Genomic DNA, 57671 nt, shown 5'->3' with positions numbered 1-57671 from the left:
GTCAATCTATTATATGGGCAAGTCTATCCAGCATCTGATCCAACAAACATTGACGGTTGGATTTTAAATGAAGCTTTAAGTGATGAATTTGATGGAAACACATTAGACAAGGACAAATGGTGGATTCTTGGAGAAAACGATGACTATAGAAATAAATGGAAAGGACGTGCTCCAGCTCAATTTGCAGCCTATAATGTATCAGTTGTCAACGACGAATTAATACTATACTCTAAATGGGATCCAAATTTTGAATTTGCAAATGAATCTTTAGGAGATATTCCGTATGGAGGAGAGAACAAAAGCCAACCAATTACACAAGCTGCCATTATAAGTGAACGCTTTTTTAAGTATGGGTACATGGAGATAAGATGTATTGCAGCCGATGCACCTGTCACCTCTTCATTCTGGACAACCGGCTACCACTCTGAAATTGACATGACTGAGAATTATGGTAAAAGACCTATTGGAAATCCAGAAAATAGACCAGAAGAATTAGAAAGAAAATACCGTACCAATATGATAAGCTGGGATCCTGATGCCGCTGATGATCATACAAATTACAAAGTAGAATCTACACTTGATGTGAGAGTTGCAAGCGACTATTTTGTTTATGGTTTTGAATGGGATGAAGACTATATAAAAATATATTTTGAAGGGGAATTATTAAGAACCGCTACAAGAGCTGAACTAGAAGCCAACGACCAATGGAGACATCAATATCCACAAGAACTTTGGCTTGATTCTGAAGTGTTTTCATGGTATGGTATGCCGACCTTAGCCGACTTAACTCCTGATGCCGAATATAAAATTGATTATGTTAGAATTTGGCAAAAAGAAATTATTGGTCCCGATTTTTATTCTTTAGGCTTCGAAGGTCCTTTTTATTACCAAGGTCGCAGCCGAAACTGGTCTACAAATCCCAATTCTGGTTTTAGATTAAAGGACGAAAAAGCAGCAAGTGGAGATATCTCACTACGGTTTGAAAAAGCAACTCCTTATGCTACGAACACTTATGCTGATGCACCATTTGGTTCACTAGATCTACCTTCTGGAAGCAATAAAATATCGATGAAAATATGGATTGATCCGGATACAGAAATTGATAGAATCTATTGCCAACTTAAAAACCCTAGTACAACCATTTATATCGATTTGGCTGATGTTCAAAAAGGGTCTTGGCAAAACATCTCTAAAACATTCAATAGATCCACGGCATCAGATACTAACTTAACAGATGGAGATAGACTATCTATTCGATTAAGAGGACAGGATATTTCAAGCTCAAGTGCCTTATTATATATTGATGATATTGTTTTTGAAAATGACAACACGGCTTCAATTAGCACCACAAGGGAACAAATAGATTTTAAAATAATTCCTAATCCAGCTCAAGATTATATACAAATTAGTTCTGAAAGCAAAGGTCAAATAAATATTTATAACGCTACAGGTATCAGTATTCTATCCTCACAAAAAAACTCTGATTTACTAGAACTAAACACTCAAAACCTTACCCAAGGAATTTATTATATTCAACTTACTAGTGAAAAAGGAAGCTCTACAAAAAAATTTATCATCAATTAATTATCTTTCTGTTTTCTTAGACACAAGTGAAACCCCAAAAATAACAACTGCAGTTCCTAAAACTTGACTCAAAGTTAATTCTTCTCCCAGAATTATATATGCCAATATTATTGTGGAAATTGGACCAATACTTGCTATAATTGAAAAATTATTACTGCCAATTAGTTCTATCGACTTAGAAACCATGAATGAAGGAATAATCGTTGATAAAATAGCCATGCCAATTCCTAAATAATATACTTCATTTGGATACCCCAATAAATCAATTTCGTGGGTAAAAAGATAATGGAATAAAACACAAACAGTACTAACAATCATCGCATAGGAAGTAAAACGTACCACTCCAAACTTGGGTATCAACCAACCACTACCAACCAAATACATGGCATAGGTTAACGCACTCATAAAAATCAATCCAACCCCTAAAAACAAGTTCTCACTAGACATATCGAGTTCCCCAGAAAAAGCGGTAAGTACACCAATATAAGTTAGAAAAATTGCAAAAATTTGAATTCTAGAAATTTTAGTTTTCAAAAACACCCGAGAAATAATTAGCACTAAAGTAGGGTACACAAATAACACTATTCTTTCTAAACCTGCTTTTATAAATTGCAATCCTTCAAAATCAAAATAACTAGCTAAATAATACCCTACAAATCCGAAAAACACCAACCATAAATAATCTGTTTTTTTAATGTTATTTTTTGACGTTCGAAAAGTGACACAAGCGATAATAATGTAAACGGGCAACGAAAACAACATCCGAAGTAACAATAAACTTACAGAATCAATTTCATATTGATATGCTAATTTTACCATAATTGCCTTTGCCGAAAACAACACCACCCCAATTATCGCTAAAAATACACCAAGAGTATTTGTCTTAATTTTTACCATAAAACAAATATGATTCTTTCTTATTAGTCAATTCCTTAAAATAAATTCATTATACGATGTTCAAGATCGATCTTCATCCATTATTATCATTTACGAATACTAATAGAAGTGAGTATTCTACAACAATTATATCAGAGTCAACCGAAACATATGTTCTAACCTTAAAAACCATGGTTCTACAACAACTTGAATTAAACAACTAGTTTTAAACGAACTAAACACTACTACAACTGAACCTATGAAAACAAAACTTCTAATGCTATTATTAATAGCCATGACAATTCAAGCGTGTACTTCTAACTCCGATACTGATATTTCAGATACTGATAAAAAAGAAACACCAAAAGACAATCCTATTGAAGACGAAACTCCTAAAGAAGAACCAGAAACTATCGAATACCCATACACAAAAGATGGTGTGAAATATGGTGAAGATTATATTGTTTTTGAACCAGAAATAACAAAATCCGATTTAGGTTTATGGGTGAAACGTGTGCCCGGAGACCCAATTTATCACGCCGGAAATGTACCACCTGTAAACAATGGCTATCTAGAGTTTACAGGAAACAACCTCAATGGAGGCTCCGCTAAATCTCCACTTACCTACAATTTTGTTTGTCCAAAGACAGGTAAATACAGAATAGTAATGCGTATGTACCAACCACTAAACGATCATGAAGAAGGAGATAAAAGAAATGATGTATGGATAAAGTTAACTGGAACTTTTACTTCCTCCTGTGTATTTCCAACTGATGCCTTAAAGCATAACCATAAATTTTGGGGCCGTGGTGTCAGAAAATGGGGTTCCGCTCATAAAATGGAAGGTCATGTGGACGGCGTTAAAAAGCTAAACAAAGCCATTTACTATCTCTCTGCTGGACAGACTTACACCTTAACCATTTCCGGAAGAGCGCAAGGATGTAGTTTAGATTATATTCTTTTTTACAATGATGTTCGTAATTATAGCATTGAAACACATGATGATCCTGCAGTAAAACTGCCTGAAGCCTATAGGCCAGACATTATTGAAATCAACTAAAATTCTACCCCTATTATAAAAAAGAAGGTCATTGGACCTTCTTTTTTATTTTAAGATACACAAAGACTGCTCGATTACTTCTAATATAGTAACTTTGTATACATGAAGCTGAACCTAAGAGACACCTTTAACAAAGAGTTACCATCGGATCCTATTTTAGAAAATTCACGAAGACAAGTCTCAAACGCTTGCTTTTCTTTTGTGAACCCTATAAAAACGAAAGCACCTAAAATCGTACATACAGCAACTGAAGTTCAGGAACTTTTAGGCCTAACTCAAGAAGATGCTATGTCAGATGAGTTTCTTAAAGTATTTACAGGAAACAAAATTATTAATGGAACACAGCCCTATGCCATGTGTTATGGTGGTCACCAATTTGGAAATTGGGCAGGTCAATTAGGGGATGGTAGAGCAATCAACTTAGGTGAAATAAAACACAAAAACGCAACCTGGGCAATCCAGCTAAAAGGAGCTGGACCAACTCCCTATTCAAGAACTGCAGATGGGCTAGCTGTTTTAAGATCTTCCATTAGAGAATACTTATGTAGTGAAGCTATGTTTCATTTAAACGTTCCAACAACACGCGCTTTAAGCTTGTCCTTAACCGGAGATAAAGTACTTAGAGATATTTTATACAACGGAAATCCGGCTTATGAAAAAGGTGCCGTAGTTTCTAGAGTTGCTCCAACCTTTATTCGTTTCGGAAACTTTGAAATTTTCGCAGCACGAGAGGAAATTTCCACATTAAAAACACTACTTGACTACACTATCAAGCATTTTTATTCACATTTAGGAAAACCTTCTAAGGCTGTGTATCTTAATTTTTTTAAAGAGGTTGCGGATAAAACACTAAACATGATCATTCATTGGCAACGAGTTGGTTTTGTACATGGAGTAATGAATACAGATAATATGTCTATTCTTGGTCTCACTATAGATTATGGTCCTTACGGATGGTTAGAAGGCTATGACTACAACTGGACTCCAAACACAACAGATCGTCAAAATAAAAGATACAGGTACGGAAACCAAGCCAATATGGGCTTATGGAATTTATTAAAATTAGCAAATGCTATTTATCCTCTTATTGAAGAAACAGTTCCACTTGAATCTGTTTTAGAAAATTACAAATCAGATTTCGAGAAGAAATACCACCACATGATGTGCTCAAAAATTGGTTTAGAAAACCTGATGGATACAGACCATCAATTGATTACTGAGCTTGAAAACACATTGCATTTGACCGAAACAGATATGACTATATTTTTTAGAAACCTTGGTAATATATCAAAAAATGACACGCCTGATTTAGCCTTAAAAAAAATATCTGATGCTTTTTATGATCTATCTGAAGTCAATAAAACCCATAAATCTAAATGGATTCAATGGATTGAAAATTATACTCTTAGATTAAAACAAGAAAAAATAAGTGATCTTGACAGAAAAACCAAGATGCATCTTTTAAACCCTAAATATGTTTTAAGAAATTACATGGCTCAATTGGCAATTGATGCTGCAGATGATGCTGATTACACTTTAATTAATGAGTTATATCAATTACTGAAAAAACCATACGATGAACAACCAAATTTTGAAAAATGGTTTTCTAAACGACCTGATTGGGCAAAAAATAAAGTTGGATGCTCAATGCTATCCTGCAGCTCATAAATAATTTAATCACAACTATTATTAGCACCATTATGAATCATATTACCTTATTATTTGCAAGCTTTTACGGAATGTTTGCAGTTGTTTTTGGAGCTTTCGGAGCTCATGCTTTAAAAAAAGTATTATCAGAAGATCTGCTTAAAAGTTTTGAAACAGGTGTAAAATACCAAATGTATCACGCACTTGTATTATTATATATTTCAACTCAATTTAGTTTTAATAGCGCTATAGAAAATTACATTTCCTATAGTTTTATTATTGGAACCTTTTTATTTTCATTCAGTATATATGGATTGGTCTTGAGCGCAGCCAAAAACAAAAAGATTAAATTACTAGGTCCCATCACTCCTTTGGGGGGGCTTTTTTTAGTTATTGGATGGTTTTTACTTCTGGTTAATTCTTTTAATAATTTTGTTATATTACTAGATTAAATTTAATCATTTTCTTGTTTTATACAAGATATGTGCTAAAACCTACCTTATATGTATTTTGAAAACAAGTTTACACATATGTCATAAATCATTAGGACAATTATATTTTTATTCGTTATAATCAAACTAAAAAGCAATGCAACGCATAAAAACTTACAACGTATTTTTTACATTATTACTTATTACCTTAAGCATACATGCTCAATTAGACGAGGACTACTTCGAGAAATTGAGAACAGAAAAAGTTATTTCGCATAATTCTGTCAACTGGGTTCAATTCGGTCCCGGAATGGCTGGTTATTGTGAGCATTTCTGGATCCACCCTACAGATGATAATTATATGTATCAGAGTCCAGATATGTTTGATTCATATTACACACCTGACGGCGGAGACACTTGGAACACTCTTAAAGATAGTGACGGAACAGGCCAACTTATGAAAAGAGTTCGAGATATCACCTTTTCCCATCAAGATGAAAACTTTGGATATGCAATTGACACAAGAGGAAACCTTTTAAAAACTACAGATAAAGGTAAAAATTGGATATTACAACCTATTGATTTTGGTGGAAGACACTCCAAGTTAGTAGTTGACCCAACCGATGATGATATATGGTATATAGGTGCGGGAACTTTTTGGGACGTTAAAGAATATCACAGAAGCGTTAACAATATTCAAGGTCATGTCTATCAATATGCCGAATACGGTCACGTTTATAAAAGTACAGATAAGGGTGAAACATGGACAAAAATTACCGCTGGCTTACCTTCTACTTTAGATGTTGCACAAATTGTAATAGACCCCTCCAATACAAACAGAATCGTACTCATAGCTAAAAGTGGCTTATATATTAGCGATAACCAAGGAATCAATTGGACAAAAAGCACAAACAACGGTTTGCCTAACAATCTACCAAAAGATCTTACTTCTTATTACAATCCTGACACCAACGAATTCATTTTGTATTTGGTTGAGCAAGCAGTTTATTCTCCGTCTGGAACCACAATTTCATCAACAGGTGGAATTTTTAAAAGTACAGATGCCGGAAATTCATGGTCTAGCATAACAGGTAACTTAGCTTTGGATTTAACACAAGTAACGAACCACAGTACTCGAGATAAATATTATAAAACAGTAGCCTTTTGGTTAGAAGAAGAGAAATCTTACATCCAAACCGAGTACCCAGATTACCCAACTTCCATCTTACCCAACTACAACAGGATTGTTGTAAATCCCTTAAATAAAAATGAAATTTATATTGGTAACAACGTAAAACACGATAAATCTTTTGGACCTGGCGATATCTGGAAAACCGAAGATGGTGGTACCACATGGTTTCCTTGTGCGAAAACAGGTCCGTACTGGTCTGAACAAAAAAACAAGGATTATTGGGATAGTCGCTCCGTATCCATGGAAGTAAACACAAAATTTGCGCATTTACAACCAGAAATTGACAGAAACCAAGAAACATGGGGGAATCGATTTTTAAACATCAACTCTCAAGGACATGTGTTCATTTGTTTGGATCAACAAATTTTAAAATCCACCAATAACGGAACCAGCTGGGAACAAATTGACGACAAAGAAACAACAGAAGATAGTGGACATTGGATCGGTAGAGGGGGAAGTAATTTACCAGGTAGGTTTATGCTACTCGAAACAGGAGTTACAGATAGAAAACTATTTTGTAGTGGAGAACATGGCTTATGGGAATCCGCTCCATTAGGTGATTATCCGAATGACACCAAAATAGCCGTAAAACAACTAGAAGGTCAAGTAAATGACGGAGGAGCACATTCAACAGCTACAGTGGCCGTGGACCCTAAGAACCCAGATATAATTTACACTTTACAATTCAGGCAATCGCACCGAGGCTATTTTAGAAAATCAATTGACGCAGGTAAAACCTGGACCAATATCTCTCAACCCCTAGTGTACCCTGACACTGACATATCTGGTGATAACTTATTTCAATACTCATTACTTGTAGATTATAACGATACTGATAATATTTATTTTACGTCTATAGCAAATCCTATTGCAGAAGTTTCTTCCTCTAAGCAGCCAGATGATTTTACCGATACAGGAGTTTACAAAAGTACAGATGGCGGATATACTTGGACAATAGAAAATAATGGCTTACCTAGTGATGCTTCGGTAAGACGATTGAAAATGGATCCAAAAAATCCTGATATCCTCTATGCAGCATTAAATATTGGCAAAAACGGAGGCAATGGAGGCTTATACAAATCCATCGATAAAGCTTCAACATGGACAGAAATAAATATCCCTGAAAACATAAAAGCTGTAAACAATGTGTTTATCGACAGAAATACTGCTCATATTTTTATTTCTTGTGGAGATGAGGAAGGAGAACTTAATGCAGGTGGTGTTTGGGTAAGTAAAGACAACGGTACCACTTGGAGTAAAATTTTTGACATGCCTTATGTATGGCAAACGGAAGTATCTCCGGTCAACTCTAATATTATTCTAGTAAATGTACCATTACAACATGAAAATAGAGGATCGTACCCCATAAATCCTGGGGCTTATATGTCCAGAGATGCCGGACTAACTTGGTATAAAATAAACAACAATATTGGAAGGCCTGATCACATTACTGACTTAAAACCGGACCCTGTTGATGAAGATGTTATCTGGTGCGCTCACTTTGGTCAATCTTGGAGTAAAGCAACAATTAACACCGCTCTATTTCAAGAAGACATAAATTTTGTAAACTTTAATAGCACCATTAACCCAAGTCTAACAATTCCAATAGAAATCGAATATAACACATTAGAAGATCGTCTTTTGGTAGCCATATTAAACTCTCCTACCGGAAAATGGCTAGGAAACGCAAAACAAAATGTATCCGCAGAAAACTCTTCAACTATTTTAAACATTTCTTTATCCGAACTACCAGAAATAGCAGAGGATTACACCGTTTCTATTTCTATCAGACCTGTTGGTGGCTCATCACCTGAATCAGATATCGTAAACAAAAAAGAATTCTTGGAAATCACTGATGATGAATTATCAGTAACGTATACTGAAAAACCACGAATAAACATCTTCCCAAACCCGGCAAAAGAAGTCCTTTTCATAAAAGGGAATCATTCGACCTATCCTTGGAAAATTTACAATATGTTTGGCACACTTGTTCTAGAAGGCAATGGGAATACGATAGACATTTCAAGCCTATCATTAAATCTATATCTTTTAAAAGTAGAAGAAAAAGCATTTAAATTTCAAAAACTGTAATAAAAAAAAAGGTTCAAACTAACAGTTTGAACCTTTTTTTCTTTTTAATAGAAGATTTACACATTGAATCTAAAATTCATAATATCACCGTCCTCTACTATATACTCTTTTCCTTCAACCCCTAGTTTTCCAGCCTCTTTAACTTTAACTTCCGAACCAAGTTCTATATAATCATTGTATTTAATTACCTCAGCTCTAATAAAACCTTTTTCAAAATCAGTATGGATTACACCAGCCGCTTGAGGTGCCGAATCTCCAATATTGATTGTCCAAGCTCTTACTTCTTTTACTCCTACAGTAAAATAAGTTTGCAGGTTTAACAATTTATAAGCTGAACGAATTAATTTAGCAGATCCTGGCTCATCTAAACCTATATCCTCTAAAAACACTTGACGCTCTTCATAATCATCCAACTCATTAATATCAGCCTCTGTTCCAACGGCTAACACAACAATTTCAGCGTTTTCATCTTTAACTGCTTCTTTCACTCTATCTACATAATCATTTCCTGAAACTGCTGCACTTTCATCTACATTACAAACATACATCACAGGTTTTGATGTAATAAACTGCATAGGAGCTACGTACTCCATTTCTTTTTCTGTAAACTCTAAAGTTCTAACCGATTTTCCTTCTAAAAGAACTTCTTGAATTCTAGTCAAAACATCAAACTCGGCTTGCGCTTCTTTATTACCTGTTTTAGCATTTCGTTTTACTCGCTCTAGCCTTTTCTCAACAGTTTCTAAATCTTTTAATTGTAATTCGATATCGATAGTTTCTTTATCTCTTACAGGATCTACAGAAGCATCAACATGCACAATATTGTCATTATCAAAACAACGCAATACATGAATAATCGCATCTGTTTCTCTAATATTACCTAAAAACTGATTTCCTAAACCTTCTCCTTTACTGGCTCCCTTTACCAAACCAGCAATATCAACAATCTCAACAGTAGCGGGAACAACACGTTCTGGATTTACCATTCCTTCCAACGTTGCAACTCTTGAGTCTGGCACATTCACCACCCCAATATTTGGCTCAATAGTACAAAAAGGGAAGTTTGCACTTTGTGCTTTTGCATTTGATAAACAATTAAATAAAGTTGATTTTCCTACATTAGGTAATCCTACAATTCCTGCTTTCATGTTATAAATTTTATTAGACCTACAAAAAACACTTTAATATGAGATCTTTTTATTCTTGTTAAGAGGTTGCAAATGTAATCATTTCTTGAAATTTTATTCAAAAAATAAAACCCTCATTTTCAAATATTTTATAATAAAAATCCCGCCATACAAATGTATAGCGGGATTTTTTATTTTTATTTGCCTGAAAATTACTCTCCGTGCATAAATGCTTTTTTTCCTAAAAGCTCTTCTTCTGTTTCTACGATATCATCATCAGGAACACAACAGTCTACTGGACAAACAGCAGCACATTGTGGCTCATCATGAAATCCTTTACATTCTGTACATTTATCTGGTACAATAAAATAAACCTCATCATCTACAGCCTCTTGATCTTCATCTGCATTTGCTTTTGTTCCGTTAGGTAATACGATATCTCCAGATAGTTCTGTACCATCTGAATAACGCCAATCTTCTGCACCTTCGTAAATTGCATTGTTTGGACATTCTGGCTCACAAGCCCCACAGTTAATACATTCGTCTGTTATTATAATTGCCATTGTTGTAATTTCTTAAATTGTGAAACGCAAAAATAAAAAAAAGTTTCTTAAATATCTATCCGTTTTATGATAAAAGACAGCTTTTTTAAACCCTATGCCTTGTTTAGTATCAATCTAAAAAAAGCTTCTCATTACAGAAGCTTTTTCATTTTCCTATTAATAAGTTTATTTACTTTCAAAAACTCCTGCATTCAAATCACGCAAGGCTTGGATTTTATCTTTAGAATTTACTACCAAAGAAACATTGTAATTGCTTCCTCCATAAGAAATCATTCGAATAGGAATATTAGTCAGACTATTAAATATAGCAGCACTACCTCCTTTTTGTTTTTCAGAAAAATCTCCTGCCAAACAAATAATACTCAAGTCTGAATCAACTTTTACACTTCCTATATCTTCTAGTTCTTTTACAATTTCTTCTAAATAAGTAGCATCATCAATTGTCAACGACACAGCTACTTCAGAAGTCGTAATCATATCAATAGAAGTTTTAAATTTTTCAAATACCTCGAAAATATTTTTTAAGAAACCATAGGCCATTAGCATTCGGTACGATTTAATTCTTATCGCAGTAATTCCATCTTTAGCAGCAATAGCTCTCACCTTATTTGGCACTTCACAATTTCTAATAATTGTACCTGCAGATTCAGGATTAAAAGTATCTTTTAAAAGTACTGGTACATTTTTCTCTTTTGCTGGAATTACACTTTGTGGATGTAATATCTTAGCTCCAAAATAAGCTAACTCAGCTGCCTCATCAAAAGAAATTTCTTTCAATGAAAACGTTTTATCCACATATCTAGGGTCATTGTTATGCATCCCATCAATATCTGTCCAAATTTGAATCTCTTCTGCTACGATTGCAGCTCCAATCAACGAAGCAGAATAATCACTTCCTCCTCTTTTCAGATTATCTATATCTCCCAAATGACTCAAACAAATATACCCTTGTGTAATAAATATGTCTGTATCCTCATTGGCTTTGATAATTTCTCCTAAGCTCTCTGTAATAAAATCTGAATCAGGCTCACCAGCTTCATCAATTCGCATAAAATCAAAAGCAGAAAGCAAACTCGCTGGTGTATTAATTTCATTCAAATACATAGAAAACATATTTGTAGATAAAATTTCTCCTTGAGCTACAATAATCTTTTCAATTGCCTCAATAATTTCAACAGAACCTTCATGAGCATATGATTTTATGAAATCAAAACGCTCTTCAATAAAAGCGCTTGCAGTATTTTTAACAGTTTCAGTTGCAAACAATCCTTCAATTACTTTTTTATAACGATCAATCATCATATCAATAATTGAATTCGCCTCTTCAAAATTAGAAGTTCCAATTGCATCTGTGATTTGATGTAAGACATTCGTAGTTTGAGACATTGCCGATAAAACAACAATTTTTTGTCCTTTGATATTAGAAACAATTTTTGCTACTTCCTTTATACTTTCAGGACTTCCTACAGAAGTTCCACCAAATTTTAATACTTTCATTTTGATTTTATTTAAATTCATTCAAATGCTCTAAGCCTCCCCTATTGAAATAGTTATAACTACCAAGCTAAAATGTTTCGCAAAAATCCTCCAATTGTTAATTTGCAGCAAAAAATTATAATATATTTACACTTTATTACAAATTGTTTAAAATTAAACACGCCATGAAAACTATTCAAGAATCGGTAGAAAGCATCATCAGAAAAACGCCTTTTTATGAAGAAGCTTTAAATGACAAATTAATCAATGTTTCCTCTTTGGCCCGTGCCATTCAAGAAGATGTTGAGAGTGACCTTGGTAAAGAGGTGAAGTCAGGAGCAATTATGATGGCAATCAATAGACTTTCTCCTTCGAACCTTTTAAGAATCAGAAAAAACATTCGAAAATTCACTTTTTCACTTGGCGATTTTATTGTACGTTCTAACCTATGTAACTTCACTTATAAAAATACACCAACCTTATTAAGGTCCATTACCTCTTTATTGAATGTAATTGGAGATGATAAAGATTACTTTTTCACAATATCACAAGGAATTTTCGAAACTAATATTGTAACAAGTAAAAACCTAGAAGAGCAGGTTAAAGAATTATTTGCTAAAGAAATTTTAATCTATGGACACAACGAATTGGCTTCTATCACAATTAAACTGCCAAAAACTAATGTTGAACAATCTGGAGTTTATTATTTTATTTTAAAACAATTGGCATGGGCAGGAATTTCAGTTCAAGAAATTATTTCTACTACACATGAAATGACTATTGTAGTAAAAGAAGAAGATGTAAATAACACATTTTCTATTTTGATTGACATGAAGAAAAAATAAGAAATATGAAGAATATTTTTGACGAAAAAATAAGCAAGGAAGTCATTTCAAGAATTGAAAAACTAAAACATGACACTGCTCCTGTTTGGGGTAAAATGAATGTTGCACAAATGCTTGCTCACTGCTGTGTTACCTATGAGTTTATTTACGAGAAAAAACACACCAAACCAAATAAATTCAAGGCACTGATGATGAATTTATTTTTGAAAAATATAGTTGTTAGTGAAAAACCATACAAAACAAATAGCAGAACAGCGCCTGAATTTCTAATATCTGATCTTAGGGACTTTAATACCGAAAAAGAAAGATTGATTCAGTATATTCAAAAAACACAAGAGTTAGGAGCAACTTATTTCAATAATAAAGAGTCACATTCTTTTGGAGCTTTAAGTGCTAGTGAATGGAATAATATGTTTTATAAGCATCTAGACCACCATCTACATCAATTTTCAGTTTAAACTATAAGGCACTCATTTAATGAGTGCTTTTTTTTTGAAAATAAACCATTTGTTATAATTAAAACCAAATGTCTTGCTAAAATCTAGATACAATAAAGTTCATCTAGTTAAAGTCTAGTTGATAGTTCTTTGAATTATTGATTTTTATTGAAATTTGTAATTGATAATGTGACATAAACATCAATAATTATAATTTTATGAAAACAATAAAAAGCCTATTCATTGGAGCTTTATTGCCCTTAGCAATTTCTTGTTCAAGTGTAACGTCTAATTCAACTGCTGAAAATTCTAAACAAACAGAAAAAGAGGATAAAGGATTTCCTTTTGAAATTCTACATGAAAAACCAAACATCAAGTTAAGTCATGCTATGGAACGAAACTATGATGCGTATATGGGAATTCAACCAAAGTACAATGAACTTTACACTCAATTTAAATATACCGAGTTAAAAGGATTGGATTACAGTAACCATGATGGAACCATAACACGTAGAGATCCTTCAAAGGTAATTTTTGAAAATGGCAAATATTATGTTTGGTATACACACAGACAAACACCAACTTCACCAAAAGGAGCTAAACTTAGCACTGAAACAATACCTTCAAGCGACTGGGATTTATGCGATATCTGGTATGCAACTAGTAAAGATGGCTTTACTTGGGAGGAACAAGGAGTTGCTGTGCCAAGACCTCCGAAACCAAATGTTGGATGGAGATCGGTTGCCACTACAGATATTTTAAAATGGAAAGGAAAATATTATTTATACTATCAAGGTTTTCAAGAAGCTAGCGGGAAACGTGGTGATGATTGCCCTGTAGCTGTTTCTTATTCAGATTCTCCAGATGGTCCTTGGACACCATATAACAAAATTGTAATTCCAAACGGAGCACCAGGTCAGTGGGATCAATACTCTATTCATGATCCTTACCCTTTAGTGTACAAAGGGAAAATATATTTATACTATAAGTCAGATTATGGAGTTAAAGGTGATTTGATTAGAATGCAAGGTCTTGCCACAGCAGATAACCCTCTAGGCCCATTTACTAAATATGCACAAAACCCAGTTATTAATTCTGGCCATGAAACTACACTTTTCCCTTTTAAAGAAGGAATTGCTGCATTAGTTATTAGAGATGGTAATGAACATAACACTATTCAATATGCAAAAGACGGAATTAACTTTGATATTGCTTCCATAACAGAATTAATGCCTAATGCAGGGGGACCCTTTATTCCTGATGCTTTTACAGATACCAAAGATGGTAGAGGTATTACTTGGGGAATTTCTCATTTTACAGCGGTTAATGGTTGGAAAACAAATCACTCTATTCTTACAAGGTTTGATTGCGACTTAAGTCAAGACATCAATGATCCTGGGATGAAGAAAAACCATGTTTACTACAAGCCAGAACATTATTTTAAACATGGTTTAAACGGCGCTCAGAAGAAAAGAATTGCTGAAGAAAATAAAATTTTACAAGCTCAATAAATAAACTTATGAAAAACAGTATCACCGCATTACTCTTTTTATTTAATGTTTTTTTTCTACTAGCAGATCCTCCTAACCCTCCTATCGGAAAACGATGGATTCTTAACGAAACCTTTTCTGATGAGTTCAATGGTACCGCTTTAGACAGTAATAAATGGTACGATTATCACCCAAAATGGATTGGTAGAGAACCTGGAATATTTTTACCCTCACAGGTCTCTGTTGGTGGTGGCTATATGAAAATCACAGGGAAGAAACTTAAAAAAGACACTATTGTAAAGGCTTATGGTAGAGAATTAACTTTCAATATTGCAGGTGGTGCTGTTATTTCAAAAAGTAATGATGCTTTTTATGGTTACTACGAATGTAAATTCAAGGCGGCCAAAACAACGATGTCTACAACTTTTTGGCTATCTACAAACCAAAGAGCTGAAGGGCCTAATGGTTGTGATAATTATGGCTTAGAATTAGATATTCAGGAGTGTATTGGAAGAACTGGCGATTTTAATGGAACCTATTTTGCACAAGGAATGAATTCAAACTCTCATTTTTGGTATACAGATTGTGAAAAGAAAAAACATGATTTACGAGCACCTCAATCCAAAATAAAAACAAAAACGTTACCTTCAGATGACTTTTACACATATGGAGGTTGGTGGCATGATGCCAGTAAAGTAAGTTACTATGTTGATGATCGTAAGGTAAAATCTGTTCACTTTTATTCAGATATAAAAGAAAAACCGTTTGATCAACCAATGCATGTGAATTTAGTTTCTGAAACCTATCCTTTTCCTTGGATTGAACTGCCTAATGAGAAAGAATTGGCGGACCCTTCAAAAAACACCTGTCTTTATGATTGGGTTAGAGCTTATACTTTGGTAGATATTGATGAGAAAGTAAAAAAAGTAAGTTATCCTAATAAAAATCTTTTCAACGCAAATATTTATTTCAACGTAAAACCGGAATTAATTCATGCGAAGAATGGAATTGAGACAAGTTATATCTATAAAGCAAATAGCAATTGTGAATTATTTATCAAAATTATCGATTCCAATAAAAATGTCGTTTTTCAATCCAAAGAAAAACTCTTGGCTGGTCATGGTCATAAAGCATTATCTATCTCTAAGATTGATAAATTAAAAAACAACCAGAGATACACAATCAAACTGATCGTAAAAGAGCAACATCAGAAAAAAGCGTTGACTCAAGATGAATTCAACTTTACCTTCAAAAAATAAGCTTATGGATAGTCTTAATCCTTTAAAATACACATTACTCCTATTTATCAGCACCATAATTTCTGGCTCTGCACAAGAAATAGATTTTTCTTTTCAAAACCCAAAACTTCCGGCAGAAAAAAGAGCTGAAATTTTAGTTTCTCAGATGACAAATGAGGAAAAGCTAAAACAGCTTTTAAGTAGTGCACCAGCTATAGAAAGATTACAAATTCCGAGCTATGATTGGTGGAACGAAGCATTGCATGGTGTTGCCAGAAATGGAAAAGCTACCATTTTCCCTCAAGGAATTGCCATTGGGGCTTCTTTTGACCCCGAACTAGCCCACCGAGTTTCTTCAGCAATCTCTACCGAAGCAAGAGCGAAGTATGAAATATCTCAAAATATGGGAAACAGAGGAAAATATGCAGGATTAACATTTTGGACTCCTAATGTAAATATATTCAGAGATCCTAGATGGGGACGTGGTCAAGAAACATATGGTGAAGACCCATACTTAATGTCTAAAATGGGAGTAGCCTTTGTCAAAGGATTACAAGGAGATAATGGTAACTATTTGAAGTCTGCAGCTTGTGCTAAACATTTTGCCGTACATTCTGGTCCCGAAGAATTACGTCATCATTTCAATGCAGAACCAACTAAACAAGATTTATATGAAACTTACCTACCTGCATTTGAAGCCTTAATTAAAGAAGCGAAGGTGGAAGGAGTTATGAGTGCTTATAACGCTGTATATGGCAAAGCAGCCTCAGGAAGTGAATTTCTACTAAAAGAAACACTACGAGAGGATTGGGATTTTGATGGTTATATTGTTTCTGATTGCGGAGCAATTAACGACATTTTTAAAGGACATAAAACTGCTAAAACCAAAGAAGAGGCGGCTGCTATTGCTCTAATGGCTGGTGTCAACCTAAATTGTGGCTTCACTTATAAATTCTTAGGAAAAGCCCTTGAACAAGGATTGATCTCGGAAAGCTTATTAAACGAAAGAACAGAGCAACTTTTTAAAACTAGATTTAGACTTGGTATTATTGACAAAGAAAACAGTGAAAACCCATACAGTTCAATTGGTGCAGATAAAATTCATTGTGATGCACATATAGCTTTAGCTAGAGAAGCAGCACAAAAATCAATAGTTCTTTTAAAAAACGAAAACAACACACTACCACTCTCAAAAAACATTCGCGTTCCTTATGTTACAGGTCCTTTTGCAAATTCTGCTGACGTGTTAATGGGGAATTATTATGGAGTTAGCCCCAATTTAGTAACAGTTCTAGAAGGAATTGCAGATGCTGTTTCTTTAGGAACCTCATTAAACTACAGAAGTGGAGCATTGCCATTTCAAAAAAACTTAAACCCTTTAAATTATGCACCTGTGGTTGTAGGTATGTCCGATGCTACCATATGTGTTGTGGGGATTTCTGCAGATATGGAAGGGGAAGAAGTGGATGCTATCGCATCGCCAAGTAAAGGAGATCGTAAGGATCTAAAACTTCCACAAAACCAAATAGAATACATAAAAACTATGATTCAAAAGAAAAAAGACAAACCTTTAATTTTGGTAATTGCAAGTGGTAGTGCTGTTTCGTTAGAAGGTATTGAGGAAGGCTGTGATGCTATTTTACAAATGTGGTACCCTGGTGAACAAGGTGGAAATGCAGTTGCAGATGTATTATTTGGAAACATCTCTCCTTCGGGACATCTTCCGATAACTTTTCCTAAAAATGTAGAACAACTACCTCCTTTTGAAGACTATTCTATGCAGGGTCGTACTTATAAGTACATGACAAAAGAACCTATGTTTCCATTTGGTTTTGGACTTACCTACTCTAGCACCTCTTTTGATTCATTAAAAATTGAAACCTCGAAACTTAGAAATAATAAAAATCTAGAATTTTCTTTACAGTTAAGTAACACGGGAAATTATGATATCGATGAGGTGGTTCAAGTATACATCAGCCCAATTCATAACAATGATAATTTACCACAAACTAGTCTTAAAGGTTTTCAAAGAGTTTCACTTCACAAAGGAGAATCAAAAAAACTAAACTTCACTATTGCCTCAGAAGACTTAAAAGTAATCAATAGCAAAGGTGAAAAAATCTGGAAAAAGGGACGTTACAAAATAATTATTGGAAACTCCTCACCTTCTGAACTAAGTCAAAAATTAGGAGCTGCAATACCACAAACAGCCGAGATTCAGTTAAAATAAAGTTTAAATAAACCAATAAAAGCTCCACAATATCAATTGGAGCTTTTTTTTGGACATTTGTTACGCTAATAAAACCAATGCTTTCAATGCTATTCCATAATTTGTAGTTAATTTGTTTTCAAATAATCTACAACCTACTAATATTCAACAATGAGAATTAGCATTACCTTTATCCTCCTTTTAATAGGACTTGCCTCTTGTAAACAACAAAACCAACTTACTCAAAAACATCAAAAGAGAGATTATAATGAGATCTCTTTTCCTAAACTAGAGCGATCAAAACAAACAAATTTCTACAATGAAAAACTTACCTCACAGATTTTGGTAGAACCAGGTTATTACGTTTGGGGCTTAAGTGTAGTGAATTGGAACGGAAAATACCATGCTTATTACTCTAGGTGGAAAAAAGAACACCAGCACAAAGGTTGGATGACACATTGCGAAATTGCCCATGCAATTTCTGAAAGCCCAATGGGACCTTTTAAATTTCAAAATGTGGTTTTAAAAGCGAAAAAAGAAGGTGGTTGGGATATCAACAATTCACACAATCCATATGCCGTTGTTGCCCAAGGAAAAATTCATTTGTACTATATTGCGAATAACATCAAATCATTTTTACCAGCGAAGAACGGAAATACAACCTACCCTTCTTCTGAATGGTTAGAAAAAAATAGAACCATTTTAAGAGAAAGCCAATGTATAGGTGTTGCAAGTGCAGACAATCCTGAAGGTCCTTTTATCAGATCTGAAAAAATAGTAGTTGCACCAGATAATGAGAAATTTAAAAAAATCGCAGTAAATCCAGCCGTAATATATAAAGATGGACTCTATTATATGATTATGAAAGGGGATGATATGGCACATAAAAAACCTTTTAGAATTCAACTCGTAGGGACCTCTAAAACACCTGATGGCCCTTTTCAATTTTCACCAAAACCTGTTTATGCAGAAGCACAAACAGAAGATGCATGCTTTTGGTATGACCAAACTCTAAAGAAACATTTTATGGTATGTCATGTAATGGGAAAAAATGAATTGGCCTTATTTAGTTCTGACAATGGTTTTGATTGGCTACCGGACGAACGTAAAGTGTTCATGAAAAAAGAATTTATAATTGATAATGGTAGCATATGGAAACCTAAAAGAGTAGAAAGACCTTTTGTGTTAACTAACGAAAAAGGTCAACCTTTAATGTTGTATGTAGCTGTCTACGACAATAATGTAAATGGAAACATTGCCATTCCAATAGAGTTTAATAAATCAGCAAAAAAATAAAAATGAAAAACTTAATCACAATTGCAATACTTGTATCGCTACTGCACAGTTGTAAGCAAGCACCCGTTGAGCAGGAACCAGAAATAAAGAATGTTTTGTTTATTCTAGCCGATGATTATGGCTACAACGATTTAAGCTTAAGAAATGATAGTTTTTATGAAACTCCGAACATTGATAAAATAGCTAAAGAAGGAACTATTTTTAATGAAGGGTATGCAACCTGTCAAGTATGCAGTCCTTCAAGAGCAAGTATTTTAAATGGAAAATTCCCAGCAAGACATGGTATCACTGACTGGATTGGTGCTAGATCTGGTGAAAAATGGAGAGAAAAAAAGCGTTATTCTAAATTACTTCCAGCAGCATACAAACACAATTTAGAACATAAAGACATTACTTTACCCGAAGCATTAAAAAAAGAAGGTTATACAACTTTCTTCGCAGGAAAATGGCATCTTGGAGAAAAAGGTTCTTGGCCTGAAGACCATGGTTTTGATATTAATATTGGTGGTTTTGATGCGGGTGGTCCGAGAGGAGGTTACTTTTCTCCCTGGAAGAATCCTAATTTAGAAAACAAAAAGGACGGAGAAAACCTAAGCATGAGGCTAGCAGAAGAAACCGTAAAATTTATGAAGACACATAAGGACGAAAAATTCTTTGCCTACCTTTCTTTTTATGCAGTACACGGAGCTATCCAAACGACACAATCAAAATGGAAAAAATACCGAGAAAAAGCAGAAAAAAACGGCATTGATGAAACAGGCTTCAAAATGGCCAAATACCTGCCGGTCAGACAGGTTCAAGACAACCCAATCTATGGTGGCTTGGTAGAATCTATGGATGATGCTGTTGGAAGAGTAATGCAAGGTTTAAAAGAACTTGGTTTGGATCAAAACACATTGGTAGTATTTACCTCAGATAATGGAGGTGTTTCGGCTGGAGATTCCTTTTCTACGTCTAATCTTCCCTTGCGTGGTGGTAAGGGGTATCAATTTGAAGGAGGAATTAGAGAGCCTTATTTTATAAAAGTTCCTTGGCTAAAAAACACCATTAAACTAAGTAATACGCCAGTATCCGGAACAGATTTTTACCCAACTATTTTAGATTTGGTTGGAGCAAAATTGCGTCCCTCAGAACACCAAGATGGTGTAAGTCTATTGCCAATTTTAAAGGGAGGAAAAATTGAAGAAAGACCACTGATATGGCACTATCCTCATTATGGAAACCAAGGAGGAGAACCTTCCTCAGTCATTAGAAAAGGAAATTGGAAACTTATTCATTATTACGAAGACGGAAGAAAAGAACTTTATAATATAAAGGACGATATTTCCGAAAATAACAACGTAATCTTACAAAACGAGCAAATTGCGCATAAATTAAATAAGGAGCTATTTGACTATTTAAAAAATGTTAACGCTAATTTCCCTGAAAAAGATCCAAATTACAATGAAGAGATGGAACAAAAGCATTTACATAAAATAGCCACTAAAAAACTTAAATCATTAGAGAAACAAAGACTTGGGTTTTTAGATAAAAATTTCGACCCAAAAAATAATTGGTGGGGAAGTTTGATTACAATGGATTGAGCCAACTACAAATTCTAATTTACGCCTCCTAAACTTTATTGTTTTGGAGGCGTTTTCATATAAGATGAATATATACCGATATTTTACCCCTTTCAGAAATAAAAAAGAACATATGTACAACGCAAAAATCAATATCTCTTCGTGATAATTACTTTTCTTAAGTAGCTTTGAATAAACCCAAAAAAAATATTGATGCGACATTTCTTGTTTTGTTTGAATCTATTCATTTGTATGACATTTTCTAACATTGTGAATTCACAGATTGTCTTACTTGGAGACAACCCTCCTGAAAAGAATTTATTTGATGGAGATTTTCAATTAATAAAAGGGTATTGGAGGAAAGCGCAACAGTCCCCTTTCTGGAGAACAACAGTAATTGAAGGTAAAGAGAAAATGGGGCTGCATAAAGGTACCATGTTTAGCATGAACCCTATTGGTATTGCAGAGTCAAAAATATTGAATGGAAATAAAAAATATCAAACTGTAAAAGTAGGAGATAAATTCCGTTGGAGTTTCGGTGCAGATTTGGAATACATAAGTTCAGGATCGATTAGCCTTGAACTAGTATTCGGAAACAATGCAGTAATGTTAAAAGAGAAAGCTTCACTCATCGGCTCTGACAAAAAAATTGAACACTTTAAAGGTGTTTATCACGCTACCGAAACTGATGCTAAAAATGGACTGCCTTTTGTGAGGGCAACTTTTTATTCTAGTGAAGATGTTAAGGTTTACCTACATTATGTAAATATCAGTATAGAAGATCCCTTATTCGAAGGGCCTAAATTAAAAATCACCAATTCGTCAAATGATATTCAACTCCATTGGACGGATTATAAAAAGGCAAACTATAAAATTTACCGCAGTATATACGGAAGTAATAACTACAAAAAGATTGGAACTACTAACGAATTTCAATTTACTGACAACAACTTTATCAATGGTATTAAGTATTGCTATGTTATAACCAGAGATGACACATCTCAAATTGCTTCTAATACGATAGATGCTACTAGAAAAGATACAATACCTCCTACCCCTCCGAAGAATATTAATACTGAAATTTTTGATACTGAGATTAAAATAAACTGGACTAAAAGCAATTCGATAGACGTAAAAAACTATGCCCTTTATAGAGGAGATGCCAATGGAGAGCATCTAAGAGAAATTGCGCATGATCTCACCAAAACACATTATACTGACTACACTCCCAAAAAAGAAATACCAAATACCTATGTTATTTATGCTTATGACTATAGTGGAAACAAAAGTTTAGCCTCCAAACCAATACAAGCATCTGTTAACTCTAAACTGGGAACGTCTTTGAGCGATTTAATTCTTCCCATGCCAATTCATAAATCCTTACAGGAAAATATATGGGGAGCAAAAGGCGTCGTTCCGAGAGATCCTGATAACGGAATTGAAGACTCTGATTGGACGTACTGGGGTGGAACACCTGTTAAAGGAAAGGATGGTAAGTTTCATATGAATATAACCCGATGGCCCGCTAATGCGACCAAAGGACATTGGGAATGGCCTAATTCAACGATTGCTCATGTAATTTCAGATACACCAACAGGCCCTTACAAAATCAAAAAAAATATTACTTACGAATACCACAATGGTAAAGGACACAACCCTGATATCATTAAACTAAATGATGGTTCCTTTTTGCTTTATTCACTAATTGACTGGGAGGCTACTTTATTCTCCTCTAAAACAATAAATGGTCCGTGGAAAAGATTGGGCATTATGGAAGTTGATTGGGAATCATCACATGAAACACCAGAGCTGAGCTATCGATTTTATAGAAACTTGTCAGGAGTTCACTTACCTAACAATAGATTCTTATTTGTAACCAAAGCCGGTGCCATGATGATGAGTGAAAACAATAATCCACTTGGGCCATATAGAGTAATTACAAAAGCAATAAAAGGCAACAGCATTATCCCTGAAAAATATAGAAATTCGAATTATGAAGACCCTGTTTTATGGAAGGACGAAGTACAATATCATATGATTATCAATGCTTTCTGGGACTACCGTGCAATTTACTTACGCTCACCAGATGGAATACATTGGAAATTTAATTCAGGAACTGCCTATACACCCGATAACACTTCTTATGTAGATGGTACGAGAACCCATTGGTATAAATTAGAAAGACCCCACGTTATACAGGATTCCTATGGACGTGCAACTCATTTATCATTAGCTGTAATAGATGTACCTAAAGCAGATGATTTAGCAAAAGACAACCATAACTCTAAGAATATTATTTTACCGCTCGTCCTTAACCGACGAATGGAACTCTTAAACAAAAAGAAAATCACTTCAAAAACCAAAACCATAAAAGTAAAAATTCTTTCAGAATATGGCTTTGATGCCCAAACTGATATCGACCTCTCTACCATCCGATTTGGAGCGAATGAAGTAGTAGATTTTGGAAAGGGTTGTAAAGTCAGAAAAACAAAAAATAAGGGTAAAGATTTAATTATTGAATTTAATGCAACAGGAAACGGATTGACAGATACTAATTTTGTGGGAAAACTGATAGGAAAAACAAACTCTGGAGAATTATTAGTTGGATATACCAAATTGAAATTTTTACCGACCCAACATTCCAAGTAATAACTAATACAAAACACAAATACTTTAATCATTTAAAACTCATGAAACACACAATAAAAATCTACCTAACCGTAATCTCATTCATATTAGCAGGTACTTCAGCCATAGCTAAAGAGATATCTGTAAAAAAAACAAAAGGAAACACTAGCTATGTCAAATTTAAAAATGCAATCTCTAAAGCCAAGAATGGTGACGAAATTCTTGTAGATTTAGATATTACCTTTAGTAATAAAGACCCTAAAATTGCAATTACAAAGCACCTAACTATAAAAGGAGCACAACGAAAAAATAAATTCAGTCTACTAAGAGAATCAAAATTTAAAAACACTTCAAATAGTTCGATTCTTGCGATTCACACGGATAATTTTCATTTAGAAAACTTGATTATCTCGATAAAAAAAGGGCAAGGTTACAAAGCCATTGAAATAGGTAAAAACTCGCAAGACTTAAAACTTTATAAAAATTTCTCATTTAAAAACTGTGACTTTCTACAATCAGATGTTCATTATTCAGCAAGAGGATTATTCTTTCAAGGAAAATTTAAAAATGTTTTAATCGAAAACTGCAAATTCAATTATTGGTTTAGTATTGTTGCCAGAGACTGTCCCGTTCTCGATGGTTTCAGAATCTCACATTGTGAATTTTTTAATGGTAGCCACCAAATATCATTTGATGGTGCCTTATTAGATGAACCAGATCCCACCTATGGCTTAGAAATAAGTTTAGAAAAACATGAAAATATTATTATCGAAAATAATAGATTTAACCTTACGGAATCTTTTAATATCGCATTAGCTTATACTAAAAATGTAATCATCAGAAATAATATATTGGAAGGCGGTAGTCATGTAAAATATTCTCAACCGATACACCTAGAAGACCGTTGTAGTAATATTGAAATTATTGGTAATACCATGAAAAGTAAACAAACAGGGATTCTGCTTTTCTCAACAGGTAAAGTAGGGCACGGTCAAGGAAAGAGATTTGAACCTGCGATAAAAAAGACCAAAGGAACTGGAAATGTACGCATCATAAATAATACTATTGATGCAGATGGAGATGCAATTTCTTCAACATATTTAAATGGTTTTTTAATCATCTCAGAAGACAATACTATTAACGGAAAAAAACGAGGAATAAATATCAACCAATCCTTTACTTCAAACCCAGGGACGAAAGTAAAAATCGATTCAAAAGTATTGATAAACGGTTTGCCTCTGCATAAAGTATTAAACATCAAAGACCCTCAAAAACGAACGACTTACCTAAAATCTGATATAGAAATTCAATAAAAAAAAACCCAATCCTAAAAGGATTGGTTTTTTTTTTCGCTCAAATAAATATTACTCCTCTATGGAATACACTATTTTAAAAATAGGTTTGCTAGCAGTATTTTCAGCATCATCTGCTTTCGCTTTTGTAACCTTGATGTGATTTTTTGTCTCGCTTTCAAGCAGTTGTTTCTTAATTCCTTCAATACGCTTACTTTCATAAACCTGTGCTAAAGAATCCACTAGAGCAGGACTCGCTAAAGATACACAAGCTCCTTCCACAAAAGAAGAATCTAACATTTTTTCAATCGTCGCTTCCGTCGCATCCTTTTGTGTTTTCTCTAGTAAGTAAAGTTTAAACTCTTTTTCATCTTCTAAATAGTTCTTTTTACTATTCTTTTTATTGAATTCATTTCCTATTTGTTGTACGGCAATATGTTTCTTTTCTATTGCTACATCATTAAAATACAACATATCAATAAGCAAACCTTCTTTCTTTTTTTCAAGTTCCTGTAACTTATCTAGTTGTTTCAAGTGAGCGTCACTTAAAGCGGTATCCAAATAAGAAAACTCAAAAGTTTCTAAGTCTTTTGGGTCTCCTCCTACCAAACCGCCTAAAAACTTAACAGGTGAGGCTACAGTTTTTACCAATAAGTTTTTAAAAGAATACCAAACAATTTTGTTTACACTAACACTTGGATCATTTAAATCTCCACCTACAGGAACATCCAAATTCACAACACCATCTTTATCCTTCAATAAAAATAACGCAAACTTGAGTGGCAAGTTATATAAACCTCCTCTTTTATCTCCTAAAGTTGCATTGTGAACAATTAATTTATTTTGACTATCCAACTCCCCGTTGTGTATTTTAGTATTCGTTTTATAATACATATCCCCTTCCAATACAGGAACCCCCATATAATCCATCGAATATATATTCAAGTCATTTAATTTAAACCCTGAAATAACATATTTCAATTCCAATTCCATAGGATCTAGCGGATTAAAACTAACATCTACCTTCATTACACCTCTCTTGTTTAGCAACATCTTGGCTTGCATATCTACCCATTCTGTTTTACTATCCATAGAATCTAGATCTACCTCTATACTCGTTAAATTGTATTGAAATGGTTGTGACGTAGTTTTATCATTAAACTGTAACTTCCCATCAATAATCTCAAAAGAATTTAATCTGTAATACAACTCTGGTGTACTATCATTTTCTACTTCAGACGTATTTTCAAGTTCTGCTGCCACAACTTCTGTAGAGTCTACTGATTCATTAAGTCGAAGAAAAGATTCAAAATTAGTTGTTGCTTGAAACATATCGAAACGAACATATGGTCTTTTTAACTTAACTGAATCAATGATAAAATTATTTTTTAAGGGTTCTAATTTTTCAAAGACGCAATTAATTTGCTCTGCCATTAATATTGGTTTCTTCAAGGTATCATTCATCTTAAAATCATTAAGACGCACAAAACCATCTATTGCTAGAGTGTCTAAATAATTAGTATTGCCTATGAAGTTTAAGTTTGTAGAAAGTAAACCATTCGCAGATTCTAACAACAAGAAATCTTGTAAGTACTTTGTATAGGCAGATAGATCTAAATCTTCTAATCCTATGTTTGCACTAAACCCTCCGTCTATGGGATCAAAATTTGTAGAGGAATAAAACCTACCTCCATCTCTAAATTTAAATTCAAGATCAGCATTACTTTCATCTACTTGATTCCACTCTATATTTGGAATAATTAAATCCAACTCATCAAAAATAAATTCTTCATCAATCACCTCATCTTTAAAAGATACTTCTGCATTTAAAAATTCAATATCGGACAAGCTAAATTTAAACACCTCTGTGGAATCCAAAACTACTTCTTCCTCTACAAGGGAATCATTCGGTGTATCATAAAATGCAATCAAACTGTCAAAATTAAACGTAGAATCATTTTCTTTGATCACATTTGTTGCTAAATTTTTAACGTAAAATTGTTGCAGTGTTATCTTTGAGGTAAAATAATGATAAGGTCTAGCATTTAAAACAAGAGTATCAAAGGATACAAAACTCGATAGGTCATCGGATTCGTATAAATCAAAATCAAAAACCTTAATAGTTCCAGTAAAAAGATTGATATCTATATCCTCTACAGTTATCTTTCTACCAACCCATTCTTTTCCGTTTTTTTCAACTAAACTTTTTGCAACTACGGGTAACAACCACAAAACTAGCGTTATAAAAACTAAAACAACGCCTGAAACAATTTTTATTTTTTTATTCTTCAAGGTAAGCAGATAGTGTTAAAGAGAGTCAATTATATTTCCCTAAAAATTAGGAAGGTAAATATACAAAATTACTCTTCATTCTTCAACATCTCAATATGCTTGATTAATCGTTTTGTTGCTAGTTTTAATGTACCGTTATAAACGCCTCTTATTCTACCTTGTTTATCTATCAAAAGAAAATTTTCAGTATGAATAAATTCGCTCGCTTCTTTCGTTTTTACAAAATCTTCATCGGAAAAATATGCTGTCCTTGCTAATTCATAAATAGCTTCTTTCTCCCCAGTTACCAAATTCCATTTCTTAGAATTCACCCCATAATTATCCGCATATTTTTTTAACACTGGCACCGAGTCTATTGCTGGAGTTACAGAATGTGAAAGCAACAAAACATCAGGATCATTTTTAAATTCATCCTGTAACAACTTCATATTTAAACTCAAACTTCTACAGATTCCCGTGCATGTAGTAAAGAAAAAATCAGCCACATAGATTTTCCCTAGGTAATCTTTATTGGTGACTGTTAACCCATTTTGATTGGTAAAAGAAAAATCTGGAATTTTATGAATCTTTTCATAATCTTTAGAATCTTTACTTATCCATTCCGGTGTGAAATCACCAGAATTAAAAAAAGGCAATGTTTGAACTGAATGTTCCCTTTTTTCTACTTTTTTTTCTGACTTCTTACATGATAAAAATAATAGAGTAAAAAAAGAGGCTATTATAAAGTACTTCATAAGTCGTTTAAGTAAAAAATTATTTAATCAATTAAGAGCTCTTAACTTTGCATTGTTCTGTTTGGGATTCTTTTATAATGTAGATACAGCATCACATTTTTTTAAGCCTATTAACCCAAATCGCTCACCGTTTACAACAACATAATTAGACCTTAGTGTCCCATTGGGTTTAAACATTTTTTGACTCCCCTCTTCTTTTCCATTTTCATAATGAAAATATCGCATGGGTACTCCATTTGAAAACCATTCATTTGCTTCCCCATGGTGCTGACCAAGGGCATTAAAATAATATTCAAATTTTATTTGTTCATTCGGCCAGTATCCAACATGTTTCCCAGTTTTATATCCATTGGTATAGCAGCGTTCCGAAGCTATTTTCCCTGATAAATACCATTGCTTCTCAATACCATGAAGTTTGCCATCCTTATAATATTTTTCAGTTTTAAGCTGTTTGGTTTTTGGATAAAAGGAATATAATTTACCTGTAAAGAAATCTCCCTTATACAACAACAGCCCTTTTTCAAAAGACAAACCTTTAGCGCCTAACTCCAAACTAAGGGGTACTTTACTGCAAGATGTTATAACTAACACGCCAAAGATAAGTAGGATTAATTTTTTCATTATCTAGATATTGATCCAGGAGTACCATAAAAACCATCTCCATTAATATATGGTGCATCCGCAGATATATGATAATGATAGATACCATTAGGAAATTCTTCTGTTGCAGAATAATGACCATGATAATCATCTAAATCTGAACTTGATACTATTTGCCCATTCTCAACAGGTCCATATACAGGAAAACCATCTGCTAACAAACCTAAAAAGGCTTCATCTCCAAATTGTTCCGTTAAATACGCTGGCTCAATATGATAATGATACGCACCATTTCCTGCAGGGTGACCAAGATACTGATCAAATGAATCTATCTCATTATCCAAAGCTGAAAACCCAGCAGCATATTGATTAAAAAATACAACTCCATTTCTTGAAATCCCCATAGGTCCCATCTCGGTAGCCTCTTTATTTGTAGCTTCTTCTGGATTCAAAGTTATCGTAAAAGTAATGTTCTGCTCACCTATTCTGTTGGGATTCATACGAAAACTAGAATTCGTTCCAGTGTAATCAGCATATTTTTCATTTGCCCATTCCGTATCTGCATAATAAGGAGATTTATGATCTGGCAAATTAGTGGTTGTAAATGTTACCGTTCCGTTAGATACAGAGTAATTAATTGCTTCCACATTATCAAACAAAGTCAATATCGGTGTAATATCATAATTGGTGTTTTCTGGTTCCTCCTCTTCACTATTTTCCTCTTCAGGCTCTTCCACTTCCTCTACATTCTCAGTATCATCAATAAGCTCTTCCTCTTCAACAACAGTTTGTGTATTTGATGAACAACTTACAAAAAACAAAACAAGTAAGGTCATCATCATTAATTTAATCAGTCTAAGTAGTTTAATGGTTGCTATCATAATATATAAATTTAATAAAATAATTAGGGTTCTACTATTAAAACAAGTGATCTTTTAAAAACCCTACCTAAACAAAATAAATTTCTTCCCCAATATTTAATAAATCAAAAGTATATTTGCTTAACAAAAGAATAAGATATGAAAATTGTTTTTGCTACCCATAACCTAAACAAAACGAGAGAAGTTGCGGCTTTATTGCCAACCATTGAATTATTATCATTGGAAAGTATCCAGTGCTACGATGAAATTGAAGAAACAGAAGATACACTTGAAGGCAATGCAAAATTAAAGGCGAATTATGTTACCAAAAACTTTGACCTCAATTGTTTTGCCGATGATACCGGACTTGAAGTTGAAGCGTTAGATGGTGCCCCCGGAGTATACTCAGCGAGGTATGCAGGGGAAAAGGCAGATGCAACTAAAAACATGGACAAACTATTATCTGCTCTTGAAGGTGAAACGAATAGAAAAGCTAAATTCAGAACTGTTATTGTATTAAACCTAGAAGGTAAACAACATATATTTCAGGGTGTGTGTGAGGGAGAAATTCTTGAAAAAAAATCCGGAACAGACGGTTTTGGTTACGATCCAATTTTCAAACCCAATGGATACGACATTTCCTTTGCCGAAATGACCATGGAAGAAAAAGGAAAAATAAGTCATAGAGGCCTTGCCGTTTCAAAACTTATTTCTTTTTTAAACACACTATAATTTTTTGATAACTCAAAAAACATATAAAAAACAGGCAGTCCTTTTAGGCGTCCTTCTCATAACAACTTGGTTGATCAATATTAGTTTAGGATCTGTTAAGATACCTATGCTGGACTTGTTTCATATTATTTTTGGAAATTCTGAAAGTAAAGAGAGTTGGAATTATATTATCTGGAATTTCCGTATTCCAAAATCCTTAACAGCAATGCTTGTAGGTTCTGGTCTTGGAATCAGCGGACTTTTAATGCAAACTTTATTTAGAAACCCCTTGGCAGGTCCTTTTGTCCTAGGAATCAGTTCTGGAGCTAGTTTAGGGGTTGCGACTTTAATTTTAGGTTCAACTTTTTTAGGAAGTTTTCTTGGTGCTTTTTCACCATCTAGTTATACCGTAACTATTGCCTCAAGTCTCGGCTCTTTTTTGGTACTTTCCGTTGTTTTAATTGCGATAAAAAAAATACGAAATACTATGTCGATACTTATCATTGGTCTTATGTTCGGAAGTATTAGTGCTGCCATTATTAACGTATTAAGTTATTTCAGCTCTGCAGAGTCTTTGCAACAATTTATCTTTTGGAGCTTTGGAAGTTTAGGCAATTTAAGTTGGCAAGAATTAGGTGTTTTTGCAGGAGTATTAGCTTTGAGTGTTTTGTTTTTACTAAAAAGTATCAAACCCTTAAACGGATTATTATTAGGTGAGAATTATGCCATTAGCCTGGGAATAGATCTAAAAAAAACAAGAAATTTAGTTTTGATTGTTACAAGTTTAATGACAGGAGTTATTACTGCTTTTTCTGGTCCTATTGCCTTTATTGGATTGGCTGTACCACATCTTACCAAATTAATATTTGACACCTCAGACCATAAGGTTTTAATACCGTCTGTTGCATTTACTGGTGCTATACTCATGCTTATATGTGATACCATTGCACAAGTTCCGAATAGTGAATATACCCTACCAATAAATGCAATCACATCACTCTTTGGAGCTCCAATTGTGATTTGGTTATTGATCCGAAAACAAAAATCTATGATATGATGGATGCTAAAAAGAAACATATCATATTAAAAACCGAAAATTTAACCATTGGGTATTGCGACAAAAATGGAACTAACTTTGTTGCAAAAAACCTTAATATTGAACTAGAAAAAGAAAAATTAGTTTGTTTATTAGGGAAAAATGGTATTGGAAAATCCACCTTGTTAAGAACACTATCTAACACCCAACATAAGCTACATGGTGAAGTATATATAGACAATCAAAACTTACTTAGAATATCTCCATCTACTTTCGCTAGAAAAATGAGTTTGGTACTCACTGAAAAAATACCTGAAAGTCAGCTATCTGTTTATGATTTAATTGCTCTTGGCAGACAACCATATACCAATTGGCTAGGCAAACTCTCTCCAAAAGATATCACGAAAATAGAACAGGCCATTGAATGGGTTAATATTTCACACATTTGTAACAAAAAAAATTATGAACTTAGTGATGGTCAATTACAAAAAGTTATGATTGCACGTGCTTTGGCACAAGATACAGATATAATCATACTAGATGAACCAACTGCTCATTTAGATCTACATCACAAAATTGAGGTTTTTAAACTACTACAAGAACTTGTTCACAAAACTAAAAAAACTATTATTCTTTCAACACATGAAGTCAATTTAGCCCTTCCACTTGCAGATGAACTTTGGTTAATGACAGAAAACAATTTTGTTACAGGGACAACAGACTCACTAATAAAATCAAAAGATTTAGAAAATTTATTTCCGGCAAATCAAATTATATTTAATCCAGATTTAAAACAATTTACTTTAAAAAAATAAGTATTTTTATAAGATATCAAAGACAACCTTATAGAATGAAGCACATATTTTTATCAGTAATTCTGAACTTTTTACTTTTCTCTTGCACTACTACCAAGGAAGCATCTAACGACAAATCCGTGGTAAAATATGCTAACACAATTACTCTAAACGAGCTAAAAACAAACCTATACACCTTTGCCTCCGACGATTATGAAGGACGAGAAACGGGTGAAAAAGGACAAAAAATAGCAGCCGATTTTTTAAAAAAACAATATCAAAATTACGGTATACCAAGTCCGATTTCGGAAGATAATTATTTCCAGAAAATTCCGAAAGATTTTTTACCCGGTGGAGTTAAAGCTTCAGAAAACGTTGTGGCGTTTATTGAAGGCACTACCAAGCCAGATGAAATTATTGTTATTTCCGCACATTATGATCACCTTGGAACCAACGCAGTAGATATTTTTAATGGTGCAGACGATGATGCCTCAGGTACCGTTGCTGTCCTAGAAATTGCTCAAGCCTTTAAACAAGCAAAAAATGAAGGCAATGGCCCCAAAAGATCCATTCTATTCCTTCATTTAACAGCGGAAGAAAAAGGTTTATATGGCTCTAAATGGTATGTAAAAAACCCTTTATTTCCTTTGAAAAACCATATCGCTAATTTAAATATTGATATGATCGGACGCGTTGATGATGCTCACATAGAGAAAAGTAATTATGTGTATCTCATTGGATCAGACAAATTAAGTACCGAATTACATAATTTATCCGAGCAGGTAAATTCTGAATTTATAAACTTACATCTCGATTATACATATAATGATGAAAACGATCCAAACCGTTTTTATTATCGATCAGATCATTATAATTTTGCTAAAAACAATATCCCAATAATATTTTATTTCAATGGTGTTCACAAAGATTATCATAAACCAACAGATACTCCTGAAAAGATTAATTATGATATATTGACAAAACGAACCAGACTCGTTTTTCATACAGCATGGGAAATTGCCAATCGTGAAAAAAGGGTGTCGGTAGATAAAAAATAATTTAAAACACTGTTTACTAGAAAGAATAAAAAAAACAGTTCCATTTTGAAGCTTTGTTTAAAAAATCAACAATAAAAGTATTTATTTATTTTTTTATCAATAAACGTTCAAAATCAAACTATTTTATTATATTGCCCAAATAACAGAAATTAAACATTCAGAGAAACCTATGGAATTACTAGATAGAGCTTTAGAATTTGAAGAAAATGTATCTACATTTAAATCAAGAGATGAACGTATCAAAGCTTCACATACTGCCAAAGAATTAGTTCTTTCGTTAAATGAAATTTACAAAGAAACTAAAGATCCAAACATTATGGATGTAATGAAACGAATCACAGCTATTAAACAAAAATTTGAGAAAAGATTAAAAGGGAGACTAACGCCATAAGAATTACTTTTTTAATAGTAATTCTTTTAGTGTTCCGACAAAATAATTTATTTCCTCTTTAGATGTAAATTTCGAAAAAGACAATCTCAGCGAAGTATGTGTTGCTTCGTCTGGGGTTAATAAGGCCTCTAATACATGTGATCCCTTGTTACTTCCGCTTTGACAAGCACTACCTCCAGACACAGCAATCCCCTTTAAATCTAAATTAAACATTAAAAAAGGTACTTCCTTCGGAAGTCTAATGTTTAGAACTGTCATGCTTGTTTTTGTCAAGTTTTCAGAACCTGCATTAAAAATAATTGATGGCAATTCATTCTTAATACTTTCAATACAGTAACTCTTTATTAGTTGTAATTGTTCTAAATCCTTATTTAAGGTTTCTAAACAGGATTGCAGTGCCACATCCATCCCCAAAATAGAATGAACAGCCTCTGTTCCTGCTCTAGCCCCTTTTTCTTGTTCACCACCAAAAATCATTGGTTTTACACCAAAACCTTTTTTAAAGTATGCAAACCCAACTCCTTTGGGGCCATGGAATTTATGAGCACTTGCAGAAATAAAATCTACCTTTAAATCTGATAAATCAATATCAAAATGTCCTATTGCTTGAACGGCATCTGAATGAAATAGCGCTTCGTATTCTTTGCAAATACCAGCCACTTTTTTCACTTCCAAGATCGTTCCGATTTCATTGTTCACAAACATTAAACTCACTAACGTCTTTTTACCATCGCCTCCCAATAAATTTCTTAAAGAAACGATGTCTACAATACCTTCGATAGAGGTTTCTACATATTCAACATCAACAGCATAAGTCAAACTCAGCTCGTTCACAGTTTTCAATACTGCATGATGTTCTAATTTAGAAGTAATGATTTTCTCTACTCCTAAATTTAGGACTGCATTTTTTAAAATTAAATTATTAGCCTCTGTCCCTCCTGAGGTAAAGATAATTTCACTTGAATTTACATTTAAATGATGTGCAATATTCTTACGGTTTGTTTCTATTAAAGACTTTGCTGTTCTCCCAAATTGATGGGTTGAAGAAGGATTACCAAAATTTTCTCTCATTGAAAGAGACATACGCTCAATAACCTCCTCAAAAACAGGTGTTGTAGCAGCATTATCTAAATAAACTTTTCTCATTTAATTGGGGTTATAAGCACTGTATTTTTCTGTAATAACAAATGTATGTCAATTAAAATTATTAAAAAACACTTTTTACATTCTCTTTAAAACCCCTACATTTGTTTTATAGATTTGATACAATGAAAAAATACGGTTTTCTGGCGATTCTAAGCCTTTTATTAGCTTGCGATGATGGTGATTTTAATGTTCCATCTTTTGATTTTGACGGCTTAGAGATTGACAATTGTGGAAATACCGTATTGAACAAAATTACTTCAAGTGGTACAGAATCTTTGATTCTTCAATTGGCAATCCCAAATACAGACGACGTTTTCTTTAAAACCCCCTTAGATAGTGTGCTTGTTAGAATAGAACCTGATGGTGACAATACCATGTATTATAAAATATTTAACGATGCAATCACTAAAAGCTATTTTTGTGTTGAAATCCCACAATCTACACCTATTGTGACCGAAGAATGGTTTGGTGAGGGAGATCTTTACCTAACAAACACTATTACGTTGGATGATAATGATGGTGTGCCCTCAGAAATAGAAAAAGTAATCGATCCAAACACAGGAGAGTTATTAGACACAGATGGAGATGGCTACCCGGATTATATTGATATTGATGATGACGGTGACAACAAGCTTACCATCAGGGAAGACCTTCAAATAGTAAACCTGCCGCCAACACGTACTGGAGATCCCCAAACTGTAGATACTGATGGTGACGGAATACCAAATTACCTTGATACGGATGATGATAACGATGGAATACCTTCTATTGAAGAATCTGAAACTGCGGACACCAATGTAAATACTATAGTAGACTATCTTGACAAAGATGATATTACGCCTATTACACCAGCAAGTCCAGTTACAAACACTTATGCATACAAATATGTGATGCGATTTGAATTCTCTGAATTGACACTTTATAACGACTCTAGCACTATTAATTACCAAGATGGTTACAACTATGGTACTAAAAGTGGAGAATACACTTCAACAGAAAACCCTGGGGATATTATAGAATAATTTAATTATCTATCCGCGACTTTGGATTATATATACCTCAGTTGCACCTTTTCCGTACTTTAAATAGGAACCTTCTGAAATTTTTACAGGATACCTTCCTAATAAGTAATGCAATTCTTTTTGAAGTACACCTTCTCCAACCCCATGGATAAAAACAATACGTGGTATACGTTTGCGAATAGCAAATTCTAATTTATGCTTTGCCGTATCCAACTGGATGGTTAACATATCAAAATTCTGCATTCCTCTAGTAGATTTTACCAAATTTTGAATATGCAAATCTACTTCCATAGGCGGAACAGTTCCTTCCTTTTTATTTTTTTTAACCTGGTAATTTTTCTTTTTTTCTGGTAGCGTTTTTGCCTTTAACAACGGATTATTTATATCTGAAAACTTAGACAACTCACTTTGATCCTTTGCTATTTTTACCAAATGACGCTCTTCATAGGTCAATTCAAACCCTAGCTCATCTTCAATAACAACTTTACTCTTTTCAACGGAAACAACAACACCACGGATCGCATCATCCAAAACCGCTACCTTATTACCTATACTGAATTTCATTCTTATACTTCTCGTTTCTTATCATAGGAGATCTGAGACAACAAATACTCTATCGCACCAATTCTAGCCGATGTTTTTCTATTAGCCTTAATTATTTTCCATGGAACTCCCGTCTCTGGAGTATTCTCAAACATTTTTGTTTTGTACTTTGTATACTCATCCCAGAGATCTTGAGCCGCCTCATCAACTGAAGTCATTTTCCATTGTTTCAAAGGATTTTTCTTGATATCATCAAATCGTTTTGCCTGTTCTCTTTTATTGATAGACATATAAATTTTAACCAATTTAATCCCCGATTGTGTAATCATTTTTTCAAAATCGTTCACCTGACTCATGAAAATCTCATACTCCTCTTCTGTACAAAAACCATTTACCGGTTCCACTACAGCTCTATTATACCAGCTTCGATCAAAAAAAACAATTTCACCTGCTTTTGGAAACTTTTTAATATATCGTTGAAAATACCATTGTGTACTTTCTTCCTCCGATGGTTTTCTAAGCGCCACAATTCTAAAATGACGTGGATTGATCCTTTCTGTAATTCTACGAATCGCACCTCCTTTTCCTGCTGCATCTCTACCTTCAAATATCACAATCACACGTTGGTTATTCTCTATAACCTCTGTTTGCATTTTTATGAGTTGCACTTGAAGTTTTTTCAACTTCTTTTCATAGTCATAAACACGTAAAGCACGTTCTATATTTATGCCCTCCTTACCTAACAAACCTTTGATACCAATCTTGGTATTTAATTTATCTATAAACGGTTTCCCTTCTAAGCTACCTTCCATCCTTATTCGCAATTGTTTTTTTAATACCTTAACTCTAAATACCTTAATCTATTGAATGAGATGACCTAAAATAATGCATAATTACGTTAGGATCTGGAAACAAACTGGTCTGAGAAAAATCTTTTCCTTCGTACTCAAATTTAGACAACACATATCTAATACATTCAAGTCTCGCTACTTCTTTATTATTAGTTTTTACAATAACCCAAGGACTATAGCTGGTGTGTGTTTTACTATACATCTGTTCCTTAAAGTGAGAGTACTTATCCCATAACTCTTGCCCTTTTTGATCAACCGGGCTAAATTTCCATCTTTTCAACGGATTCTTCATTCTAGAATTAAACCTCTTTTCTTGTTCATCTTTAGAAATCGACAACCAGAACTTAACAATTATCAATCCGTCTTCATAAAGCATATGCTCAAATTCGGGTACTTGAGACATAAATTCATTGTATTGGTGATCGCTACAAAATCCCATCACAGGTTCAACAACCGCACGGTTATACCAGCTTCTATCAAAAAAAACAATTTCGCCAGGGTTTGGCAATTCTTTAATATATCGCATAAAATACCACTGTCCTCGCTCTATATCCGTTGGTTTATTCAAAGCAACAAGTCGAGAAGTTCTCGGACTCAAATGCTCCATAAACCTTCTGATAGCACCACCTTTTCCTGCAGCATCTCTTCCTTCAAAAATGACAGCAACTCTTTTATTGTTTTTAGCAACCCATTGTTGAAATTTTACAAGTTCTACTTGAAGTTTTTTCAGTTCTTCTTCATATTCTATCGTCTCAAGTATTTTTTTATACTTTCCATCCTTCTCACCAAGTAGTTTTTTTAAATCTTCTTTGGTTTCAATTTTTTCTATTTCTTCTAAAGATAAGCCTTGCTTTTCTTCCATACTTTTATTTTCTTTTTCCAATTTTACAAAGTATCAATTCGCTACCTCGCTTAAAAATTTGATACGCATCAAACGCATATCTTCCTCCTCATAATCACCATCAAACTCATCCATTGCAGCTTGAATATCATCGGTCTCAGACTCCATAAAATACTCCATAATTTCTTCCTGCTGATCTTCATCAAGAATATCATCAATACAATAGGAAATGTCCAATTTTGTTCCTGAATAAACAATGGTTTCAATCTCTTTAATCAACTGATCCATTTCTAAACCTTTTGATTTAGAAATATCCTCCAACGATAATTTCCTATCTGTATTTTGAATAATATACAGCTTCAAACCAGATTTAACTCCAGTCCCTTTTACAATTAAATCATCTGGACGAACGATGTCATTTTCATTTACATAACTTTCAATAAGCGTGACAAAATCTTTTCCAAACTTCTTTGCTTTTCCGTCTCCAACACCATGAACATTAGACAGCTCTTCAATCGTTATTGGATATCTTAATGCCATTGCCTCTAAACTTGGATCTTGAAATATAGCAAATGGAGGAACTCCTTTTTTCTTTGCTACTTTCTTTCTCAAATCTTTTAAAATAGCCATTAGTTTTTGATCACTAACTCCACCTTGAGATTTAGAATTCACCACTCCTTCACCTACATTTTCAGTATGTGTATAGGTATGATCAGCAGTCATCATAAACGACCGTGGATTTGCAATAAAATCATGACCTGATTCAGTCATTTTAAGAACTCCATATTGCTCTATTTCTTTCTTTAAAAGATCTACAACAAAAGTTTGTCTTATCAAAGCCATCCAGTAATCGGCTTTGTGTTTTTTCCCAATTCCAAAGAATGGTCGTTCTGGAGTTTTATGTGAGTTCAACATCGCATTTTCCTTTCCTATCAAAGTAGCAACGATATCTTTTGCTTTGTATTTTTCTTTTGAGTCTCTTACTACAGATAACAATATTTTAACTTCCTCTCCTGCCTCTACTTTTGGTTTTGGCGTTCGAGTATTGTCATCCATATCTGCTCCTAAACCATTTATTTCATCAAATTCTTCTCCAAAATAATGCAATAAATATTTACGCCTACTCATAGATGTCTCAGCATAGCCCACAACTTCTTGCAACAAAGCATGTCCAATTTCTTGTTCTGCTACAGGCTTGCTAGACATAAATTTTTCTAATTTTTCTATGTCTTTATATGAATAATACGCTAAACAATACCCCTCACCATCGTCTCTACCGGCTCTACCCGTTTCTTGGTAATAACTCTCTAAACTTTTTGGAATATCATGATGAATCACAAAACGCACATCCGGTTTATCGATCCCCATTCCAAAGGCAATGGTTGCAACTATTACATCGGTATCTTCCATTAAAAACATATCTTGATGCTTTGCTCTAGTCTTAGCATCCAATCCAGCATGGTATGGCATCGCTTTGATACCATTAACTTGCAGAATTTGAGCCACTTCTTCAACCTTTTTTCTACTCAAGCAATATATGACTCCAGATTTTCCTTGATACCCACGTACGAAACGAATCATATCACTATAAATATCTTTCGTTTTCGGTCTTACGTCATAAAACAAATTGGGTCTATTAAACGAAGCTTTGAATGTATTTGCATCAGAAATTCCAAGTGTCTTTAAAATATCTTCTTGAACTTTTTCTGTAGCAGTAGCAGTTAAACCAATTACCGGAACATTATCTATGTTTTTTATAATATTACGTAAATTTCTGTACTCGGGCCTAAAATCATGTCCCCATTCAGAAATACAATGTGCTTCGTCAATTGCTACAAATGATATTTTTTGAGTTTTTAGAAACTCAACATATTCATCTTTAATCAATGATTCTGGTGCTACATATAATAATTTAGTAAGCCCATTCTCAATATCAGATTTTACTCTAGTTATTTCAGTTTTATTTAACGAAGAATTCAATACATGGGCAATTCCATCATTTTCCGAAATTCCACGTATCGCATCCACTTGATTTTTCATCAAAGCAATTAATGGAGAAACCACAATTGCTGTTCCTTCTTTCATCAACGCTGGTAACTGATAACACAATGATTTCCCTCCTCCTGTTGGCATAATAGCAAAAGTGTTATCTCCTGCAACTATACTTCTAATTACATCTTCCTGTAAGCCTTTGAATTTAGAGAACCCAAAAAACTTTTTTAAAGGACTATGTAAGTCAATTTCCTTTCTATTCATTACCTTTCCTAATCTATTTTTAGATACATTTGCAAATAAAGGTATCACTTTTTTTTATTCTACAAAATTAAAACTTTTGAAAAACTCGAATACAATTATTGACAAAGCGTTACTAACTATTGACATAGAAAGTAAAGCGATAGCGAATTTAAAAAAATTAATCAATTCTGATTTTGAAAAAGCCGTAAATTTCATATTTAATTCCAAAGGAAGAGTTATCATTACTGGAATTGGAAAAAGTGCCATTATTGCCAATAAAATTGTGGCTACTATGAATTCTACTGGTACCCCGGCTGTTTTTATGCATGCTGCTGATGCCATTCATGGAGATCTAGGGAATATTCAGGAAGAAGATACTGTTATTTGTATCTCAAAAAGTGGAAACACTCCTGAAATTAAAGTTTTAGTACCTTTCATTCAAAATTATGGAAATAAAATAATTGCCTTAACAGGTAATCCTGATTCATTTTTAGCAACCAATGCTGATTTTGTGCTGAATTGTGCTGTTGAAAAAGAAGCTTGTCCAAACAACTTGGCTCCTACAACAAGTACCACCGCACAATTAGTTATGGGAGATGCTCTAGCAATTTGCCTCTTAGATCTTAAAGATTTTTCAAGTAAAGATTTTGCTAAATACCACCCAGGTGGTGCCCTTGGAAAACGTTTGTATTTAAGGGTAAGTGATCTAGTAAATACTAACGATGTCCCTGCCGTGAATTCTGAAACAAACGTAAAGGATGTTATCATTGAAATTTCTAAAAAAAGATTAGGTGCTGCAGCTGTTATTGACAATGGAACCGTAACAGGAATGATTACGGATGGTGATATTCGTAGAATGTTAGAAAAACACAGTGATATCTCTCTGCTTAAAGCAAAAGACATCATGTCTACAAACCCGAAAACACTTGATGCTGATGCCATGGCTATTGATGCTTTGAACACCTTAGAGAATTTTGGTATTACTCAAGTATTAGTATTGAATGAAAAAAAGGAATACATCGGAATCATTCATTTACATGATCTTATCAAAGAAGGAATATTTTAAAATTATAGTACGCGCAAATTTTTAATTCATGAGTGAAGAAAAAAACCAAATGTCATTTTTATCCCATCTAGAAGAATTAAGATGGCATTTAGTAAGATCAACCGCAGCCATATTTTTATTTGGAATCATATTATTTGTATTCAAAAAAGAAGTATACGATGGATTTCTGCTAGCCCATTTAGACACAAACTTTGTTACTTATCAGTGGTTTTGCGAAGTATTTAGTTCCATAGGTATTGATAGCGATTTTTGTGGTGTTCAATTCCCTCAAAAATTACAAAGTCTCTCTATGACCAACCAATTAATGAATGCTATCTGGACTTCGTTAATTCTAGGGTTGATCATTTCTTTTCCATATATACTATGGGAAATGTGGAAATTCATTGCCCCAGGCCTACATGAAAGTGAAATAAAAAAATCGAAAGGTTTTTTATTTATTACCTCGATTCTATTTTTCACAGGAGTTGCATTTAGTTTTTACGTGATTGTACCCATGTCCGTCTATTTTTTCTATCATTTTGAAATCACGGATACCATTCAAAATAATTTTACTTTGTCTTCTTATATTTCTATGGTGACCAATACCATCCTTGGTGTTTCTGTGGTTTTTGAACTCCCTGTTTTGATATTTTTCCTAACAAAATTAGGTTTGATCACTCCAGAATTCTTAAAAACATACAGAAAACATGCCTTGGTTGTTGTACTTTTATTATCTGCAGTAATTACACCTCCTGATGTGGCAAGTCAGATTATTGTCTCAATTCCGGTACTAATATTATATGAAGTTAGTATTCACGTATCAAGATTTGTAGTAAAAAAACAAGAACAAGCATAATATAATTTATTTCTCTTTTATGAAACTTAGAGCTGAAAACATTCAAAAACTATACGGTAACAGAAAAGTTGTTAAAGGTATTTCTCTTGAGGTAAATCAGGGTGAAATTATTGGTCTATTAGGACCGAATGGTGCCGGTAAAACGACTTCTTTTTATATGATTGTTGGAATGGTGCAGCCTAATTTTGGAAAGATTTTTTTGGACGACCTTGAAGTCACTGAATTTCCGATGTACAAAAGAGCTCAACATGGAGTTGGTTATTTGGCGCAGGAAGCTTCTGTTTTTAGAAAATTATCTGTGGAAGATAATATTAGATCAGTTCTACAATTTACAGGTAGAACAAAAAAAGAAGAAAATGAAAAGCTAGAATCTTTAATTGAAGAATTTAGTCTTGGACACGTTAGAAAAAACAGAGGTGATTTACTCTCTGGTGGTGAAAGAAGACGTACAGAAATTGCACGTTGTTTGGCTTCTGATCCGAAATTCATATTACTAGATGAACCTTTTGCAGGAGTTGACCCTATTGCCGTTGAGGATATTCAAAGTATTGTAGCGCAATTAAAAAACAGAAATATTGGCATCCTAATTACAGATCATGATGTACAAGCAACCTTGGCTATTACAGATAAAACTTATTTAATGTATGAAGGAGGAATTTTAAAAGAAGGGACTCCTCAAGAGCTTGCTGACGATCCAACTGTAAGAAAAGTATACCTTGGAGAAAGCTTTATTTTAAAAGAAAACAAATTCAAATAAGCACTTATAAAAATATAAAAAAAGGCAGTTTCAAATGAAACTGCCTTTTTTTATCTCTATCCATTTTTACAATATTACCATCTTATAAAAACGGAACCCCAAGTAAATCCGCTCCCAAAAGCAGCTAGTACTACAAGGTCATTGTCTTTAATCCTTCCTTTTTCCCATGCCTCACTCAACGCAATAACAACGGAAGCCGCAGTAGTATTTCCATAATGCATGATATTATTATAAACCTGATCGTCCGATAACCTAAACTTTTTTTGGATAAACTGTGCGATTCTTAAGTTCGCTTGATGCGGAACCAACAAATCAATATCGTCTGATTTTAATCCATTCTTTTCAAGCCCCTCAATAATAGCTTCTGAAAAACGCGTTACAGCATGTTTGAAAACAAATTGACCATTCATATATGGATAATAGGATATATCATCGGGATCATTATTTTCAATTATTTCTGGAACCCATCTTCCTGTACTAGGTCCTTCTAAAACTAATTCCTTGGCATGCTTCCCTTCTGAATGTAAATGGGTTGATAAAATTCCTTTTCCTTTTTCTTCTGTTCTACTCAAAACAACCGCTCCTGCACCATCACCAAAAATTACCGAAACATTTCTTCCTCTTGTTGTTTTATCTAATCCTCCTGAATGATTCTCGGAACCAATCACTAAAATATTTTTATACATCCCGGTTTTGATAAATTGATCCGCTACAGACATTGCATACACAAATCCCGAACATTGATTTCTTACATCCAAAGCACCAATTGTTGGCATTTCAAGCATTTCTTGAATTTCAACACCTCCTCCAGGAAAATACATATCCGGACTTAATGTTGCAAATACAATAAAATCAATATCATCTTTAGTCAAACCAGAACGCTCTATAGCCTTCTTTGCAGCCTTTGCCCCCATAACGGATGTAGAATCACCAGAACCTTCTTTTATCCATCTTCGTTCTTTTATTCCCGTACGTTCTTGGATCCATTCATCATTTGTATCCATCATTTTAGACAAATCATCATTTGTCACAATATTTTCAGGAACATAAAATCCAAGTCCTGTAATTTTAGAATTATACATAGTAATCTGGTTTAATCGTTTTCATAAACTTAAATGTAAGAAATAATTCCTAGGCAATCAATGTTCGTTAGCTTGAATCTTCTAACTCATGAAAAACACTTTTACCCCGCTCAAAATACTTTGCGCCGCATATGCTGCCAAAATCAAGCCCATAACTTTACTAATGACAATGATCCCACCTTCTCCTATCCTTTTTTGAATTTTACTAGAAAGCAACAACACCAAACAAGTAAGCCCCACTACAAAAGCTAATTCTAAGGTAGTTATGGCCTGTTGGGTTATGGAATAAATTTTATTATCAGTCATGAGAACCACGGCTAAAATAGCACCTGGCGATGCGATTGAAGGCAATGCGACAGGAAAAATGGTCACTTTTTTATAATCTGTAATTAAACTCATTTCAGATTCTGGTTTACTTTCACCAAGCACCATTGAAATAGCAAACAAAAATAAAATTACACCTCCAGAAATTTGAAAAGCCTCTAGACTAATCTCCATCCCATCTAAAATTATTTGACCAACAACAATAAAAAAAAGAAGCACAAAAAATGCAATTAACGAGGAGTTTATCGCAATCTTTTTTCTTTTAGCATCATCAAAGTTTTTGGTAGCTTCTAAATATACAGGCACAGACCCCATAGGGTCAATTACAGCGATTAATAACAATATGGCACTAAAAACCTCAGCCATAATTATTTAAAAATTTGAATTCCGTTTGTGGTAAATGAAACCCCTTGTTGCCCGTACGTAGAAATCATTACGGCTTCAAACAAAGGTAAATTTCTTTTATCTTTTAAAGCCCAATCAAAAATAAAATTTGCTCCAGAACCACCTTCCCTATCCACTTGATCAATAATTATTTCAACTGTTTCCAATGGTTTTAATTCAATCGGCTTTTTTAAATATTCTCTTATTTTTTTTCCAGCAGTATCAAAATAATCTGCTTTTAAAATATAAATAGATTCAGTTGTAGAAGTATTGCGCAAACTCGTTGTGATGGTCAAATACAAATGATTTTCCTCATGCATTTGATATACATGAGAATACACTGGAAGATAGGTAGTCCCTTGTTCAAAATTATTAAGGTCTATATTTGAAACATAACGTTTCTCAAAATTAGTTTTAGTAAAACTCACCTCTTCTTTTGGAGTTTCACAAGAACTTATTAGGGCAAAAACCACTAACATAAAGGTAAATCGTACTCTCATGGCAACATTTTTTTTATACTAGATCCTTATAAATCTACAAATAATTTATCACAACTAGCTCACTACATTAAGTTTCGCGAATTTTAAAATAAGCTTTTTCATTCCTTCTTTTTCAAATTTTATTTCTGCTTTTGCATCACCACCGACACCTTCCAATTTCATTACCTCACCTTGTCCAAAACGAATGTGTTCTACTTTTGTCCCAACTGCAATTTTTGCATCAGAAATCCCACCTGATCTTGCAGCGACTTTAGATACAGGTTTCATATTTTTTGGAGCCACTAAAGGTTTCTTTAAAACACTCGGTTTGGCTGTTCTTACACTAGCCGATTTTCTTGGGATTGGTTTTCTAAATCTAATTTTATCTTTAGGAACGTCATCCTCAAACAAACTACTATCTACAAAATTATTGGTTCTAGGAGCTAATTTTTTAGGTGTTAAATATTCTAGATAAACTGGATCTATTTCTTCTAAAAATCTACTCGGCTCACCATCTGTCAATTTCCCCCAACGATACCTAGTTTGTGCAAAGCTCAAATAAGCTTGATGTTCTGCTCTTGTTAAAGCAACATAAAACAATCTACGCTCCTCTTCTAATTCACTTCTAGTGTTCATGCTCATTGCCGATGGAAATAATGACTCCTCAAGTCCAACGATATACACATAAGGGTATTCCAATCCTTTTGCTAGGTGAATCGTCATCAATGACACCATAGGTTCATCATCTTCCTTATCACTATCTAAATCAGATTTTAAAGCGACATCCTCCAAAAACACAGCAAGAGAGTCTTCTTGTTCTTTCTCTTTGGCATCATCTACAAAATATTGAATTCCATTCAATAATTCTTGAACATTTTCAACCTTACTAATCCCTTCCGGTGTACCATCAGCCTCTAAGTCTTTTACAATTTGAATTTGCTTTACTACTTGATCAGCAACTTCAAATGCATTCATTTTTTGAGCATTGATAGAAAGTGCTTGAATCATATTAGCAAAGTTCTTCAACTTTGTTTTTGTCCCTGCATTGATTTTAATATCTAGCTTATCAATATGAGCAACAATCTCAAATATAGATTTATTGTAATGATTTGCGGCAATAGTCAATTTATCAATCGTGGTAGCACCAATTCCTCTTGCAGGATAATTTATGATACGTGTCAAAGCAATATCATCTTTTGGATTTATCAGTACACGTAAATAAGACAAGACATCTTTGATCTCTTTACGTTGGTAAAATGAAGTACCTCCGTAAATTTTATAAGCTATTCTTTTTTTTCTCAAAGCATCTTCCATTGCTCTTGACTGAGCATTGGTTCTATAAAGAATACAAAATTTATCATTCGTTAACTGATGATTCATTTTATTTTCGAAAATGGAGTTTGCAACCCATCGACCTTCTTCACCATCAGAAATCGTACGCATTACTTTCACCTTTGGTCCATCCGCGTTTTCTGTAAAAATTTCTTTATCTAATTTGGTTTTATTTTTATCAATAACGCTATTGGCCGCCTCTACTATATTTTTAGAAGACCTGTAATTCTGCTCTAACTTAAATGTTTTTACATCGGTATAGTGCTTTTGGAAATTCAATATATTATTGATATTAGCACCACGGAAGGCATAAATACTTTGAGAATCATCCCCAACAACACATATATTTTGAAATCTATCTGCCAAAGCTCTTACTATCAAATACTGTGAATGGTTCGTATCTTGGTACTCATCAACCATTACATAACGAAATCTATCTTGATATTTTGCTAAAACATCTGGAAATCTAGATAACAATTCATTAGTTCTCAATAGCAAATCATCAAAATCCATTGCTCCAGACTTAAAGCATCGTTCTACGTAGGCTTTATAAATCTCCCCCATTTTAGGTCGACTTGCCATAGTATCTGCCTCTTTTAAATCAGCGTTATTAAAATAAGCTTTCACTGTTATCAGACTATTTTTAAACTGCGATATTCTACTCAGAACTTGCTTTGCTTTATAACGTTCTTTGTCTAGTTGCAATTCTTTAATAATAGATCCAATTAATTTTACAGAATCTTGCGAATCATAAATCGTAAAGTTCGAAGGATACCCTAACTTATCCGATTCCGATCTTAATATTCTGGCAAACACAGAGTGAAAGGTACCCATCCATAAATTTTTAGCTTCACTTTCTCCAACAACAGTAGCAATACGCTCTTTCATCTCACGAGCTGCTTTGTTGGTAAAAGTCAAATTCAAAATATTAAATGCATCCACACCACTCTTCATCAAATGGGCAATTCTATAGGTAAGCACTCTTGTTTTTCCTGAACCTGCACCAGCAATAATAATCATGGGTCCTTTGGTTTGTAAAACTGCCGCCTTTTGCGATGGATTCAATCCTTCTAAATAATCTGCCAAACTAATTTCTTTTGAATTTTAATAAAAAAGTATCTCTACTACAAGCATCAAAAATAAGTTTTAAGGTCTAGTAAAGCAATAAAAGTTATCTACATATTCGCTATTTTAAAAAAATGTTTAAATTCGTTCCTCTTATCTAATTTTACAAGAAAAAATGGACTTTACAACACTAGCTTTTTCAATACTACCGGCAATCATCACTGGGGGTGTTGCTTATTATTTCCTCAATGCTCATTTTAAAAATGAAAACCACCGAAGAAAATTCAAGCTTATGCAAGAAAACAGAAAAGCAACTTTACCGGTTCGTTTGCAGGCATACGAACGTATAACTCTGTTTTTAGAAAGAATAAACCCTAGTCAATTGCTACTTCGAGTAAAACCACTTGGCGAGAACAAAGAAGCCTATAGCTCCTTATTATTAAGCACTATAGAACAAGAATACGAACATAATATTAGTCAACAAATTTATATTTCAGAAGAATGTTGGAATGTAATTACATCTTCTAAAAATGCGATCTCACATATTATTTCAGAAACAGTAAAAAAAGATACTGTTAACAACTCACAAGAATTGCGTGAAGCCATTTTAAAGAAAATGATGGAAACAACTCCTCCCTCATCTGTAGCTTTATCATTTTTAAAAACAGAGGTTCAAAAATTATTATAAAAAAAAGCCCTTGAGGAATCTCAAGGGCTTTTTTAAATCTAGGGGTACTATTTTATGTTATTCGTTGAAATAGATTTTAGAGGCACCTAAACCTACCTCCGCTTCGTATACTTTTTCCTTCAAGTCATAATCTGCAATATTCAATAATGTAAGATCTACAAAGTTGTAAACAATTGTGTAAAGCATATCGTCCTTAAAATTTATTCCATATATCTCCCCAACCTCATAACCTTGGGTACTAAGCTCTGTTGCATCTTCAGAAATATGATAAACCTTATTATCTGTATCTAAATAATAATAGATTATTCCACTATCAATACACATTTGATTACCCACCACATTCTCAGCAAACTCTAAGGATTTAATCACTGTATTATTTGATACATCAATAAATGAAATAGAAGATGTTGTAGCTTCAGTAGTATCCCATTCTGGTGCACCACCATAACTGATAGGTTTTCCCTCGCACAACACAATCAACTCCCCTTTTGTTGAGAATATAATCTCATCAGGGTTATCATTTACAGTAATTTCCACCACTGATTTATCAGATAGATCAATTACTGAAACGATATTATTAGAAGACCATGCCCCTTTATGAGAAACATATAATTTATTATCCTTAGAAACTATTTGTTCAACTCCATTATCTAGTCCTATTTTTGCAGATTCATCAATTTTATTAGTAGTTAAATCTAAAACTGCAACATAATCATCAGTTTCATCAGATGCCCCACCCCAATTGGTAACATATCCTACACCTCCCTCAATTGTCATATACCTAGGATTTGATAATCCTGATGTTACAACTGCTTTCTTAACCAAGGTATTTCTATCCACCACTACTATAGAATTTGCGTCATTTAAGACAATATAAGCATCGTCTCCATTAAACGCAACTGATTGAATCAACCCACCTAATTGAGCACCATTTACGCCTGTATAACTATAATTAGCAATCTTAGAAAAATCAGATTCCATAAATGCTACCGAACCATCTTTATCGCCTGAATTTCCCTCAGCACTAACCCATACACCACTACTAAAGCTTGAAATATTACTTGGATCGACATTTTCAACAACCATGACTTCAGTTTCTAAAATGTTATCTTCTTCCTCATTTGAACATGACATAAAAACTAAACTTAATATGAATAGTTTAAAAATTAATTTTGTTGTTTTCATTTTTATTTAATTAAATAGTTAAAATTTATAGTTGATATTTATTGTGTAATTTCTTCCTGGCATAGGTCTAAGGTTTGTAAAATAATAAAGGTTGTTCCCTATGTTATTTATCTTACCCCCTAACACCAATTTTGTGTTTTCATTTTCAAGTAAACTTATATCTAACCCTAAGTTCATCACATGAACGGGATCAAGAGAATAAAAATCTAAAGCCAATCTATTGGTAAAAACCTTACTTTGATATAAATCTTGAAAATAAAGCTTGGCTATTCCATAACCATACTCTAAATTATAGTTCAACAAATGTTTTGGAGCATAGGGTAGCTGTCTTCCATTTCCAGAGTCATTTGCTTCGGTATAGGTGTAATTTCCTGAAAGATGGAAAGAATGATTGTCGATTACTTTTGTATACCCTAAAAAGATTTCGGCACCTTTATTTACTGCAGCATCTAAATTAACAGGGGTCCATAAGTTTGAATTTCCTGCTGGTTTCCAAATTATTTTATCTTTCAAATCAATATAAAAAAGAGTACTATTTAATTTCAAACCAAAATTTTCAAATTCAACACCAAATTCACCTTGTTTGGAATTTTCTGGAATTAAATTTTTGTTCCCCACTAAGGGCCAATACATTTCGTTGAAAGTTGGTACCCGATAATTAGCAGAGACATTAGCCTTTAACCAAAAGTACCTGGCTATCTTTTGCTCACCAGAAAGCGTTACTGAAAAAGGAACTTCAAAATCTGAATTATACTCCTTCCTTGCTCCTACTGAAAAAATCAAATCTGAAGTTGGGGTGTAACTAACAATTCCTCCCATAGAAAAAACATTTCTTTCTTCAGAAATTAAATCGGTGGTTTGTCCATTTATATGGTCCGCAAGCATCAAATATTTTACACTCCATAAATTTGAAATTCTATAATTCAAAGAATAATTCAAAGATAAAGTTTGAGACTTTCCAAAACTAAACTCTTCATTTTCTTTATCTTCATAATATCGATATTCCTGACTAATAAAACTTGTATTTATTTCCTGCGTAAAACTTCCAAACTTAAAATACCACTTCAATAAATTTCTTTGGTTGAAATCCTCATTTCTTTCACTTCCCGCTGAAGGATTAGGTAGCCCATCTGAGAACAACCTATCCCCATAATACCCCGTGGTATAGAAATATATTTTATTCTTATCAGAAATCTTATATCCTACTCCTAAATCAATCCCATAGTTTATATAATTCCCATTTTCATTTTTTAAAGAATTTCCATCTTCATCCTGATACCTCTCATCGATAAATGGATAATCATTATCCGAACTATTAAAAACTCCTGATAATTTAATTGCCCATCTTCCTGTTCCAATATTTGCCTTAAAAAAATTTGAACTTGTATTGAAACTTCCATAGGAAGCAAACAATTGATACGTATCATGAATTTTAAAATCCAAGTGATCTTTCAAATGAACTGTCCCTCCAATAGCACCAGAACCGTATTGAACACTTCCACCTCCACTTTTTACAATTATTTCATCCGCTGTATTTGCTGATAAGGAATTAAAATCGGTTTGTCCTGAACCAACGGAATTGATATTTATTCCATTCCATAACACTACTGTATTTGAGGCAGAAGTCCCTCTAAACCTAGCTGAGCTTGTACCTCCATTTCCATAATCTTTAAACGCTATGGGACTGTTATACCTAAGAAGTTCCGTAAAATTGGTCGGATTTCGTACTATTTCTTTTGCAGAAACTTCAATTGTTTTTTGCCCCAGCCTTTCAACTTTATGATGCTTTGAGGCTTTTATATCAACGGTGTTCAAATTCTGGATAGAGTCCAAAGAATTATTATCCAATTTTTTCTCTTGCGAAAAAATCGAATACATCCCCATCATTGCCAGTAAACTTAATACTCTACATAGATCCATAATAATTTCCTTTGTTCCCGAAAGAATTTATAATTACGAACTAGGCAGGTCTCCTGGCTTGCGTCTTGTTGTTACCTTCCCGTAAATTATTTTACAGTGGTATAAGCTTACAACAAGCATCATTTTCATGATTAAGCTTACAGTTGCGGGTACAGCTTTCGAATTGAACGAAATTCCCTTTTAATCTCATTTCATACCATCTGAAATGAAAACCAAATTCGCTGCAAAAATAGTTACAATGTTTGGATAAACAATTTAATTACACATAAATAATTAAAACAATGAATATCAACTAGATAATTTACAATCTATGCCTTTCAATAAAATAAAAACCATAAAAAGAAAGACTCTTTTACTTATATTCTTCTAAAAGTGAAGAGAAATTTGAAAACTTTGCACTCTGCTCTTGAGAGACTTCATAATATGATGGATGAATCATTTTTGCCAATACTTCAATTCCATTTACCAAGGTACTTGCAGAGGGTTGTGTAAACATATCAAAATCTGCAATATACACAGCATTATTTTTTACAGCTCTTAAAGAATTCCACTCAGGACGATTTGTTAAAAATGGCATATCATTCAAAGTTGTTTCTGTAGTATAACCACAAGGAGCAATTACCAATACCTCAGGATCATATTTTACAATTTTATCCCAATCAATTACAATACTATCTCCTGATGGATGTGATAATAAATCAACACCACCTGCACAACCTATTTGATGAGGAATCCAGTGACCACAGTTAAACAAAGGATCTATCCATTCCAAAAGCATCACCGACTTTTGCAACAACCTATTCTCGCGTTGCACATCAATTACTTTTGCTATCCGGTTCTCTAACTCGCAAACATGTTGAACACCATATTCTTTTTTTCCCATTGCAGATGCTATCGTTATCACTGAATCTAAAACATCTTGTAATGAACCAGGATTGATCGGTATCAACCTTGGTTGTTTCTCTAATTTTGCAACCGCCGCCGCTGTACATTTCGTATCAATCTGGCACACCTCGCATACATCTTGTGTAAAGATAATATCTGGTGCTATTTTCGCCAATTCCTTTTCATCAACATAATAAAGACTTTCTCCAGTTTTTTTACTATTCGAAAACAAGGTATTTATCTCATCACTTGTATAATTTTTTCCTTCCATAACACACCTTACAACTCGCGTTTTCTCTTGTAAGGCAGTTGCCGGACACTCAAACGTGATTCCATCTAAAGAATCTTGCAAACCCATGTCGTAAATCATTTGGGTAATAGCTGGTAAAAAAGAGGACACTTTCATTCTTAATAATCTTTATTTATTTCCATCGCAATATGCGGTATAGAATCTTCTAGATACTCTTCTCCGATGGCAACAAAACCATGAGATTCATAGAAATTCTTTAAATACAATTGTGCAGATATATGGATTTTAGTTTCTTTGAATTCATTATTAATACAATCAATAGAATATCGAACCAATTGATTTCCATAATCAAAATTTCTATTTTTTTTTGCTACTACCACCCTACCTATACTTGCTAAATCGTAGCAATCCTTACTTTTAAAAATTCTCGAATAGGCCACCAATTCATTTTTAATATAACCAAGGATATGGAGCGCTTTTTGATCTTTAAAATCGACATCTAAATAGGCAGAATCTTGTTCTACAACAAATACATCGGCTCTTAAGTTTAATACCTTATAGAGTTCTTGAATTGTAAAATCATCAAATTTTCTAATCTTAAATTGAATCATAAAAACGATAGTAGTTCGGTATGCGAAATTAACTTCTTTTAAAGATAATCATAACATTTTTAAAAATATTCTAAAAAATCTACCAATCTTTGCAGTTCAAACATAAGTAAAATGATCTATTATATAACCGGTGGAGAGCGTTCAGGGAAAAGTTCTTACGCTCAAGAATTAGCGGAAAAACTATCTCCAAGCCCTTATTATTTGGCCACTTCTAGAATTTGGGATACAGACTTTCAAAAAAGAGTGGATCGGCATGTTTCAGACAGAGATGAACGTTGGACTACTATTGAAGAGGAAAAACATTTAAGTAAAGCAATTCCAAACAATGCCGTTGTTGTAATCGACTGTGTAACCCTGTGGCTGACCAATTTTTTTGTAGACACCAAATACGACATTTCAAAATCTTTAGAATTAGCTAAACAAGAAATAGAAAGCCTAAAAAATATAGATGCTACTTTAATCATTATTTCAAACGAAATTGGAATGGGTATACATTCTGAACATGAATCTGGTAGAAAATTTACAGAATTGCAAGGTTGGACAAATCAGGCAATTGCCAAAATAGCCGACAAAGCAATCTTTATGGTTTCAGGACTTCCTTTACAATTAAAATAACACACATGAAATTTGATATAAAAAAAGTAGATCAATCTTTAGCAAAGGACATTCAACATAAAATTGATTTTAAAACAAAACCCATAGGATCTTTAGGTATTCTAGAATCAATAGGATCACAAATCAGCCTGATTCAAAACACCTTAACTCCAAAAATATCAAAACCTTCCATTGTCATATTCGCAGGTGACCATGGAGTTGTAAAAAACCATCCTGTAAGTCCATTCCCTCAAGAGGTAACTGCTCAAATGGTATTGAATTTCCTCTCTGGAGGCGCTGCTATAAATGTGTTTTCTGAAATAAACAAAGTTGATTTACATATAGTTGATGCAGGTGTTAATTTTGATTTTGAATCGAATCCCCTCCTTATTAATGCTAAAATCAACAAGGGAACTAAAGATTATACACAAGGACCAGCCATGACTCTTGAAGAATGTAAATCTTCAATTCTTAAAGGGGCTGAAATTATTACAAAAATATATTCCACAGGCTGTAACACCATTGGTTTTGGAGAAATGGGAATTGGAAATACATCTTCGGCTTCCTTATTAATGAGCGCGTACACCAATACACCAATTGAAGCCTGTACTGGTAAAGGAACTGGACATTCGGAAGCAGGTGTCAAGAATAAAATTGATATTCTAAAAAAAGCCAAAATAAAACATTCAGACAGCAAGGAATCTATGGATGTTCTGGCTGCCTTTGGCGGATATGAAATTTCAATGATGACTGGTGCATTTCTTCAAGCGGCAAAATTAAAAATGACTATCATTGTTGATGGGTTTATTACAACAAGTGCTTTACTAGCGGCGAGTGCTATCAATAAAAATGTATTGGATTATTGTATTTTCTCACATACATCTGGAGAAAAAGGACATGAAAAAATGTTAGCCTATTTAAATGCAAAACCTCTACTCAATTTCGGATTAAGGCTTGGAGAAGGAACTGGTGCCGCATTGGCTATTCCTACTCTAAACGCTGCAACAGCATTTATAAATAAAATGGCCTCTTTTGAAAGCGCAGGCGTTTCTGAAAAAAATTAAACTATGAAAAACCAAATACACATATTTTTAACCGCAGTGATGTTTTTCACGAGAATACCCTGCCCAAAATGGGTAGATCATTCTCCTGAAATATTGAACAAAAGTACTCGTTACTTCTCTTTAGTCGGAATTTTGGTTGGTCTTATAGCTGCTTCGTTCTACTATATAGGTACCTTATTATTCTCCAACCAAATTGCGATTATAATAAGTATGGTTGCATCAGTTTGGACCACCGGTGCTTTTCATGAAGATGGATTTGCCGATGTTTGTGACGGTTTTGGTGGAGGCTGGACCAAAGATAAAATCTTAATGATCATGAAAGATTCTCGTTTGGGGACTTATGGTACTGTGGGAATTCTATTTATTCTAGCCTTGAAATTTACGGCTCTTAATGAAATTCCTAATGAATTTGTCGCTCTTGCTATTATATCCGGTCATAGTATTAGCCGATTTACCGCTACTACCTTAATTTTTACGCATCCCTATGTGAGAGAAACCGAGGATAGCAAAAGTAAACCCGCAGCCGATAGAATGTCATTAAACTCCTTAATTACAAGTGCATTTTTCGGCCTACTTCCGCTCATCTTTTTTCAAAACCACTTGATATTTCTTGTACTTATACCATTAGGAATCACAAAATGGTGGCTCTCTAGATTTTTCAAAAAATGGATTGGGGGTCAAACTGGAGATTGCGCTGGAGCCTTACAACAATTAGCTGAAGTAGTTTATTATTTATCCCTTATTGCAATATGGAAATATATTTGGTAAGACATACCACACCCTTAATTAATAAAGGAATCTGTTATGGGCAGACTGATTTAAACCTATCTCCTACTTTTGAAGACGAAAGCAACATCATTTTAGAGAAAATAAAACTCAATAATGATGTTAAAATATTTTCAAGCCCATCCAAACGATGTACTCTTTTAGCTGAAAAATTTGCAAAAAAAATCACAATTGACAAACGACTTATGGAATTGAATTTTGGAGATTGGGAGATGAAAAAATGGGATGACATTCCTGATAAAGAAATGACTCCATGGATGAAAGACTTTGTTTCAGTAAAAGTACCTAATGGAGAATCATATACTAATTTATCAGAAAGAGTATTGGAAGTTTTCTCAGAAATACTTCATAAAAATCATCAACAAAATGTAATTGTATCCCACGGAGGTCCTATAAGAAGCCTCTTAGCACATCTTACAGAAACAGCACTAAAAGATTCGTTTAACATCAAAGTAATTTACGGCCAGGTAAGTAAAATTACAATTCATAAAACTACTAAGGTTCAAATATCTATATAATGTCATGAAAAACATATATTCATTTTTCTTATTTATCGGAATAATCACCTCCTGTTCTTCACCTCAAAAAAAAGAAACAGTTGCTGTTACCCAAAGCTTAAAATATGCCAAAGGCTTTTCCATTACCACAGAAAATGGTTTCAAAAAAATAACCATCAGTAATCCTTATAAAAACGCCGAAAAAAAATATGAATACCTACTCATCCCAAAAGGTGAGAAAATACCAAAACACACAACTGAAGTTCAAATCGTAAGAACTCCCGTAGAAAAAATTATCGTCACCTCTACTTCGCACATTCCGTTACTAGAATTATTAGAAAAAGAAAAAACACTGGTAGGTTTCCCAAATACAAATTTTATCTCCTCTCCAAAAACAAGAACCTTAGTAGATCACAACCAAGTGAAAGAAATTGGAAAAGAAGAGCATATAAACACAGAAATACTTCTAGACCTATCTCCTGAACTAGTGATGAGTTTTGCTGTAGACAAACCCAATAAATCATTCACAACCATTCAAAAAATGGGCATTCCCATTCTTTTAAATGGAGATTGGCTAGAGGAAACCCCACTTGGAAGAGCGGAATGGATTCATGTTTTTGGAGCTATTTTTAATGAAACTCAAAAAGCAGATAGTATTTTTAACCATATTGAGCAAGAATACCTGAAAGCTAAGAAAATTGCGACACAGGAGGTAAAAACTAAGCCTACCGTTCTCTCGGGATCAATTTTTCAAGATGTTTGGTACTTGCCTGCTGGAGAAAGTTTTATTGCCACCTACTTTAAAGATGCACAAACCAATTATTTATGGAAAGACAGTAAAGGAACAGGGAGTCTATCTTTAAATTTTGAGAATGTTTTTGAGAAAGGACAACATGCAGATCTATGGATTGGTTGCAGCATGAATAACACTAAACAAGAATTGTTAAATTCTAATGCGCACTATGCCCAGTTTGATGCTTACCAAAAAAATAACGTCTATACATTTGCAAAATACAAAGGAGCTACCGGAGGGATGTTTTATTTCGAATTAGGTCCTATTAGACCCGACCTACTTCTTAAGGACATCATTAAAATAGCACACCCAGAATTATTACCTGAATACAAAACAGTATTCTTCTCAAAATTAAGCGAGTAGAAAATTATTATTTAACAAAAATTCAACACATAAGCATCCTAGGTTGACTTGTAGATCAATGCAGAATAGCTATATTTGCATCACTTAAAAAAACATATAAAAATGAACAACGGATTATACGCTAAATTCAACACAAGCAAAGGTGCTATTTTGGTGAATTTAACACACGACAAAACTCCTGGTACAGTTGGTAACTTTGTAGCTTTGGCTGAAGGGAATTTAGAAAACAATGCAAAACCACAAGGAAAGCCATATTATGATGGATTAAAATTCCATAGAGTTATTGCTGATTTTATGATTCAAGGAGGATGTCCTCAAGGAACTGGAACTGGTAGCCCTGGATATAGTTTTGATGATGAATTTCACCCTGAATTAAAGCACGATAAACCTGGTGTTTTATCTATGGCTAATTCTGGTCCTGCTTCAAATGGAAGTCAATTTTTTATTACTCACGTTGCAACGCCATGGCTAGACAACAAACATACAGTTTTCGGTTTTGTTGTAGAAGGTCAAGATATAGTTGATACCATTGCTCAGGATGATGTTATTGAAT

Annotated in this window: 51 protein-coding genes and 1 riboswitch (2 of these 52 cut by a window edge); of the genes, 30 read left to right on the top strand and 21 right to left on the bottom strand. The window is 33.6% G+C overall.

Going from position 1 to position 57671, the window contains the following annotated elements:
* Window positions 1-1584, top strand: the 3' portion of a protein-coding gene (locus tag AC2DZ0_RS01645) for a T9SS type A sorting domain-containing protein (protein WP_484643267.1). It extends 63 nt beyond the left edge of the window; the window shows 1584 of its 1647 coding nt (coding positions 64-1647); its start codon lies beyond the left edge, outside the window; it ends in the stop codon at window positions 1582-1584.
* Here AC2DZ0_RS01645 and AC2DZ0_RS01640 read toward each other — a convergent pair whose 3' ends face one another.
* Window positions 1585-2481 carry a DMT family transporter gene (locus AC2DZ0_RS01640; RefSeq protein WP_484643265.1) on the bottom strand — a complete coding sequence of 299 codons (897 nt, stop codon included), beginning with the start codon at window positions 2479-2481 and terminating at the stop codon, window positions 1585-1587.
* Between the two features lie 238 nt (window positions 2482-2719).
* On the opposite strand from AC2DZ0_RS01640, the gene AC2DZ0_RS01635 reads away from it, so the two are divergent.
* From AC2DZ0_RS01635 to AC2DZ0_RS01620, 4 genes are all read left to right on the top strand, one after another.
* Window positions 2720-3520: a hypothetical protein gene (locus AC2DZ0_RS01635; RefSeq protein WP_484643264.1), complete on the top strand. Its 801-nt coding sequence runs from the start codon at window positions 2720-2722 to the stop codon at window positions 3518-3520.
* A 102-nt stretch (window positions 3521-3622) separates the two neighbouring features.
* Entirely contained in the window at window positions 3623-5188 is a 1566-nt protein-coding gene (locus tag AC2DZ0_RS01630) for a protein adenylyltransferase SelO (RefSeq protein ID WP_484643263.1), read from the top strand.
* Window positions 5189-5220: 32 nt separating this feature from the next.
* Window positions 5221-5619 (top strand): DUF423 domain-containing protein, encoded by a 399-nt coding sequence (locus AC2DZ0_RS01625; RefSeq protein ID WP_484643261.1) that lies wholly within the window; start codon window positions 5221-5223, stop codon window positions 5617-5619.
* 136 nt (window positions 5620-5755) lie between these two features.
* Window positions 5756-8881, top strand: coding sequence for a WD40/YVTN/BNR-like repeat-containing protein (locus AC2DZ0_RS01620; protein ID WP_484643260.1), 3126 nt, complete (start codon window positions 5756-5758; stop codon window positions 8879-8881).
* A 56-nt stretch (window positions 8882-8937) separates the two neighbouring features.
* Here the strand turns inward: AC2DZ0_RS01620 and ychF are convergent, their stop codons facing one another.
* The 3 genes from ychF to AC2DZ0_RS01605 form a co-directional block, all read right to left on the bottom strand.
* The gene (gene ychF, locus AC2DZ0_RS01615) at window positions 8938-10029 is read right to left on the bottom strand and encodes a redox-regulated ATPase YchF (RefSeq protein WP_484643258.1); all 1092 of its coding nucleotides are present in this window, start codon (window positions 10027-10029) and stop codon (window positions 8938-8940) included.
* Between the two features lie 191 nt (window positions 10030-10220).
* Window positions 10221-10571 (bottom strand): 4Fe-4S dicluster domain-containing protein, encoded by a 351-nt coding sequence (locus tag AC2DZ0_RS01610; protein WP_300324172.1) that lies wholly within the window; start codon window positions 10569-10571, stop codon window positions 10221-10223.
* A 165-nt stretch (window positions 10572-10736) separates the two neighbouring features.
* On the bottom strand, window positions 10737-12068 hold the full coding sequence (locus AC2DZ0_RS01605; RefSeq protein WP_484643256.1) for an aspartate kinase: 1332 nt from the start codon (window positions 12066-12068) through the stop codon (window positions 10737-10739).
* Between the two features lie 164 nt (window positions 12069-12232).
* Between AC2DZ0_RS01605 and AC2DZ0_RS01600 the strand changes: the two genes are divergently transcribed.
* The 9 genes from AC2DZ0_RS01600 (at window position 12233) to AC2DZ0_RS01560 (ending at window position 25065) form a co-directional block, all read left to right on the top strand.
* On the top strand, window positions 12233-12892 hold the full coding sequence (locus AC2DZ0_RS01600) for a hypothetical protein (RefSeq protein WP_484491280.1): 660 nt from the start codon (window positions 12233-12235) through the stop codon (window positions 12890-12892).
* A 5-nt stretch (window positions 12893-12897) separates the two neighbouring features.
* On the top strand, window positions 12898-13350 hold the full coding sequence (locus AC2DZ0_RS01595) for a DUF1569 domain-containing protein (RefSeq protein WP_484643254.1): 453 nt from the start codon (window positions 12898-12900) through the stop codon (window positions 13348-13350).
* A gap of 197 nt (window positions 13351-13547) precedes the next feature.
* Window positions 13548-14840: a glycoside hydrolase family 117 protein gene (locus tag AC2DZ0_RS01590; RefSeq protein WP_484491278.1), complete on the top strand. Its 1293-nt coding sequence runs from the start codon at window positions 13548-13550 to the stop codon at window positions 14838-14840.
* 8 nt (window positions 14841-14848) lie between these two features.
* Complete coding sequence (locus tag AC2DZ0_RS01585; RefSeq protein WP_484643252.1) at window positions 14849-16078, top strand: family 16 glycosylhydrolase; 1230 nt, start codon at window positions 14849-14851, stop codon at window positions 16076-16078.
* Between the two features lie 4 nt (window positions 16079-16082).
* Window positions 16083-18287: a glycoside hydrolase family 3 C-terminal domain-containing protein gene (locus tag AC2DZ0_RS01580; protein WP_484643251.1), complete on the top strand. Its 2205-nt coding sequence runs from the start codon at window positions 16083-16085 to the stop codon at window positions 18285-18287.
* A gap of 150 nt (window positions 18288-18437) precedes the next feature.
* On the top strand, window positions 18438-19562 hold the full coding sequence (locus AC2DZ0_RS01575) for a glycoside hydrolase family protein (RefSeq protein ID WP_484643249.1): 1125 nt from the start codon (window positions 18438-18440) through the stop codon (window positions 19560-19562).
* A gap of 2 nt (window positions 19563-19564) precedes the next feature.
* On the top strand, window positions 19565-21145 hold the full coding sequence (locus tag AC2DZ0_RS01570; protein WP_484643247.1) for a sulfatase: 1581 nt from the start codon (window positions 19565-19567) through the stop codon (window positions 21143-21145).
* Between the two features lie 231 nt (window positions 21146-21376).
* A complete protein-coding gene (locus AC2DZ0_RS01565) occupies window positions 21377-23773 on the top strand; it encodes a hypothetical protein (protein ID WP_484643245.1) in 2397 nt (798 codons plus the stop codon).
* A gap of 41 nt (window positions 23774-23814) precedes the next feature.
* On the top strand, window positions 23815-25065 hold the full coding sequence (locus AC2DZ0_RS01560; protein ID WP_484643243.1) for a right-handed parallel beta-helix repeat-containing protein: 1251 nt from the start codon (window positions 23815-23817) through the stop codon (window positions 25063-25065).
* A 51-nt stretch (window positions 25066-25116) separates the two neighbouring features.
* Here the strand turns inward: AC2DZ0_RS01560 and AC2DZ0_RS01555 are convergent, their stop codons facing one another.
* From AC2DZ0_RS01555 to AC2DZ0_RS01540, 4 genes are all read right to left on the bottom strand, one after another.
* The gene (locus AC2DZ0_RS01555; protein WP_484643241.1) at window positions 25117-27336 is read right to left on the bottom strand and encodes a DUF748 domain-containing protein; all 2220 of its coding nucleotides are present in this window, start codon (window positions 27334-27336) and stop codon (window positions 25117-25119) included.
* Between the two features lie 68 nt (window positions 27337-27404).
* Window positions 27405-28070 (bottom strand): SCO family protein, encoded by a 666-nt coding sequence (locus tag AC2DZ0_RS01550; protein ID WP_484643240.1) that lies wholly within the window; start codon window positions 28068-28070, stop codon window positions 27405-27407.
* Between the two features lie 72 nt (window positions 28071-28142).
* Entirely contained in the window at window positions 28143-28691 is a 549-nt protein-coding gene (locus AC2DZ0_RS01545) for a toxin-antitoxin system YwqK family antitoxin (protein ID WP_484643238.1), read from the bottom strand.
* Window positions 28691-29551, bottom strand: a complete 861-nt coding sequence (locus AC2DZ0_RS01540; protein ID WP_484643236.1) for a YHYH protein — start codon at window positions 29549-29551, stop codon at window positions 28691-28693. The genes AC2DZ0_RS01545 and AC2DZ0_RS01540 overlap by 1 nt, the downstream gene beginning before the upstream one ends.
* Before the next feature lie 138 nt (window positions 29552-29689).
* On the opposite strand from AC2DZ0_RS01540, the gene AC2DZ0_RS01535 reads away from it, so the two are divergent.
* From AC2DZ0_RS01535 to AC2DZ0_RS01515, 5 genes are all read left to right on the top strand, one after another.
* Entirely contained in the window at window positions 29690-30262 is a 573-nt protein-coding gene (locus AC2DZ0_RS01535) for a non-canonical purine NTP diphosphatase (RefSeq protein WP_484643235.1), read from the top strand.
* Between the two features lie 4 nt (window positions 30263-30266).
* On the top strand, window positions 30267-31298 hold the full coding sequence (locus AC2DZ0_RS01530; RefSeq protein ID WP_484491266.1) for a FecCD family ABC transporter permease: 1032 nt from the start codon (window positions 30267-30269) through the stop codon (window positions 31296-31298).
* Window positions 31295-32092 (top strand): ABC transporter ATP-binding protein, encoded by a 798-nt coding sequence (locus tag AC2DZ0_RS01525; protein ID WP_484643233.1) that lies wholly within the window; start codon window positions 31295-31297, stop codon window positions 32090-32092. Before AC2DZ0_RS01530 ends, AC2DZ0_RS01525 begins: the two co-directional genes overlap by 4 nt.
* Before the next feature lie 35 nt (window positions 32093-32127).
* Complete coding sequence (locus AC2DZ0_RS01520) at window positions 32128-33129, top strand: M28 family metallopeptidase (protein ID WP_484643231.1); 1002 nt, start codon at window positions 32128-32130, stop codon at window positions 33127-33129.
* Window positions 33130-33298: 169 nt separating this feature from the next.
* Entirely contained in the window at window positions 33299-33520 is a 222-nt protein-coding gene (locus AC2DZ0_RS01515) for a hypothetical protein (RefSeq protein WP_300324678.1), read from the top strand.
* Between the two features lie 3 nt (window positions 33521-33523).
* Here AC2DZ0_RS01515 and AC2DZ0_RS01510 read toward each other — a convergent pair whose 3' ends face one another.
* Window positions 33524-34666 carry a cysteine desulfurase family protein gene (locus AC2DZ0_RS01510; protein WP_484643230.1) on the bottom strand — a complete coding sequence of 381 codons (1143 nt, stop codon included), beginning with the start codon at window positions 34664-34666 and terminating at the stop codon, window positions 33524-33526.
* A gap of 122 nt (window positions 34667-34788) precedes the next feature.
* Here AC2DZ0_RS01510 and AC2DZ0_RS01505 point away from each other — a divergent pair, with 122 nt between their 5' ends.
* Window positions 34789-35688 carry a hypothetical protein gene (locus AC2DZ0_RS01505; RefSeq protein ID WP_484643228.1) on the top strand — a complete coding sequence of 300 codons (900 nt, stop codon included), beginning with the start codon at window positions 34789-34791 and terminating at the stop codon, window positions 35686-35688.
* A gap of 9 nt (window positions 35689-35697) precedes the next feature.
* Here AC2DZ0_RS01505 and AC2DZ0_RS01500 read toward each other — a convergent pair whose 3' ends face one another.
* From AC2DZ0_RS01500 to AC2DZ0_RS01485, 4 genes are read right to left on the bottom strand one after another with little or no spacing between them, the layout of a single operon-like run.
* Complete coding sequence (locus AC2DZ0_RS01500) at window positions 35698-36252, bottom strand: DNA mismatch repair protein MutS (protein WP_484643226.1); 555 nt, start codon at window positions 36250-36252, stop codon at window positions 35698-35700.
* A gap of 2 nt (window positions 36253-36254) precedes the next feature.
* Window positions 36255-37043, bottom strand: a complete 789-nt coding sequence (gene ppk2, locus AC2DZ0_RS01495) for a polyphosphate kinase 2 (protein WP_484491260.1) — start codon at window positions 37041-37043, stop codon at window positions 36255-36257.
* Window positions 37044-37086: 43 nt separating this feature from the next.
* Window positions 37087-37944 carry a polyphosphate kinase 2 gene (gene ppk2, locus AC2DZ0_RS01490; protein ID WP_484491259.1) on the bottom strand — a complete coding sequence of 286 codons (858 nt, stop codon included), beginning with the start codon at window positions 37942-37944 and terminating at the stop codon, window positions 37087-37089.
* 33 nt (window positions 37945-37977) lie between these two features.
* Complete coding sequence (locus AC2DZ0_RS01485; RefSeq protein WP_484644815.1) at window positions 37978-40179, bottom strand: RecQ family ATP-dependent DNA helicase; 2202 nt, start codon at window positions 40177-40179, stop codon at window positions 37978-37980.
* A gap of 76 nt (window positions 40180-40255) precedes the next feature.
* Between AC2DZ0_RS01485 and AC2DZ0_RS01480 the strand changes: the two genes are divergently transcribed.
* The 3 genes from AC2DZ0_RS01480 to lptB are packed head-to-tail and all read left to right on the top strand — an operon-like array spanning window position 40256 to window position 42816.
* Window positions 40256-41224 carry a KpsF/GutQ family sugar-phosphate isomerase gene (locus AC2DZ0_RS01480; RefSeq protein ID WP_484643224.1) on the top strand — a complete coding sequence of 323 codons (969 nt, stop codon included), beginning with the start codon at window positions 40256-40258 and terminating at the stop codon, window positions 41222-41224.
* Between the two features lie 28 nt (window positions 41225-41252).
* A complete protein-coding gene (gene tatC, locus AC2DZ0_RS01475; RefSeq protein ID WP_484491257.1) occupies window positions 41253-42059 on the top strand; it encodes a twin-arginine translocase subunit TatC in 807 nt (268 codons plus the stop codon).
* 19 nt (window positions 42060-42078) lie between these two features.
* A complete protein-coding gene (gene lptB / locus AC2DZ0_RS01470; protein WP_484491256.1) occupies window positions 42079-42816 on the top strand; it encodes an LPS export ABC transporter ATP-binding protein in 738 nt (245 codons plus the stop codon).
* A gap of 74 nt (window positions 42817-42890) precedes the next feature.
* On the opposite strand, the gene AC2DZ0_RS01465 is transcribed toward lptB, so the two are convergent.
* The 4 genes from AC2DZ0_RS01465 to AC2DZ0_RS01450 all read right to left on the bottom strand — a co-directional run bounded on the left by AC2DZ0_RS01465 (window position 42891) and on the right by AC2DZ0_RS01450 (window position 47503).
* Complete coding sequence (locus AC2DZ0_RS01465) at window positions 42891-43898, bottom strand: 3-oxoacyl-ACP synthase III family protein (RefSeq protein ID WP_484491255.1); 1008 nt, start codon at window positions 43896-43898, stop codon at window positions 42891-42893.
* Window positions 43899-43979: 81 nt separating this feature from the next.
* The gene (locus AC2DZ0_RS01460; protein ID WP_484643221.1) at window positions 43980-44588 is read right to left on the bottom strand and encodes a MarC family protein; all 609 of its coding nucleotides are present in this window, start codon (window positions 44586-44588) and stop codon (window positions 43980-43982) included.
* 2 nt (window positions 44589-44590) lie between these two features.
* The gene (locus AC2DZ0_RS01455; RefSeq protein WP_484643219.1) at window positions 44591-45106 is read right to left on the bottom strand and encodes a DUF3124 domain-containing protein; all 516 of its coding nucleotides are present in this window, start codon (window positions 45104-45106) and stop codon (window positions 44591-44593) included.
* Between the two features lie 54 nt (window positions 45107-45160).
* Window positions 45161-47503, bottom strand: a complete 2343-nt coding sequence (locus AC2DZ0_RS01450) for an ATP-dependent helicase (protein ID WP_484491253.1) — start codon at window positions 47501-47503, stop codon at window positions 45161-45163.
* 154 nt (window positions 47504-47657) lie between these two features.
* Between AC2DZ0_RS01450 and AC2DZ0_RS01445 the strand changes: the two genes are divergently transcribed.
* Window positions 47658-48170: a DUF7935 family protein gene (locus AC2DZ0_RS01445; RefSeq protein WP_484491252.1), complete on the top strand. Its 513-nt coding sequence runs from the start codon at window positions 47658-47660 to the stop codon at window positions 48168-48170.
* Window positions 48171-48227: 57 nt separating this feature from the next.
* On the opposite strand, the gene AC2DZ0_RS01440 is transcribed toward AC2DZ0_RS01445, so the two are convergent.
* The 4 genes from AC2DZ0_RS01440 to AC2DZ0_RS01425 all read right to left on the bottom strand — a co-directional run bounded on the left by AC2DZ0_RS01440 (window position 48228) and on the right by AC2DZ0_RS01425 (window position 53021).
* A complete protein-coding gene (locus tag AC2DZ0_RS01440; protein WP_484643217.1) occupies window positions 48228-49355 on the bottom strand; it encodes a YncE family protein in 1128 nt (375 codons plus the stop codon).
* Between the two features lie 18 nt (window positions 49356-49373).
* Complete coding sequence (locus AC2DZ0_RS01435; protein WP_484643215.1) at window positions 49374-51275, bottom strand: TonB-dependent receptor plug domain-containing protein; 1902 nt, start codon at window positions 51273-51275, stop codon at window positions 49374-49376.
* Window positions 51276-51301: 26 nt separating this feature from the next.
* Window positions 51302-51507: riboswitch (cobalamin riboswitch) on the bottom strand.
* A 120-nt stretch (window positions 51508-51627) separates the two neighbouring features.
* A complete protein-coding gene (locus AC2DZ0_RS01430) occupies window positions 51628-52566 on the bottom strand; it encodes an ABC transporter substrate-binding protein (protein WP_484643214.1) in 939 nt (312 codons plus the stop codon).
* A gap of 2 nt (window positions 52567-52568) precedes the next feature.
* On the bottom strand, window positions 52569-53021 hold the full coding sequence (locus AC2DZ0_RS01425) for a GNAT family N-acetyltransferase (RefSeq protein WP_484643212.1): 453 nt from the start codon (window positions 53019-53021) through the stop codon (window positions 52569-52571).
* A 111-nt stretch (window positions 53022-53132) separates the two neighbouring features.
* On the opposite strand from AC2DZ0_RS01425, the gene AC2DZ0_RS01420 reads away from it, so the two are divergent.
* The 6 genes from AC2DZ0_RS01420 to AC2DZ0_RS01395 form a co-directional block, all read left to right on the top strand.
* On the top strand, window positions 53133-53636 hold the full coding sequence (locus AC2DZ0_RS01420; protein ID WP_484643211.1) for a bifunctional adenosylcobinamide kinase/adenosylcobinamide-phosphate guanylyltransferase: 504 nt from the start codon (window positions 53133-53135) through the stop codon (window positions 53634-53636).
* 5 nt (window positions 53637-53641) lie between these two features.
* Complete coding sequence (gene cobT / locus AC2DZ0_RS01415) at window positions 53642-54679, top strand: nicotinate-nucleotide--dimethylbenzimidazole phosphoribosyltransferase (RefSeq protein WP_484643210.1); 1038 nt, start codon at window positions 53642-53644, stop codon at window positions 54677-54679.
* Window positions 54680-54682: 3 nt separating this feature from the next.
* The gene (locus tag AC2DZ0_RS01410) at window positions 54683-55447 is read left to right on the top strand and encodes an adenosylcobinamide-GDP ribazoletransferase (protein WP_484491245.1); all 765 of its coding nucleotides are present in this window, start codon (window positions 54683-54685) and stop codon (window positions 55445-55447) included.
* On the top strand, window positions 55429-55983 hold the full coding sequence (cobC, locus tag AC2DZ0_RS01405) for an alpha-ribazole phosphatase (RefSeq protein ID WP_484643209.1): 555 nt from the start codon (window positions 55429-55431) through the stop codon (window positions 55981-55983). Before AC2DZ0_RS01410 ends, cobC begins: the two co-directional genes overlap by 19 nt.
* Before the next feature lie 4 nt (window positions 55984-55987).
* Window positions 55988-57118, top strand: coding sequence for an ABC transporter substrate-binding protein (locus tag AC2DZ0_RS01400; RefSeq protein ID WP_484643207.1), 1131 nt, complete (start codon window positions 55988-55990; stop codon window positions 57116-57118).
* Window positions 57119-57220: 102 nt separating this feature from the next.
* Window positions 57221-57671 carry the start of a peptidylprolyl isomerase gene (locus tag AC2DZ0_RS01395; RefSeq protein WP_484491242.1) on the top strand. The gene runs 482 nt beyond the window's last position, so the window shows 451 of its 933 coding nt (coding positions 1-451); its start codon is at window positions 57221-57223; its stop codon lies beyond the right edge, outside the window.

The sequence above is a fragment of the Flavicella sp. IMCC45668 genome (genome assembly GCF_057219105.1).
The sequence above is the reverse complement of the archived record's forward strand: the minus strand, read 5'-3'. Positions and strand labels throughout refer to the sequence as shown.

Excerpts from the sequence above, each read along its gene's own strand:
- AC2DZ0_RS01640 (WP_484643265.1), bottom strand. The coding sequence starts at position 2,481 with ATGGTAAAAATTAAGACAAATACTCTTGGTGTATTTTTAGCGATAATT.
- AC2DZ0_RS01635 (WP_484643264.1), top strand. The coding sequence starts at position 2,720 with ATGAAAACAAAACTTCTAATGCTATTATTAATAGCCATGACAATTCAA.
- AC2DZ0_RS01630 (WP_484643263.1), top strand. The coding sequence starts at position 3,623 with ATGAAGCTGAACCTAAGAGACACCTTTAACAAAGAGTTACCATCGGAT.
- AC2DZ0_RS01625 (WP_484643261.1), top strand. The coding sequence starts at position 5,221 with ATGAATCATATTACCTTATTATTTGCAAGCTTTTACGGAATGTTTGCA.
- AC2DZ0_RS01620 (WP_484643260.1), top strand. The coding sequence starts at position 5,756 with ATGCAACGCATAAAAACTTACAACGTATTTTTTACATTATTACTTATT.
- ychF (WP_484643258.1), bottom strand. The coding sequence starts at position 10,029 with ATGAAAGCAGGAATTGTAGGATTACCTAATGTAGGAAAATCAACTTTA.
- AC2DZ0_RS01610 (WP_300324172.1), bottom strand. The coding sequence starts at position 10,571 with ATGGCAATTATAATAACAGACGAATGTATTAACTGTGGGGCTTGTGAG.
- AC2DZ0_RS01605 (WP_484643256.1), bottom strand. The coding sequence starts at position 12,068 with ATGAAAGTATTAAAATTTGGTGGAACTTCTGTAGGAAGTCCTGAAAGT.
- AC2DZ0_RS01600 (WP_484491280.1), top strand. The coding sequence starts at position 12,233 with ATGAAAACTATTCAAGAATCGGTAGAAAGCATCATCAGAAAAACGCCT.
- AC2DZ0_RS01595 (WP_484643254.1), top strand. The coding sequence starts at position 12,898 with ATGAAGAATATTTTTGACGAAAAAATAAGCAAGGAAGTCATTTCAAGA.
- AC2DZ0_RS01590 (WP_484491278.1), top strand. The coding sequence starts at position 13,548 with ATGAAAACAATAAAAAGCCTATTCATTGGAGCTTTATTGCCCTTAGCA.
- AC2DZ0_RS01585 (WP_484643252.1), top strand. The coding sequence starts at position 14,849 with ATGAAAAACAGTATCACCGCATTACTCTTTTTATTTAATGTTTTTTTT.
- AC2DZ0_RS01580 (WP_484643251.1), top strand. The coding sequence starts at position 16,083 with ATGGATAGTCTTAATCCTTTAAAATACACATTACTCCTATTTATCAGC.
- AC2DZ0_RS01575 (WP_484643249.1), top strand. The coding sequence starts at position 18,438 with ATGAGAATTAGCATTACCTTTATCCTCCTTTTAATAGGACTTGCCTCT.
- AC2DZ0_RS01570 (WP_484643247.1), top strand. The coding sequence starts at position 19,565 with ATGAAAAACTTAATCACAATTGCAATACTTGTATCGCTACTGCACAGT.
- AC2DZ0_RS01565 (WP_484643245.1), top strand. The coding sequence starts at position 21,377 with ATGACATTTTCTAACATTGTGAATTCACAGATTGTCTTACTTGGAGAC.
- AC2DZ0_RS01560 (WP_484643243.1), top strand. The coding sequence starts at position 23,815 with ATGAAACACACAATAAAAATCTACCTAACCGTAATCTCATTCATATTA.
- AC2DZ0_RS01550 (WP_484643240.1), bottom strand. The coding sequence starts at position 28,070 with ATGAAGTACTTTATAATAGCCTCTTTTTTTACTCTATTATTTTTATCA.
- AC2DZ0_RS01545 (WP_484643238.1), bottom strand. The coding sequence starts at position 28,691 with ATGAAAAAATTAATCCTACTTATCTTTGGCGTGTTAGTTATAACATCT.
- AC2DZ0_RS01540 (WP_484643236.1), bottom strand. The coding sequence starts at position 29,551 with ATGATAGCAACCATTAAACTACTTAGACTGATTAAATTAATGATGATG.
- AC2DZ0_RS01535 (WP_484643235.1), top strand. The coding sequence starts at position 29,690 with ATGAAAATTGTTTTTGCTACCCATAACCTAAACAAAACGAGAGAAGTT.
- AC2DZ0_RS01525 (WP_484643233.1), top strand. The coding sequence starts at position 31,295 with ATGATGGATGCTAAAAAGAAACATATCATATTAAAAACCGAAAATTTA.
- AC2DZ0_RS01520 (WP_484643231.1), top strand. The coding sequence starts at position 32,128 with ATGAAGCACATATTTTTATCAGTAATTCTGAACTTTTTACTTTTCTCT.
- AC2DZ0_RS01515 (WP_300324678.1), top strand. The coding sequence starts at position 33,299 with ATGGAATTACTAGATAGAGCTTTAGAATTTGAAGAAAATGTATCTACA.
- AC2DZ0_RS01510 (WP_484643230.1), bottom strand. The coding sequence starts at position 34,666 with ATGAGAAAAGTTTATTTAGATAATGCTGCTACAACACCTGTTTTTGAG.
- AC2DZ0_RS01505 (WP_484643228.1), top strand. The coding sequence starts at position 34,789 with ATGAAAAAATACGGTTTTCTGGCGATTCTAAGCCTTTTATTAGCTTGC.
- AC2DZ0_RS01500 (WP_484643226.1), bottom strand. The coding sequence starts at position 36,252 with ATGAAATTCAGTATAGGTAATAAGGTAGCGGTTTTGGATGATGCGATC.
- ppk2 (WP_484491260.1), bottom strand. The coding sequence starts at position 37,043 with ATGGAAGGTAGCTTAGAAGGGAAACCGTTTATAGATAAATTAAATACC.
- ppk2 (WP_484491259.1), bottom strand. The coding sequence starts at position 37,944 with ATGGAAGAAAAGCAAGGCTTATCTTTAGAAGAAATAGAAAAAATTGAA.
- AC2DZ0_RS01485 (WP_484644815.1), bottom strand. The coding sequence starts at position 40,179 with ATGAATAGAAAGGAAATTGACTTACATAGTCCTTTAAAAAAGTTTTTT.
- tatC (WP_484491257.1), top strand. The coding sequence starts at position 41,253 with ATGAGTGAAGAAAAAAACCAAATGTCATTTTTATCCCATCTAGAAGAA.
- lptB (WP_484491256.1), top strand. The coding sequence starts at position 42,079 with ATGAAACTTAGAGCTGAAAACATTCAAAAACTATACGGTAACAGAAAA.
- AC2DZ0_RS01465 (WP_484491255.1), bottom strand. The coding sequence starts at position 43,898 with ATGTATAATTCTAAAATTACAGGACTTGGATTTTATGTTCCTGAAAAT.
- AC2DZ0_RS01460 (WP_484643221.1), bottom strand. The coding sequence starts at position 44,588 with ATGGCTGAGGTTTTTAGTGCCATATTGTTATTAATCGCTGTAATTGAC.
- AC2DZ0_RS01455 (WP_484643219.1), bottom strand. The coding sequence starts at position 45,106 with ATGAGAGTACGATTTACCTTTATGTTAGTGGTTTTTGCCCTAATAAGT.
- AC2DZ0_RS01445 (WP_484491252.1), top strand. The coding sequence starts at position 47,658 with ATGGACTTTACAACACTAGCTTTTTCAATACTACCGGCAATCATCACT.
- AC2DZ0_RS01440 (WP_484643217.1), bottom strand. The coding sequence starts at position 49,355 with ATGAAAACAACAAAATTAATTTTTAAACTATTCATATTAAGTTTAGTT.
- AC2DZ0_RS01435 (WP_484643215.1), bottom strand. The coding sequence starts at position 51,275 with ATGGATCTATGTAGAGTATTAAGTTTACTGGCAATGATGGGGATGTAT.
- AC2DZ0_RS01430 (WP_484643214.1), bottom strand. The coding sequence starts at position 52,566 with ATGAAAGTGTCCTCTTTTTTACCAGCTATTACCCAAATGATTTACGAC.
- AC2DZ0_RS01425 (WP_484643212.1), bottom strand. The coding sequence starts at position 53,021 with ATGATTCAATTTAAGATTAGAAAATTTGATGATTTTACAATTCAAGAA.
- AC2DZ0_RS01420 (WP_484643211.1), top strand. The coding sequence starts at position 53,133 with ATGATCTATTATATAACCGGTGGAGAGCGTTCAGGGAAAAGTTCTTAC.
- cobT (WP_484643210.1), top strand. The coding sequence starts at position 53,642 with ATGAAATTTGATATAAAAAAAGTAGATCAATCTTTAGCAAAGGACATT.
- AC2DZ0_RS01410 (WP_484491245.1), top strand. The coding sequence starts at position 54,683 with ATGAAAAACCAAATACACATATTTTTAACCGCAGTGATGTTTTTCACG.
- cobC (WP_484643209.1), top strand. The coding sequence starts at position 55,429 with ATGGAAATATATTTGGTAAGACATACCACACCCTTAATTAATAAAGGA.
- AC2DZ0_RS01400 (WP_484643207.1), top strand. The coding sequence starts at position 55,988 with ATGAAAAACATATATTCATTTTTCTTATTTATCGGAATAATCACCTCC.